The sequence below is a fragment of the Streptococcus sp. 517s genome, from assembly GCF_054445985.1.
Map to the genome: position 1 here is coordinate 1876992 of NZ_CM136847.1, position 57671 is coordinate 1934662.

Consider the following 57671-nt stretch of genomic DNA (forward strand, 5'->3'; position numbering starts at 1 on the left):
AGGTGGCAGAGGAGATTGGGTTTGAGACGCGGGCTATCAAGGCGGATATGACGCTCTTTGACTTGCCAGATTTGACCTTTCCTTTTGTGGCTCATGTGCTTAAGGAAGGAAAGTTGCTCCACTACTATGTGGTGATAGGTCAGGATAAGAAGCACATTCATATCGCTGATCCGGATCCTGGTGTCAAGCTGACCAAGATTTCCCGTGAGCGATTTGCGCAAGAGTGGACAGGGGTCAGTATTTTTATGGCGCCATCTCCGGGCTATAAACCTCATAAGGAGAAAAAACAGGGGCTCCTATCCTTCTTGCCGATTTTACTCAAACAGCGTGGGTTAATTACCAATATTGTCCTAGCGACACTCTTGGTAACATTGATTAACATTGTAGGTTCTTATTATCTGCAGTCCATCATTGATAGTTATGTGCCAGACCAGATGCGCTCGACACTGGGTATTATCTCTATTGGTTTGGTCATCGTCTATATTCTCCAGCAAATTTTGTCTTATGCCCAGGAATATCTCCTACTAATCCTTGGGCAACGCTTGTCGATTGACGTGATTTTGTCCTACATCAAGCATGTTTTTCACCTGCCGATGTCCTTTTTCGCGACACGCAGGACAGGAGAAATCGTGTCTCGTTTCACGGATGCTAACAGTATCATCGATGCGCTGGCATCGACTATTCTGTCGATTTTCCTAGATGTGTCAACGATTTTGATTATCTCGCTGGTCTTGTTTTCACAAAATATAACGCTCTTTTTCATTAGTCTGCTTGCACTTCCCATTTATACAGCGATTATCTTTGCCTTTATGAAGCCTTTTGAAAAGATGAATCGGGGCACTATGGAAGCCAATGCGGTTCTGTCTTCTTCTATCATCGAGGACATCAACGGTATTGAGACTATTAAGTCTTTGACCAGTGAAAGTTCACGCTATCAAAAGATTGATAAGGAATTTGTAGCTTATCTGAAAAAATCCTTTACCTACAGTCGGGCAGAAAGTCAGCAAAAGGCTCTGAAAAAAGTTGCTCAGCTCCTGCTAAATGTTGCCGTTCTCTGGCTGGGAGCTATTCTGGTCATGGATGGGAAAATGAGTTTGGGCCAGCTGATTACCTATAATACCTTGCTTGTTTACTTTACCAATCCTTTGGAAAATATCATCAACCTGCAAACCAAACTTCAGACAGCGCAGGTTGCTAATAATCGCTTAAATGAGGTTTATCTAGTAGCTTCGGAGTTTGAGGAGAAGAAAACAGTCGAAGATTTGAGCATGATGAAAGGGGATATGACCTTTAAGCAGGTTCACTACAAGTATGGCTATGGTCGTGACGTCTTGTCGGATATCAATTTTACGATCCCGCAAGGTTCTAAAGTGGCTTTCGTGGGGATTTCAGGGTCAGGCAAGACCACCTTGGCCAAGATGATGGTTAACTTTTACGACCCTAGTCAGGGAGAGATTAGTCTGGGTGGTGTCAATCTCAATCAGATTGATAAAAAGGCCCTACGCCAGTACATCAACTATCTGCCTCAACAGCCCTATGTCTTTAACGGAACGATTTTGGAAAATCTTCTCCTTGGAGCTAAGGAGGGAACGACTCAGGAAGATATCTTACGGGCGGTTGAGTTGGCCGAGATTCGGGAGGATATCGAGCGCATGCCACTGAATTACCAGACAGAATTGACTTCGGATGGGGCAGGGATTTCAGGTGGCCAACGGCAGCGAATCGCTCTGGCGCGTGCTCTCTTAACGGATGCACCTGTTTTGATATTGGACGAGGCGACCAGCAGTCTGGATATCTTGACGGAGAAGCGGATCGTGGATAATCTCATGGCTTTAGACAAGACCTTGATTTTCATCGCCCATCGCTTGACCATAGCTGAGCGGACAGAAAAGGTTGTTGTTTTGGATCAGGGCAAGATTGTCGAAGAAGGCATCCATGCAGACTTGCTTGCACAGGATGGCTTTTACGCCCATTTGGTGAATAGCTAGAAAGAGGAGAGGATGAAACCAGAATTTTTAGAAAGTGCGGAGTTTTATAATCGTCGTTACCATAATTTTTCCAGCCGGGTGATTGTACCCATGTCCCTTCTGCTCGTGTTTTTACTTGTCTTTGCAGTTTTTGCAGAGAAAGAGATTAGTTTGTCTACCAGAGCGACTGTCGAACCTAGTCGGATCATTGCCAACATCCAGTCGACTAGCAATCAACGCATTGTGGCCAATTATCTGGAAGAAAACAAACTGGTCAAGCAAGGAGATCTGCTCGTTCAGTACCAGCAAGGGGCGGAGGCTGTCCAGGTTGAGGCATATGCCAGTCAATTGGAGATGCTAAAGGATCAAAAAAAGCAGTTGGGATATTTGCAATCCAGTTTGAAAGAGGGGAGTGATCAATTTCCAGAGGTGGATAAGTTTGGTTACCAGGAGATGTTTCGAGATTATCTCAGCCAAGCGAATGGTATCAGGAGCAATGTTTCTCAGCAAAATGAGACCATCGCGTCCCAGAATGCAGCAGCTAGTCAAACCCAAGATGAAATCGGGAACCTCATCAGTCAAACAGAGGCTAAAATCCGAGACTACAAAACGGCTAAGTCAGCGATTGAAAAAGGAGATCAATTGGATAGTCAGAATCTAGCCTATTCTCTCTACCAGTCCTATAAGTCTCAGGGTGAGGAAAATCCCCAAGCTAAAGTTCAAGCTGTTGCGCAGGTTGAAGCGCAGCTTTCTCAGTTAGAGTCTAGTCTGGCTACGTATCGTGTACAGTATGCGGGTTCTGGTGCCCAGCAAGCCTATGCGTCTGGTTTAAGCAATCAATTAGAATCCCTCAAATCACAACACTTGGCAAAGGTTGGTCAGGAATTGACTCTTCTAGATCAGAAAATTTTGGAGGCGGAGTCAGGTAAGAAGGTACAGGGAGGTCTCCTAGATAAAGGGAAGATTATAGCAAGTGAGGATGGGGTGCTTCACCTCAATCCTGAGACTGGTGAATCTACGATGGTCGCAGAAGGAACCCTGCTAGCCCAACTCTACCCATCCTTGGAAAAAGAAGGAAAAACCAAACTCACAGCCTATCTCAGTTCAAAAGATGTTGCTAGAGTCAAGATTGGGGACTCTGTCCGTTATACTACGACTAATGATGCGAAGAATCAAATTTTCCTGGATTCCACGATTACAAGTATTGATGCGACAGCTACAAAGACTGAAAAAGGAAATTTCTTTAAAATTGAGGCGGAGACATATCTAACTTCGGAGCAGGCTGAAACACTTCGTTATGGTTTAGAAGGCCGCCTGCAGATGATTACAGGAAAGAAAAGCTATCTCCGTTATTTTTGGGATCAATTTTTGAATAAAGAATAATATTCGTGTTTTTCAAAGGATAAATGATTTTAAAACTGTAAGAAGAGCTTATCTTGCAGTTTTTCTTTATGCTTAAAATGGAAAAACGTTATTTATTCGTAAAAATCTTGAATTTTTCATGCTTTTGTGGTAGAATGTGCTCAAGTAAAACGAAAGGCGAACTTTAAAATGTCAAAACAACTAATCTATTCGGGAAAAGCTAAGGATATCTATACAACTGAGGATGAAAATCTTATTATTTCAACTTACAAGGATCAGGCGACTGCCTTCAACGGTGTCAAGAAGGAGCAGATTGCGGGCAAGGGAGTCTTGAATAATCAGATTTCATCTTTTATTTTTGAAAAGTTGAATGCTGCTGGTGTAGCGACTCATTTTGTGGAGAAGCTTTCAGATACGGAACAACTCAATAAAAAGGTGGAGATCATTCCTTTGGAAGTTGTGCTCCGCAACTACACGGCTGGTTCCTTTTCAAAACGTTTTGGTGTAGATGAAGGTATCGCTTTGGAAACTCCAATTGTCGAATTTTACTATAAAAATGATGATTTGGATGATCCCTTTATCAATGACGAGCATGTGAAATTCCTTAAAATTGCGGATGACCAGCAGATTGCTTACTTGAAGGAAGAAACCCGTCGTATCAATGAGCTCTTGAAGGCTTGGTTTGCTGAGATTGGTCTTAAATTGATTGACTTTAAGCTAGAGTTCGGTTTTGACAAGGATGGCAAGATTATCTTGGCAGACGAGTTTTCACCCGATAACTGCCGTTTGTGGGATGCAGATGGCAACCACATGGACAAGGATGTTTTCCGTCGTGGCTTGGGTGAATTGACGGATGTTTACGAGATTGTCTGGGAAAAGTTGCAGGGTTTGAAATAATCTGTTTGCAAGACTCTCAAGGCTGTTTGGGAACATTGCAAGAGCTGAAATAAAGGAATAAATTTATGGATAAACGTATTTTTGTTGAGAAAAAGGCTGATTTTCAGGTCAAGTCAGAGAGTTTGGTAAGAGAACTCCAGCATAACTTGGGATTGTCAACTTTGAAAAGTATTCGCATTGTGCAGGTTTATGATGTCTTTGATTTGGCAGAGGACTTGTTTGCACCTGCGGGAAAACACATCTTCTCTGAGCAGGTGACGGATCATGTCTTGGATGAATCAGCTGTGCAAGCGGATCTTGCTAACTATGCTTTCTTTGCCATTGAAAGCTTGCCAGGGCAATTTGACCAGCGTGCAGCTTCGTCACAGGAAGCCTTGCTTTTGCTGGGGAGTTCGAGTGATGTGACAGTCAACACAGCCCAACTTTATCTGGTTAATAAAGATATTGATGCGACTGAGTTGGAAGCGGTCAAGAACTACCTGCTCAACCCAGTGGATTCTCGTTTCAAGGACATCACTACTGGGATTGCCAAGCAGGAATTTTCAGAGTCAGACAAGACTATTCCAAAATTGACTTGCTTTGAAAACTATACGGCAGAAGACTTTGCCCACTACAAGGCCGAGCAAGGGATGGCCATGGAAGTTGATGATCTGCTCTTTATCCAAGACTACTTCAAGTCAATCGGGCGCGTACCAACGGAGACAGAGCTCAAGGTTTTGGACACTTACTGGTCTGACCACTGCCGTCACACGACTTTTGAGACAGAGTTGAAACAGATTGATTTCTCAGCTTCTAAATTCCAAAAGCAATTGCAGGCGACTTATGACAAGTATATTGCCATGCGTGATGAACTAGGTCGGTCTGAAAAGCCACAAACCTTGATGGATATGGCGACTATTTTTGGTCGTTATGAGCGTGCTAATGGTCGTTTGGACGATATGGAAGTGTCTGACGAAATCAATGCTTGCTCGGTCGAAATCGAAGTGGACGTTGATGGTGTGAAAGAACCATGGCTTCTCATGTTTAAGAACGAAACTCACAACCACCCAACGGAAATCGAACCATTTGGTGGGGCGGCTACTTGTATCGGTGGAGCTATTCGTGACCCATTGTCAGGACGTTCATACGTTTACCAAGCTATGCGTATCTCAGGCGCTGGTGATATTACAGCTCCGATTTCGGAAACTCGCGCTGGGAAATTGCCACAACAAGTCATTTCGAAAACAGCGGCTCATGGTTATTCTTCGTATGGTAACCAAATTGGTCTGGCGACGACTTACGTTCGTGAATACTTCCACCCAGGCTTTGTAGCCAAACGCATGGAGCTTGGTGCCGTTGTTGGTGCTGCTCCCAAGGGCAACGTTGTCCGTGAAAAACCGGAAGCGGGCGATGTGGTTATCCTTCTCGGTGGTAAAACTGGTCGTGATGGTGTCGGTGGTGCAACAGGTTCTTCTAAGGTTCAAACAGTTGAGTCTGTAGAGACTGCTGGTGCTGAGGTTCAAAAAGGGAATGCCATCGAAGAGCGCAAGATTCAACGCCTTTTCCGTAATGGCGATGTCACTCGTCTCATCAAGAAATCCAACGACTTTGGAGCAGGTGGTGTCTGTGTGGCTATCGGTGAATTGGCAGATGGTCTTGAAATCGACCTCAACAAGGTTCCTCTTAAATACCAAGGTTTGAACGGTACAGAAATTGCCATTTCTGAATCACAGGAACGGATGGCAGTTGTGGTGCGTCCTGAAGACGTAGATGCCTTCGTTGCAGCATGTAATAAAGAAAATATTGACGCGGTTGTTGTGGCAACAGTGACTGAAAAACCAAATCTTGTCATGCACTGGAATGGCGAAATCATTGTCAACTTGGAACGTCGTTTCCTGGATACAAACGGTGTGCGCGTAGTCGTTGATGCAAAGGTGGTAGACAAGGCTGTCAAGCTTCCAGAAGAACGAACAACAAGCGTTGACACGCTTGAATCAGATACCTTTGCGGTATTGTCTGACCTCAACCATGCGAGTCAAAAAGGTTTACAAACTATCTTTGACTGTTCGGTCGGTCGTTCAACGGTCAATCACCCACTTGGTGGTCGCTACCAACTCACACCAACTGAGGCATCTGTGCAGAAATTGCCAGTTCAGCACGGTGTAACTCACACTGCGTCAGTCATGGCCCAAGGTTTTAACCCTTATGTTGCAGAATGGTCTCCATATCATGGCGCTGCTTATGCGGTTATCGAAGCAACTGCTCGTTTAGTGGCTGCTGGTGCAAACTGGTCCAAGGCTCGATTCTCTTACCAAGAGTATTTCGAGCGCATGGATAAACAAGCAGAGCGTTTTGGTCAGCCGGTAGCGGCTCTTCTAGGTTCTATCGAAGCACAAATCCAGCTTGGCTTGCCATCTATCGGTGGTAAGGACTCTATGTCTGGTACTTTTGAAGAATTAACCGTACCACCAACCCTGGTTGCCTTTGGGGTGACAACAGCAGATAGCCGTAAGGTGCTCTCTCCTGAGTTCAAAGCTGTTGGTGAAAACATCTACTACATCCCAGGTCAAGCCCTCTCTGCAGAGATTAATTTTGACTTGATTAAGTCTAACTTTGCTCAGTTTGAAGCCATCCTAGCTGACCACAAAGTAACATCTGCATCAGCTGTTAAATATGGTGGTGTCGTTGAAAGCTTGGCTCTTGCTACCTTTGGGAACCATATCGGTGCAGAGGTGACCTTGCCTGAACTTGAAACAGCTTTGACAGCTCAATTGGGTGGATTTGTCTTCACATCTCCTCAAGAAATTGCTGGAGTGGAGAAGATTGGTCAAACGAAAGCAGACTTTACACTCCTTGTCAACGGTGTGAAGTTAGATGGACACAAACTTGACAGTGCCTTCCAAGGCAAACTGGAAGAAGTTTACCCAACAGAATTTGCCCAATCTAAAGAACTAGCAGAAGTTCCAGCTGTCGATTCTAACGAAATTATCAAAGCTAAAGAAACCATTGAAAAACCTGTGGTTTACATCCCAGTCTTCCCAGGAACCAACTCAGAATATGATTCAGCAAAGGCATTTGAAAAAGAAGGTGCAGAGGTTAACTTGGTGCCATTTGTAACCTTGAATGAAGAAGCCATTGTCAAGTCAGTTGAAACCATGGTTGACAATATCGACAAGGCCAACATTCTCTTCTTTGCAGGTGGCTTCTCAGCTGCGGACGAACCAGATGGATCAGCTAAGTTTATTGTCAATATCCTTCTTAATGAAAAAGTGCGTGCAGCCATTGATAGCTTTATCGCTCGTGGTGGCTTGATTATCGGTATCTGTAATGGATTCCAAGCCTTGGTCAAATCAGGTCTTCTTCCATACGGGAACTTCGAGGATGCCAGCGGTACTAGTCCAACCCTCTTCTACAATGATGCCAACCAACACGTGGCCAAGATGGTGGAAACTCGGATTGCCAATACCAACTCACCATGGTTAGCTGGAGTGCAAGTGGGCGATATCCATGCCATCCCAGTATCGCACGGTGAAGGAAAGTTTGTCGTGACGGCTGAGGAATTCGCGGAGCTCCGTGACAATGGACAAATTTTCAGCCAATACGTTGACTTTGATGGCAAACCAAGTATGGACTCTAAGTACAATCCAAATGGTTCTGTTAATGCCATCGAAGGAATTACCAGCAAGAACGGTCAAATCATTGGTAAGATGGGCCATTCAGAACGTTATGAAGATGGTCTTTTCCAAAACATCCCAGGAAATAAAGACCAGCACCTGTTCGCGTCAGCTGTGCGTTATTTCACAGGGAAATAAAAGGTATAAAAAATGACATACGAAGTAAAATCTCTTAATGAAGAATGCGGTGTTTTCGGTATCTGGGGACATCCAGATGCTGCAAAATTGACCTATTTTGGTCTCCATAGTCTTCAGCACCGTGGTCAGGAGGGGGCAGGAATCCTCTCCAATGATCAGGGGCAATTGAAGCGCCATCGTGATATGGGGCTTTTATCAGAAGTCTTCAAAAATCCAGCTAATTTGGATAAATTGACTGGCACGAGCGCGATTGGGCATGTTCGTTATGCGACGGCTGGAGAAGCTTCTGTAGATAATATCCAGCCCTTCCTTTTTCGCTTTCATGATATGCAGTTTGGACTTGCTCACAATGGAAATCTGACCAATGCCGAATCGCTCAAGAAAGAATTGGAACAAAGTGGCGCTATTTTCAGTTCAACTTCGGACTCGGAAATCTTGGCTCACCTCATTCGTCGGAGTCACAATCCGAACTTGATGGGTAAAATCAAGGAAGCACTCAGTCTCGTCAAAGGTGGCTTTGCTTATATCCTGCTATTTGAGGACAAGTTGGTTGCGGCCCTTGACCCTAATGGCTTCCGTCCGCTTTCTATCGGGAAAATGGCCAATGGAGCAGTTGTTGTTTCCTCTGAAACTTGTGCTTTTGAAGTCATTGGTGCTGAGTGGATTCGTGATGTGAAACCAGGAGAGATTGTAATCGTGGATGACAATGGGATTCAGTACGATAGCTATACGAATGATACCCAGTTGGCGATTTGCTCTATGGAGTATATCTATTTTGCTCGTCCTGACTCTAATATCCATGGTGTCAACGTTCATACCGCTCGCAAACGTATGGGAGCGCAATTGGCGCGTGAGTTCAAGCACGAAGCAGATATTGTGGTCGGTGTGCCAAATTCCTCGCTCAGCGCAGCTATGGGATTTGCAGAAGAATCAGGCCTGCCAAATGAAATGGGATTAATCAAAAACCAATACACCCAACGTACCTTTATCCAACCGACTCAAGAATTGCGGGAGCAAGGGGTGCGGATGAAACTGTCTGCTGTTTCAGGTGTTGTCAAAGGCAAACGTGTGGTTATGGTGGATGATTCAATTGTCCGCGGGACAACCTCTCGCCGTATCGTTCAGCTTTTGAAAGAAGCAGGTGCGTCTGAGGTTCACGTTGCCATTGGTAGTCCAGCGCTGGCTTATCCATGTTTCTACGGAATTGATATCCAGACGCGTCAGGAGTTGATTGCGGCCAATCATACGGTCGAAGAAACTCGCCAAATAATTGGTGCGGATAGCCTGACCTATCTTTCGATTGATGGCTTGATTGATTCTATCGGGATTGAAACAGATGCGCCAAACGGTGGTCTCTGTGTCGCTTACTTTGACGGCGACTACCCAACTCCTCTCTACGACTATGAAGAAGACTATCGTAGAAGTTTGGAAGAAAAGACCAGTTTTTACAAATAGACGGATAAAGACTCCCCATTAAAGGAAAGGAAGAGGAGACAAAGATGACAAATAAAAATGCTTATGCGCAGTCTGGTGTGGATGTTGAAGCGGGTTATGAAGTTGTTGAACGGATCAAAAAGCACGTGGCTCGTACGGAGCGTGCAGGTGTTATGGGAGCTTTGGGTGGCTTTGGTGGTATGTTTGACCTTTCAAAAACAGGTGTCAAAGAGCCGGTCTTGATCTCAGGGACTGACGGTGTCGGAACCAAGCTCATGCTGGCTATCAAATACGATAAGCACGATACTATCGGTCAGGACTGTGTGGCCATGTGTGTTAATGACATCATCGCTGCAGGTGCGGAGCCTCTTTACTTCCTTGACTACGTCGCGACTGGAAAGAATGAACCAGCTAAACTAGAACAAGTCGTTGCTGGTGTAGCAGAAGGTTGTGTGCAGGCAGGCGCAGCCCTCATCGGTGGAGAAACGGCTGAGATGCCTGGTATGTACGGCGAAGATGACTACGACTTGGCTGGTTTTGCAGTCGGTGTGGCTGAAAAATCTCAAATCATAGACGGTTCAAAAGTAGCTGAAGGTGATGTCCTTCTCGGACTTGCGTCAAGTGGGATTCACTCGAATGGTTACTCACTCGTGCGTCGTGTTTTTGCCGACTACACAGGTGAGGAAGTCTTGCCAGAATTGGAAGGCAAGAAACTCAAAGAAGTCCTTCTTGAGCCGACTCGTATCTATGTCAAGGCTGTCTTACCACTCATCAAGGAAGAGTTGGTCAACGGTATTGCCCATATCACAGGTGGTGGATTTATCGAGAATGTCCCTCGTATGTTTGCGGCTGACCTAGCTGCGGAGATTGAGGAAAGCAAAGTTCCAGTGCTTCCGATTTTCAAGGCTCTTGAAAAATACGGTGAAATAAAGCATGAAGAAATGTTTGAAATCTTCAATATGGGTGTGGGACTCATGCTGGCAGTTAGCCCTGAAAATGTAGGTCGTGTCAAGGAATTGTTGGATGAACCAGTCTATGAAATTGGTCGCATCGTCAAGAAAGAAAACGAAAGTGTCATTATCAAATGAAAAAAATAGCGGTTTTTGCCTCTGGTAATGGCTCAAATTTTCAGGTGATTGCCGAAGAGTTTCCGGTGGAGTTTGTCTTTTCAGACCATCGTGACGCCTATGTGCTCGAGCGGGCAGACAAGCTCGGAGTCCTGTCTTATGCTTTTGAACTCAAGGAGTTTGAGAACAAGGCAGACTACGAAGCAGCCCTTGTCGAACTCTTGGAAGAACACCAGATTGACTTGGTTTGCCTCGCCGGCTATATGAAAATCGTTGGGCCAACCTTATTGGCAGCTTATGAAGGTCGAATCATCAACATCCATCCAGCCTACCTACCAGAATTTCCAGGAGCTCATGGGATTGAGGACGCTTGGAATGCTGGTGTTGCTGAGAGCGGCGTGACCATTCACTGGGTGGACTCTGGTGTGGATACAGGCAAGGTCATCAAACAAGTTCGTGTGCCAAGGCTGGCTGATGATACTATCGAAAGCTTTGAAGCTCGCATTCATGAAGCGGAGTACAAGTTGTATCTAGAGGTTATTAGAGAATTGTTGGATAAGTAAATGAAAGGAAAAAACATGACTAAACGCGCCTTAATCAGCGTCTCAGACAAAGCGGGCATTGTTGAATTTGCCCAAGAACTAAAAAAACTTGGTTGGGACATTATCTCAACAGGTGGGACCAAGGTTGTCCTTGACAATGCTGGGGTGGACACGGTTGCCATCGATGATGTGACTGGTTTCCCAGAAATGATGGACGGTCGTGTTAAGACTCTCCATCCAAATATTCATGGTGGGCTCTTGGCTCGTCGTGATCTCGATAGCCACCTTGAGGCGGCTAAGGACAATAAGATCGAGCTCATCGACCTTGTAGTTGTCAATCTTTATCCTTTCAAGGAAACGATTCTCAAACCAGATGTGACGTACGCTGATGCGGTGGAAAATATCGATATCGGTGGGCCATCTATGCTTCGTTCAGCAGCTAAAAACCATGCCAGCGTGACGGTTGTGGTAGACCCTACTGACTACGCTGTGGTTTTGGACGAGTTGTTAGCCAATGGTAAAACGACTTACGAAACGCGCCAACGTTTGGCGGCTAAGGTTTTCCGTCACACAGCGGCTTATGACGCCTTGATTGCAGAATACTTCACAGCTCAAGTGGGCGAAAGCAAACCTGAAAAACTTACTTTGACTTATGACCTCAAACAAGCCATGCGCTATGGGGAAAATCCTCAACAGGATGCGGACTTCTACCAAAAAGCCTTGCCGACTGACTATTCGATTGCTTCAGCGAAACAGCTCAACGGTAAGGAATTGTCATTTAACAATATCCGTGACGCTGATGCTGCGATTCGTATCATCCGTGATTTCAAAGATCGTCCGACTGTTGTGGCTTTGAAACACATGAACCCATGTGGAATCGGTCAAGCTGATGACATCGAAACTGCTTGGGATTACGCTTATGAGTCTGACCCAGTGTCTATCTTTGGTGGAATTGTCGTCCTTAACCGTGAGGTGGATGCTGCGACAGCTGAGAAGATGCACGGTGTCTTCCTCGAGATCATCATCGCACCGAGCTATACGGATGAAGCGCTAGCCATTTTGACCAATAAAAAGAAAAACTTGCGCATCCTTGCCTTGCCATTTGATGCTCAAGATGCTAGTGAGGTAGAGGCAGAATACACAGGTGTTGTCGGTGGACTCCTCGTTCAAAACCAAGACGTGGTCAAAGAAAGCCCAGCAGACTGGCAAGTGGTGACCAAACGCCAACCAACTGAGACAGAAGCGACTGCTCTTGAGTTTGCTTGGAAGGCTATTAAGTACGTCAAATCAAACGGTATTATCGTGACCAATGATCACATGACACTTGGTGTTGGCCCAGGTCAAACCAACCGTGTGGCTTCTGTTCGTATTGCGATTGACCAAGCTAAAGATCGTCTTGACGGCGCTGTTCTTGCTTCAGATGCTTTCTTCCCATTTGCGGATAACGTGGAAGAAATCGCCAAAGCCGGTATCAAGGCCATCATCCAGCCGGGTGGCTCAGTCCGTGACCAAGAGTCCATCGAAGCAGCGGACAAATATGGCTTGACTATGGTCTTCACAGGCGTGAGACATTTTAGACATTAAGAAGACAAAAGGGAGGAAAACAGTTTCTTTCCCTTTTTCGTTTAAATGCTAGAGTGCAATTAGATTAAAACGAACATTTATGGTATAATGATTATAAAAAATTCGCAAAAGAGGTTAAGAGATGAAGCTGTTAGTTGTCGGTTCGGGTGGTCGTGAACATGCGGTTGCCAAGAAGTTACTTGAGTCAAAAGACGTTGAAAAAGTTTTTGTAGCCCCTGGAAATGATGGAATGACTCTGGATGGTCTGGAATTGGTAAATATCTCTATTTCCGAACATTCTAAGTTAATTGAGTTTGCAAAGGCCAACGATATTGCTTGGACCTTCATCGGGCCAGATGATGCCCTTGCTGCTGGAATTGTGGATGATTTTAACCAAGCTGGTCTCAAAGCCTTTGGTCCAACAAGATTGGCAGCGGAGCTGGAGTGGTCCAAGGATTTTGCTAAGGAAATCATGGTCAAATATGACGTTCCGACAGCAGCCTATGGCACATTTTCAGATTTCGAGGAGGCCAAGGCTTATATAGAGGAGAAAGGCGCTCCTATCGTTGTCAAGGCAGATGGTTTGGCACTTGGGAAAGGTGTTGTCGTAGCTGAAACGGTTGAGCAAGCGGTCGAAGCCGCTCATGAGATGCTTTTGGACAATAAGTTCGGTGACTCAGGCGCGCGTGTGGTTATCGAGGAATTCCTTGACGGAGAAGAGTTCTCTCTCTTTGCCTTTGTCAATGGGGACAAGTTCTACATCATGCCGACGGCTCAGGATCACAAACGTGCTTACGACGGCGACAAGGGCCCTAACACTGGTGGGATGGGTGCCTATGCGCCAGTTCCTCACTTGCCACAGAGCGTGATTGACACAGTTGTTGACACCATTGTCAAGCCAGTCCTTGAAGGGATGATCAAAGAAGGTCGTCCGTATCTTGGTGTCCTTTACGCGGGTCTTATCTTGACAGTTGATGGACCTAAGGTTATCGAGTTCAATGCTCGTTTTGGAGATCCCGAAACTCAGATTATCTTGCCTCGTTTGACATCTGATTTTGCGCAAAATATCACAGATATTTTGGAAGGTAAAGAACCAGCCATCACGTGGACGGACAAGGGTGTGACTCTTGGTGTGGTTGTCGCATCCAAGGGCTACCCGCTAGATTATGCAAAGGGTGTCGAGTTGCCAACTAAGACAGAAGGCAATATCATCACCTACTATGCAGGGGCTAAGTTTGCGGAAAATAGCAGAGCACTGCTATCAAATGGCGGACGTGTCTATATGCTTGTCACCACAGCAGATACCGTCAAAGAAGCCCAAAACACCATCTACCAAGAACTATCCCAACAAAACACAGAAGGTCTCTTTTTCCGAACAGATATCGGAAGCAAGGCAATTAAGTAAAGATATAAGTATAACGCGACGAAGTCGCCAAATACGATAATGGTCGCCGTGGTGAAAAGACCAGAACAGTGAATGTTCTGGTCGGGGGAAACTTTGGGATCCTAGGCTCAAATTTTAGGAATGAAACCGAAGGTTTGCTTCCGTCCCCACCACCTAAGACCATTATCAAAAAAGGAAGAAAAAGGATTAAAAATGAAACCAGTAATTTCCATTATCATGGGCTCAAAATCCGACTGGGCAACCATGCAAAAAACCGCCGAAGTCCTGGACCGCTTCGGTGTAGCCTACGAGAAGAAAGTTGTCTCTGCCCACCGTACACCTGATCTCATGTTCAGACATGCGGAGGAAGCTCGTAGCCGTGGGATCAAGATCATTATCGCAGGTGCAGGTGGCGCAGCCCATTTGCCAGGTATGGTTGCTGCTAAAACAACCCTTCCTGTCATCGGTGTACCTGTCAAGTCGCGCGCTCTTAGTGGCGTGGACTCGCTCTACTCTATCGTACAGATGCCGGGTGGCGTGCCTGTTGCGACAATGGCTATCGGTGAAGCAGGTGCGACCAACGCGGCCCTCTTTGCCCTCCGTCTCCTGTCAGTAGAGGATCAGGCTATCGCGACAGCTTTGGCTGATTTCGCAGAGGAGCAAGGAAAAATCGCAGAGGAGTCTACAAATGAGCTCATCTAAAACAATCGGAATTATCGGTGGCGGTCAGCTGGGGCAGATGATGGCCATTTCTGCTATCTACATGGGGCACAAGGTTATCGCGCTGGATCCTGCGGCGGATTGTCCTGCCTCTCGTGTAGCGAAAATCATCGTGGCTCCTTATAACGATGTGAACGCCCTTCGTCAGTTGGCTGAGCGTTGCGATGTCCTTACCTATGAGTTTGAAAATGTCGATGCTGACGGTTTGGATGCCGTTATCAAGAATGGTCAGCTCCCTCAAGGAACGAACCTGCTTCGCATTTCTCAAAATCGTATCTTTGAAAAGGACTTCCTTTCCAACAAGGCACAAGTCACTGTGGCACCCTACAAGGTTGTGACTTCAAGTCAAGATTTGGCAGATATTGACCTGTCCAAAAACTATGTCCTAAAGACTGCTACCGGTGGCTACGATGGGCATGGACAAAAAGTCATTCGCTCGGAAGCAGATTTGGAAGAAGCCCGTGCACTAGCCGACTCAGCAGACTGTGTTTTGGAAGAATTCGTCAATTTTGACCTTGAAATTTCTGTCATCGTGTCAGGAAATGGCAAGGATGTGACGGTTTTCCCAGTTCAGGAAAATATTCACCGTAACAACATACTGTCTAAGACCATTGTGCCAGCTCGAATTTCTGAAAGTCTAGCAGATAAGGCAAAAACCATGGCAGTTCGAATCGCAGAACAGCTGAATCTATCTGGAACGCTCTGCGTGGAGATGTTTGCGACTGCTGATGACATCATCGTCAATGAGATTGCCCCGCGTCCACACAATTCAGGACACTACTCAATCGAAGCCTGTGACTTCTCGCAGTTTGATACCCATATCTTAGGCGTTCTCGGAGCCCCATTGCCAGCTATCAAACTGCATGCTCCAGCCGTCATGCTCAATGTACTCGGGCAGCATGTCGATGCCGCTGAAAAATATGTCACAGAAAATCCAAGCGCCCACCTTCATATGTATGGTAAAATAGAAGCAAAGCACAACCGCAAGATGGGGCATGTGATGTTGTTCAGTGATGTGCCGGATGAGGTTGAGGAATTTTAATTAAATATTAGATAGAGGGAAATAATGAATAATAATAAACAAATAAAAAATCCAATAATTAAATCCTATGTTAATGATTTTGCTGATAAACATGAAATCTCTAAAAAGCAACGAAAAGACGAACATCTTTTATTTGAAAGTTATATCAATGATGCCATAGTCTCAGTATATGGAAATGACGCTAATGTTTCATATGAGGACATGGAGACTGGATCGGCATTTGGTATTGATGGTGTAGCCATATTTGTAGCTGATAAACTGGTCCAAAGTGTTGAGGACGTCGATTATGTTATTGAAAATTTAAAACGGTTTGATGTTGAATTTTATTTTATTCAAACGAAAACGTCTGAAAAAATAGATAGACAAGAACTGAATGATTTCTTTACGGGAGTTAGAAGGTTTTTTGACTTTGATCGTGATAGTTGTGATATTTTGGAATTAGATGTTTTTTGGGAAACTGCAAAATATATTTTCACTAAGGCAAGTAGATTTAAAGAAAATCCAAAACTAAATACATTTTTTGTCAGTTTAGATACAAATGAAGATGAGAAGTTAAAAGATGAACATATTTTGAAAACAATTGAAATGGGCGTTAGTGACTTAGAAAAATTAAGTTTGTTTGGCACAATTCTTTCACCGAAGATAATGGGTTTGAAATCTGTAATGGAGTTACATCGTAAGAATCAATCTGACTTAGAAATTAGTATAAGTATGACAAAAACGCCTGTTGCTTACCCGAAAGATATGAGTGGTAAAATAAAAAATGGATATTACGGATTGATCAGATTAGAAGAATTTATTAAGTTATTATCAGATGAAATAGACGGTAAGAAGGTCTTGAGACGTGGAATTTTTGATGATAACATAAGATATTATTTAGGTGCCGATGAAAAAATAGAAGTTAATCATAACATGAAAAACCAGCTAGTTGGGGAGGATAGCTATTTATTTGGATTATTGAATAACGGAATTACAATAATTGGAGATGATATAAAACTTAATTCTGAAGAGTTAACTTTAGTCAATTATCAAATTGTTAATGGATGTCAAACCAGTAATGTAATTTTTGAATCTCTAGAGTCTATTGCTGAAACTGATGAAATTTATCTTCCGGTCAGATTTATTGCTACTACTGACGAAGAAACAAAAAATTCAATTATAAAAGCAACTAATAGTCAAACCACTTTGAAACCAGAACAGCTGGCAGCTTTAGCACCGATACAGAAAAATATTGAAGAGTATTATCGTTCTAAAGAAAAAGAACGTAATTCAGTAGGTCTATATTATGAACGTAGAACAGAACAGTATAGAGATGATAATATATCTAAAACAAAAATAATTAATATTCCTATTCAGATTAAGGCTACATCAGCAATGTTTTTAAATCTTCCACATGAGGTTTCGGGTCAATATGGTAAAGTTGAACGTAACACTCGAAATGCCTTATTCAATGAAGGTGATTTGAAATATATTAATATTTATTATAGTAGTGGTTTAACCTTTTATAAAGTGGAACGCTATGTCAGAAATAATTATGATAGAAAATATTTTAAAGCTAGATGGCACCTTATGATGATTATTAAATATTTATTAGGTGATGGGAAAGATGAATTAGGTATAACTAAATTTAATAGTAAAATAAGTCATAAGATAGAAGAAGTTGTTAAAGATGATACTGAATTTAGTAATTATATTGAACAGGCAATAGCTATCTTAAATAAATTTTTAGAAGAAAAATTTGAAAAAGACATTATACAGAAAGATAGGAAATTATTTGAAAGAAAAGAAACAACAGAAGAACTTATTAATTATACAAAGAGCTTTGAGGTAAAATAACATGATTGAAAGATATAGTCGCCCTGAAATGGCGAACATTTGGAGTGAAGAAAATAAATACCGTGCTTGGCTTGAGGTGGAAATCTTGGCTGACGAGGCATGGGCTGAATTGGGAGAAATTCCTAAGGAAGATGTGGCCTTGATTCGTGAAAAGGCAGACTTTGACATCGACCGTATTCTTGAAATCGAGCAGGAGACTCGTCACGATGTGGTTGCCTTCACACGTGCGGTTTCTGAGACTCTTGGTGAAGAGCGCAAGTGGGTCCACTATGGCTTGACTTCTACTGACGTGGTGGATACTGCCTATGGTTATCTTTACAAGCAGGCCAACGACATCATTCGTCGTGACCTTGAAAACTTCACCAACATCATCGCTGATAAGGCTAAGGAGCACAAGTTCACCATCATGATGGGTCGTACTCACGGTGTGCACGCTGAGCCGACAACCTTTGGTCTTAAATTGGCGACTTGGTACAGTGAAATGAAGCGTAATATCGAGCGTTTCGAGCATGCGGCTGCTGGTGTGGAAGCTGGTAAGATTTCTGGTGCGGTTGGGAACTTTGCCAACATCCCACCATTCGTTGAAAAATACGTCTGCGATAAACTTGGTATCCGTGCTCAGGAAATCTCTACACAGGTCCTTCCTCGTGATCTTCACGCTGAGTACTTTGCAGTTCTTGCTAGCATCGCGACTTCAATCGAACGTATGGCAACGGAAATCCGTGGTCTGCAAAAGTCTGAACAACGTGAAGTAGAAGAGTTCTTTGCCAAAGGTCAAAAAGGCTCTTCAGCAATGCCTCACAAACGCAACCCTATCGGTTCTGAGAACATGACAGGTCTTGCGCGTGTTATTCGTGGTCACATGGTGACAGCTTATGAAAATGTTGCTCTCTGGCACGAACGTGATATTTCTCACTCATCAGCTGAGCGTATCATCACACCAGACACGACTATTTTGATTGACTACATGCTCAACCGTTTTGGAAATATCGTTAAGAACTTGACGGTCTTCCCAGAAAATATGATCCGCAACATGAATTCTACGTTTGGTTTGATCTTTAGCCAACGTGCTATGTTGACCTTGATTGAAAAAGGCATGACCCGTGAGCAAGCCTATGACTTGGTGCAACCAAAAACAGCCTACTCCTGGGACAACCAAGTAGATTTCAAACCGCTTCTCGAAGCAGATCCAGAAGTGACATCGCGCCTGACTCAAGAGGAAATCGACGAAATCTTCAACCCTGCATACTACACTAAACGAGTGGACGATATCTTTGAACGTATCGGACTTGGTGATTAATCCTAACAATAAAAAGCGAGATTGAATCTCGCTTTTTTGTATGCTTATCGAAAGGGATTTAATCTTCTTTTCTCTTAGTGAGTCCGTAGGCTGCTAGTGTGGCCATGAGTCCTACTGCGACCAAGCCTGCAGAATCTTGACTTCCTGTTGCAGGGAGTTGTTTTTCCTCTGCTTTGCTAGTAGTTGCTTCAGCTTGCTCAGCTTTTTCAACGGCAGTTCCGACTTCGACAACTTGAGCGACCGCTTCCTGCGATACCGCACTATTGACAAGGGTTCTTTCTTCCTTGCCGTCAGCAGTAGTGCTGACAGAGTAGAAAATCGTACGACGACCATTTACACCAGTAACGACGACTTGACTTTGTCCTTTTGGCAATTGCGGATTTTCACGTGTCACGGTAGTGAACGGAATCTCTTCTTCTTGGATGTCTAGTCTAGGTTTTGCTTCTGCGGCTGGGGCAAGACCGTGTTCATCCCCTACATGGGTAACAAGGGTTCCGACTTCAATGACTTGTGTCACTGCTTCTTGCGTTACAAGGCTATCAACAAGAGTCTTCACTTCTTTGCCATCAGCAGTAGTGCTTACAGAGTAGTAATGACTGCGACGACCGTTAACACCTTTGGTAAGGATTTGAGTCTTCCCTTTGATCAAGAGTGGATTTTCACGTGTCACGGTAGTGAACGGAATCTCTTCCTCTTGGATGTCCAGTCTTGGTTTTGTCTCTGCGGCTGGAGCAAGACCGTGTTCATCCCCTTTGTGAGTAATAGGGGCACCGATTTCAACCACTTGGGTCACAGGTTCCTTGGTTACTTGGCTATCTAGAACCGTTTCTGTTTGTTTCCCATTTTCAGTAAGGACAGAGATGTAATGAGTGCGTTCGCCCTCTACACCTGGTGTGATGATCTTTTCCTGACCAGCTGGGAGATTTGGATTTTCCTTCTTGATGACCTCAAATGGAATCTTTTCTGCTCTTGTGATGAGTTCCGGTTTGGTTTCAACATTGGCAGCTAGTTCGTTTGCATCAAGGCTTCCTGAGTGGGTTGCAGCTGGTTTGAGGCCTAGGCGGGCTGCCTTGAGTTTGGCTACGAGAGCGTCTAACTCGGCTTGTTTGTTACGGTTGAGGTTGTAGTTGAGAGCTTCTTTAGCTGCATTTAGAGCCTCCAAGCTTTCCTTGCTGTATCCATCCAAGTTTGCAGGGATTTGAGCAAGTTCCTCACGGAGCACGTTGTAGTTAGCGCGGAAGTAATCTTTGTTATTGTCTGCAAAGGCAGTCATGAGTTCAAAGATTTCTTCTTCCTTGTACTCAGCACTTGGCTTGTCTGCCCAGATAGCGAGCATGCTTCCGACGGTTGGAAGGTCTACCTCAGGATATTTGGTAGATGCAAGCTGGTTAAATGGTGTTTTTTTAGTGTTTTCAATTGCTTTTTTGAGGAAACCACCACCATCTTCAGGTTTTTGGCCGAGAATGTAGTACCAGTCTCCGTTGGTGTTAAGGAATTTGTAGCCTTTGCTTGCCAGATACTGAGGAGATGCAAGGTTGTAACCCCACCATCCCTTAGACCAGTAAGAGATGATGACATCTTTGTCAAACTCAACATCATCCTTGTCTTCATAGTAGAAACCATCGTTGAAGGCCATTGGTTGAAGGCCTCTTTCTTTGGCCATGGCAGCAAGGGTGTTAGAGTACTCAGCAAACTTGCCATAGAGTCCATACCATTTGAGGTAGTACCAGCCTTGAGCGTTGGTGGCATCATTGGCATATTCGTCTGTACCGTAGTTGAAGATCTTTGTCTTGCCTGCAAAGAAGTCCATGTACTTGCCGATGAGGGCTTTGACAAAGTTCATAGCTTCTTCGTTTTCAAGGTCCATGGTTGTTTTGGAGACCTTGTCAAAGTTGGCTTGAGGATTTTGGATACCTAATTTTTCCATAGCGACAAGCATGGCATCCATGTGACCTGGGCTGTTGATCGCTGGGATGAGTCCGAGGCCTTTTGATTTTGCGTACTCGATCAATTCAGTGATTTCAGCTTGACTAAGAGTGGTTCCGTTTGGATCATCGTAGTAAGCTTTTGTTCCGTCAATGATGGCCTTCTTGACATCGTCACTTGCATAAGTTTTTCCGTTAGCTGTGATGGTCATGTCATCAAGGAGGAAGCGAAGTCCGTCATTTCCAAGAAGGAGATGGACATCAGAATATCCGAGCTCGCTCGCCTTGTCTACGATGCGTTTGAGTTGGTCGAGCGTGAAGTACTTACGTCCGGCATCGATGGAGATTACCTTGTTCTTGGCAAGTTTTTCAACTTCGCGTTTCGCGTCTTCTTCTTTTTGAGCTTCTGGTGTGAAGGTCAAATTGCTTACAGCTTCTTGGAGTTTTGCGATTGCTTGATCAATGGTGTCTTGTTGAGCACGGCTGAGGTTGCTATCGAGTGAGCGAATAGCTTTTTCAGCTTCTTTTACAGCTGCGACACTTTCTGCAGTATAGCGGTTAAGGTCTGTTGGTACTTCTTTCAGAGCTTGTTCAGCAGACTCATAGTCAGCTGCGAAGTATTCAGCATTTGCATTTGCGAAGCTACGCATGAGTTTGAAGAGGCGTGATGGTGAATAGCGTGCAGATGGGGTATCCGCCCAAGCAGCTACCATACCCCCGATGAACGGGATAGTAGCCCCATCAGATTTTGGTACAGAAGTGATTGGAGTGTTCTTGATACCATTGAGTCCTTGGTCGAGGTTGTACCAGCCTTGACCATCTGCATTCCGTCCTAGAACATAGTACCAAGCATCGTTGGTATTAAGGATTTGGTGGCCTTTTTCAACTAGAAGTTTAGAAGAAGCGACGTCGTATCCGCCCCATCCACCAGTCCACATAGAAACGATGATGTCTTTGTCAAAGGTTCCAAAGCTAGTGTCGCTATTATAGTAGATACCGTCGTTAAAGGCCATTGGTTTGAGACCGTGAGATTTGACGATACGAGCAAGGTCGTTGGCATAGGCGATAAATTTATCATAACCCTTGTCTGGGAATCCATCTTCTGGATACCATTTATAGGCTTGAAGAACGCTCCAGCCTTTAGCGTTTGTAGCATCATTGGCGTACTCGTCCAGTCCGATATTGAAGATGTCAGATTTGCCAGCGAAGTAAGCAGCATACTTGTCGATCAGAGCTTTGGTAAATGCAACCGCTTCTTTGTTATCAAGGTCAACGGTACGAGCAGATTCCTTACCAAAGTAGTTGAAGTTCGGTTTTTGGATACCTAGTTCTTTCATGGCATGCAAAATCGCATCCATGTGGCCAGGGCTATTTACAGTTGGGATGAGACCAATGCCTTTGTTTTTAGCATAGTTGATCAAGTCCGTCATCTGACTCTCTGTCAAATGGTTGCCGTTTGGATCCTTGTAGTAGGCATCGGTTCCGTTTTCAAGTGCACGTTTGACATCGTCACTTGCATAGGTTTTGCCATTGGCTTTGATCGTCATGTCGTCCAACATAAAACGCATGCCATCATTTCCAACTAGTAAATGAAGATCGGTATAACCGTAGTGTTTGGCTTTGTCGATGATTTCTTTGAGTTGGTCTGGAGAGAAGTACTTGCGTCCAGCGTCGATTGAGATCATTTTTCTTTTTGCCAGTTTTTCATTTACTTGAGCTACACGTTCAGTGCTAGGAGCGGTTGCTACAGGTGTGATGGCTTCATTTTTCTTTTCTGAAGGAGTACGTTCGGCAGGAGTTTCAGCTGGGGCAGGGCTTTCTTTCTCGGCAGTAGGAGTTGGAGTAGCATTTTCTGTCACAACTGGTGCAGTTGTTTTTTCCGTTTTTGGAGCAACTGTATGAGGAGCCTCCTGGTCTTCTTTGACCTCCTCTTTTACAGGCTTGTCAGCCTTTTCTTCCAGTTTTTCTGGAACCTTGGAGTCTACAGCTTCTTTGACTGCTTGAGGACTCTCCTGAATAGTTTGAACAGTTTCTTCAGCTGTTGGAGCTGGAGTAATCCCGTCGGCAGATACGACTTGTGCGCTAAAAGCAAATCCTATAAGTACAGAAGCTGCCCCAACCGCGTATTTACGGATGGAGAAGCGCTGTTTCTTTTCTAGTTTCATGACAAAACCTCCTTGTTATTATTATGTATGATAGCGTTTACATAAAACCGATTTTATTTTATTATCTAAGGAGTAAAATGTCAAGTGGGTTTATATAAGAACTATAATAAATAGAGGAAATCATAAGATTTAGAAGAAAATTATTTCCAGAAATAAGAAAGAGAAAGCGAATATTTAACTTGTTTTTAGTAAAAACGCTACTAATTAAATAAGAACCCTTCATAGCGTTCTCACAATCTCTTTCTCGTGCTATAATGAATATAGAAAAAGCCTGAGCTGGGCTCAAGCTTTCTCTTAATGACCTCGATTACATGAGAGGAATTTAATTTTGTAGTAGTCTGCTCGCTTATACGTTTCACTATAGGCGAGGACTTGGCCAGTAGCCTCAAGTTTAGTAGTCTTCGTTTGGAAGACAGTTGGAAATTGTGTATCGATTCCGAGTACAGAAGCAGCATGCTCTGGTGTTGGGAATGCGATTTCGTTGATTTCCTCAAAATGTTCATCGTTCATGTGAATGCGGTAATCCAATTTGAAGCGTTTATAGATAGAACTATAATAGTCAAGATTTGGATAGTTGGCATTGATGTATTGTTCAGGAATATAAGATGTGTGGTAGATGTAAGTTACGCCATTTGTTTGACGGGTACGTTCAATTTTGTAGTAGAACTGATCTCCACGTAATCCAAGTTTCTCTAAGTATTCAAGCTTGTTTCCACGCTCGATAGAAAGGACAGTGACTTTATCATCTTTTGTTTCAAAGATTTCGACATCTGAAAATTCAACGAGTTTGTGCTTGCGGGCACGTGAAACGAAAGTCCCTTTCCCTTGTTGGCGGACAATATAGCCGTCTTTTGCAAGGTCATTCAAAGCACGCACAACAGTGATTGAACTAACATCATACATCGCGATCAATTCTGCTTCTGTATAAAATTTATCTCCACTTGCAAATTGACCAGAGATGATTTTGTTTTTTAATTCATCTTTAATATATTGGTATTTTGGAATAGCCATAATTTCACCTCGATTCTCTTTCTCCAATTTTGATTCTACCATAAATACAGACAAAATAGTAGTATTTAGGTAAAAAAAAATTAAAATAATAGACTAAAAATGTTATGTTACATGTAAAAAATTCCATTTTATAACCTTGTGAATTATCATACATTAAAATATCGCTTTCATGCTATTTTTAGATAATTTTGGTAAATGGTAAGTAAAAAAATAGAAAAATTTTAAAGAATTTTCTAAAACCTATTGACAAATGCAAAAGATTTGATTATATTTAATATTATAATAAATGAAAGCGCAAACTTAATTCGTCAGAGGTGGTAACATGACAAGATTTAAAATTGAGGACGATTTCTATTTAGATGGGAAGCCGTTCAAGATTTTGTCTGGCGCCATTCATTATTTTAGGATTCCAGCAGAGGATTGGTATCATTCTCTCTATAACTTAAAGGCGCTTGGCTTTAATACGGTCGAGACCTATGTGGCTTGGAATTTACATGAACCCGTTGAAGGGGAATTTGATTTTGAAGGTGCCAGAAATTTGGAGAGGTTTCTTCAAATAGCACAAGATTTGGGTCTCTATGCCATTGTACGCCCGTCTCCATTTATCTGTGCGGAATGGGAATTTGGTGGCTTGCCGGCTTGGCTCTTGACCAAGGACATGCGAATCCGCTCGTCCGACCCGGCCTACATCGAGGCGGTTGCTCGCTATTATGACCAATTATTGCCGAGGCTTGTACCTCGTCTGTTGGATAATGGCGGAAACATTCTCATGATGCAAGTCGAAAATGAATATGGCTCTTATGGAGAAGATAAGTCTTATCTACGAGCAATTCGAAAATTGATGGAAGACCGAGGGATTGATTGCCCACTCTTTACTTCAGATGGTCCATGGAGGGCTACTCTGAAAGCCGGAACCTTGATCGAAGATGACCTCTTTGTGACAGGAAACTTCGGTTCTAAAGCTCCGTACAACTTTTCACAGATGCAGGAATTCTTTGATGAGCATGGCAAGAAATGGCCCCTCATGTGTATGGAATTCTGGGATGGTTGGTTTAATCGTTGGAAAGAACCCATCATCACACGGGATCCTAAAGAATTGGCAGAAGCTGTTCGAGAGGTATTGGAGCAAGGCTCTATCAACCTTTACATGTTCCATGGTGGTACAAACTTTGGTTTCATGAACGGTTGCTCGGCTCGAGGAACTCTGGATTTGCCACAAGTCACATCTTACGACTATGATGCCCTTCTCGATGAAGAAGGAAATCCAACTGCTAAATACTTAGCAGTCAAGAAGATGATGGCAACACACTTCCCAGAGTATCCACAGTTGGAACCACTCTATAAGGAAAGCATGGAGATAGGGTCCATTCCATTGGTCGAAAAAGTTTCCTTGTTTGAAACTCTGGATAGTCTCTCTAGTCCTACTGAAAGCCTCTATCCAAAAGCGATGGAAGAACTTGGTCAAAGTTATGGCTACCTTCTCTACCGCACGGAGGCAAGTTGGGATGCAGAAGAGGAACGTCTCCGTATCATCGATGGACGTGACCGAGCTCAACTCTTTGTAGATGGTCAATGGATTGCTACTCAATACCAGACAGAGATTGGTGAAGATATCTACTGTCAAGGAAATCGAGAAGGCTGTTCAGAGATTGATATCCTGATCGAAAATATGGGGCGTGTTAACTATGGACACAAGTTCTTAGCAGATACGCAACATAAAGGAATTCGTACAGGTGTCTGCAAGGATCTACATTTCTTACTGAATTGGAAACAATATCCACTGCCACTGGATAATCCTGAGAAAATTGATTTTTCAAAAGGATGGACAGAAGGACAACCAGCCTTTTACGCTTTCGACTTTACGGTCGAAGAGCCGAAGGATACCTACTTAGACTTGTCTGAGTTTGGTAAGGGAATTGCCTTTGTCAATGGGCGTCACCTAGGGCGTTTTTGGAACGTCGGCCCGACCCTCTCACTTTATATACCTCATAGCTATCTCAAGGAAGGTGCTAATCGCATCATCATCTTTGAAACTGAGGGCGAATATAAAGAAGAGATTCACTTAACTCGTAAACCTACACTAAAACACATAAAGGGGGAAAACTTATGACAATTGTAGGATGCCGTATCGATGGACGTTTGATCCACGGTCAAGTAGCCAATCTTTGGGCTGGAAAACTAAATGTTTCACGCATTATGGTTGTAGACGACGAAGTTGTTAACAACGATATTGAAAAGAGTGGTTTGAAACTTGCGACACCACCAGGTGTGAAACTCAGTATCTTGCCAGTTGAGAAAGCAGCAGCAAATATCCTTGCTGGTAAATACGATAGCCAACGTCTCTTTATCGTTGCACGTAAACCAGACCGTTTCCTTGGTTTGGTTGAAGCAGGTGTTCCGCTTGAAACACTCAACGTCGGCAATATGTCTCAAACACCAGAAACTCGCTCTATCACACGTTCTATCAACGTGGTAGACAAGGATGTGGAAGATTTCCACAAACTAGCAGAAAAAGGTGTGAAACTCACTGCTCAAATGGTTCCAAATGATCCAGTTTCAGACTTTTTGAGCTTATTAAAATAGGAAAAAATTTTTAGGAGGTCATTGTTATGATACAATGGTGGCAAATTTTACTTCTCACTTTGTACTCAGCTTATCAAATCTGTGATGAGTTGACAATCGTTTCATCTGCAGGTTCCCCTGTATTCGCTGGTTTTATTACTGGTTTGATCATGGGAGATGTGACAACTGGTTTGTTTATCGGTGGTAGCTTGCAGTTGTTCGTTCTCGGGGTTGGTACCTTCGGTGGTGCTTCTCGTATCGACGCAACTTCTGGTGCGGTTCTTGCAACAGCATTCTCTATCTCTCAAGGTATTGATACAGATCTTGCGATCACAACAATCGCTGTACCAGTAGCAGCACTTTTGACATACTTCGACGTTCTTGGACGTATGACAACTACTTTCTTTGCACATCGTATTGATGCTGCGATCGAACGCTTTGACTACAAAGGTATCGAACGCAACTACCTACTTGGTGCAGTGCCTTGGGCTCTTTCTCGTGCCCTTCCAGTATTCTTCGCTCTTGCTTTTGGTGGCGCTTTCGTACAATCAGTAGTAGACCTTGTTAAAGAATATCAATGGATTGCAGATGGTTTGACACTTGCAGGACGTATGCTTCCAGGTCTTGGATTTGCAATCTTGCTTCGCTACCTTCCAGTTAAACGTAACCTTCACTACCTTGCAATGGGATTCGGTTTGACAGCTATGTTGACTGTTCTTTACTCATATGTAACAGGTCTTGGTGGAGCTGTTGCGGGTATCCTTGGTACTCTTCCTGCTGATGTTGCTGAAAAGATTGGCTTTGCTAACAACTTCAAAGGTTTGTCTATGATCGGTGTTTCTATCGTAGGTATCTTCCTTGCAGTTGTTCACTTTAAGAACAGCCAAAAAGTAGCTGTAGCAGCACCTTCTACACCATCAGAAAGTGGGGAAATCGAAGATGACGAATTCTAATTACAAACTTACAAAAGAAGATTTTAATCAAATCAACAAACGTAGCTTGTTTACTTTCCAATTAGGTTGGAACTACGAACGTATGCAAGCTTCTGGTTACCTTTACATGATCTTGCCTCAATTGCGTAAAATGTATGGGGATGGAACTCCTGAATTGAAAGAAATGATGAAAGTTCATACTCAATTCTTCAATACTTCACCATTCTTCCACACAATTATCGCTGGTTTTGACCTTGCCATGGAAGAAAAAGATGGTGTGGGTTCAAAAGATGCCGTTAACGGTATCAAGACAGGTTTGATGGGACCATTTGCTCCTCTTGGAGATACAATCTTTGGTTCACTTGTACCTGCTATCATGGGATCTATCGCAGCAACTATGGCTATCGCCGGCCAACCATGGGGTATCTTCCTTTGGATCGCAGTTGCAGTTGCTTATGACATCTTCCGTTGGAAACAATTGGAATTTGCCTACAAAGAAGGGGTTAACCTTATCAACAATATGCAAAGTACCTTGACAGCTTTGATTGACGCTGCATCTGTACTTGGTGTCTTCATGATGGGTGCTCTTGTGGCAACAATGATCAACTTTGACATTTCTTACAAATTGCCAATCGGTGAAAAGATGATTGACTTCCAAGACATCTTGAACTCAATCTTCCCACGCTTGCTTCCAGCAATCTTTACTGCCTTTATCTTCTGGTTGCTTGGTAAGAAAGGTATGAACTCTACTAAAGCGATCGGTATCATTATCGTTCTTGCAGTAGGTCTTTCATTCATCGGTAAATTCTTGCTTGGAATGGGCGCATAATTTATGAGTAAATCATTAATTTTGGTGAGTCATGGTCGTTTCTGTGAAGAACTTAAAGGTAGCACAGAAATGATCATGGGTCCACAGGACAACATTCATGCAGTGGCTCTTCTTCCAGAAGATGGTCCAGAAGAATTTACTGCAAAATTTGAAGCTGCTATCGAAGGATTGGATGATTTCCTAGTCTTTGCGGACCTTCTCGGTGGTACACCATGTAACGTGGTAAGCCGTTTGATCATGGAAGGTCGCGACATTGAACTCTACGCAGGGATGAATCTTCCAATGGTGATTGAATTTATCAATGCAAGCCTTACAGGTGCAGATGCGGACTACAGGAGCCGTGCTACAGAAAGCATCGTAAAAGTCAACGACCTGTTAGCGGGCTTCGATGATGACGAAGATGAATAAGATGTGACTTAGAGCATCTTATATAGAATATACATGGGAATGGGAGTCACTCCCATTCCCATATTTTCAATAGGAATGAAACAACAATAGATTAGAGGAACTCTATGCTAAATTACACAAAAGAAGAATTACTTGAACTGGGTGCAGAAATCACGACTCGTGAGATCTACCAACAGCCCGATGTATGGAAAGAAGCTTTTGAAGCCTATCAAGCAAAACGGGAAGAAATTGCAGCATTCCTACAAGGAATCGCTGATAAACATGACTATATCAAGGTCATCTTGACAGGTGCTGGGACTTCTGCTTATGTGGGAGATACCTTGGTGCCTTACTTTAAGGAAGTCTATGACGAACGCAAATGGAATTTCAATGCCATTGCGACAACTGATATTGTTGCCAATCCAGAAACTTATTTGAAAAAAGATGTGGCGACTGTCCTTGTTTCCTTTGCTCGTAGTGGGAATTCACCTGAAAGTGTGGCGACGGTTGATTTGGCCAAAGCCTTGGTTGATGACCTCTATCAAGTGACCATTACATGTGCTGCAGAAGGGAAATTGGCTCTTCAAGCTCATGGTGATGACCGCAATCTTTTGCTCTTGCAACCAGCTGCTTCTAATGACGCTGGATTTGCCATGACTTCTAGCTTTACGTCCATGATGCTAACAGCTCTCTTGGTCTTTGATCCTACAGAATTTGCTGTTAAAGCTGAACGTTTTGGAGTTGTTTCTAGTCTTGCCCGTAAAGTTCTAGACAATGCAGAAGATGTCAAAGAGCTGGTTGACCTTGACTTTAACCGTGTTATCTACCTGGGCGCTGGTCCTTTCTTTGGGCTTGCTCATGAAGCTCAGCTCAAGATTTTGGAACTAACAGCTGGTCAAGTTGCGACCATGTATGAAAGTCCAGTTGGCTTCCGTCACGGTCCAAAATCATTGATCAACGAAGACACAGTTGTTTTGGTATTTGGTACAACGACAGACTACACTCGCAAGTATGACTTGGATTTGGTTCGTGAAGTTGCTGGTGATCAGATTGCTCGTCGTGTCGTTCTTTTGAGTGATCAAGCCTTTGGTCTTGAAAATGTCAAAGAAGTGGCCCTTGGTTGTGGCGGTGTCTTGAACGATATTTACCGTGTCTTCCCTTACATCGTATATGCTCAACTCTTTGCCCTATTGACTTCACTCAAGGTAGAAAATAAACCAGATACACCGTCTCCTACAGGTACAGTAAACCGTGTGGTACAAGGTGTGATCATTCATGACTATCAAAAATAAGGAAGTATCTATGAGTAAATTACAATTAAGTCCTAATAAAGTAGCTTGCTTGCAAAAACTCTCTGACGAGAACGGCATTATCTCAGCTCTTGCCTTTGACCAACGTGGCGCTTTGAAACGCCTCATGACTCAATACCAAACAGAAGAGCCAACAGTTGCTCAAATGGAAGAACTTAAAGTATTGGTTGCAGATGAATTGACAAAATACGCATCATCTATGCTCCTTGACCCTGAGTATGGTCTTCCAGCTACTAAAGCCCTTGATGCTAATGCTGGTCTTCTCCTTGCTTATGAGAAAACTGGTTACGATACAACAAGCACCAAACGTTTGCCTGACTGCTTGGATGTTTGGTCTGCCAAACGCATCAAGGAACAAGGCGCGGATGCTGTTAAGTTCTTGCTTTACTATGACGTAGACAGCGCTGATGAACTAAACCAACAAAAACAAGCTTACATCGAACGCATTGGTTCAGAGTGTGTGGCGGAAGACATTCCATTCTTCCTTGAAATCCTCGCTTACGATGAAAAAATCGCTGACGCAGGCTCTGCAGAATACGCAAAAGTAAAACCACACAAGGTTATCGGTGCCATGAAGGTATTCTCAGACCCACGCTTCAACATCGATGTCTTGAAAGTGGAAGTTCCAGTAAACGTCAAATACGTTGAAGGCTTTGGCGATGGTGAAATCGTTCATACTCGTGAAGAAGCAGCAGCCTTCTTCAAAGCACAAGATGAAGCAACTAACTTGCCATACATCTACTTGAGTGCGGGTGTATCAGCTAAACTCTTCCAAGAAACACTTGTCTTTGCCCACGAATCAGGCGCAAACTTCAACGGAGTTCTTTGTGGCCGTGCTACATGGGCAGGATCAGTTGAAGCCTACATCAAAGACGGTGAAGCAGCAGCTCGTGAGTGGCTTCGCACAACTGGATTTGAGAACATTGATGAACTCAACAAAGTTCTCAAAACTACAGCGACTTCATGGACTGAACGTGTGGAAGCATAAAATAAGAATAGAAGAATCCCTTTTTGTCAAGAAAACTCTTAGGGGTTTCTTGACAAAGGATTCTGAAAATAAAAACTACAACCATAGATGGTGCATACACTTTCTATGGTTTGTTTACTTAAGAGAAATGGATCAAAGGAGAGAAGAATGAAAGCATACACAGAGCGTGTATTTGGAAATCATGAGGGCAAGGATGTCTTGGCCTATCGCTTTGAGACTGATGGTGGTTACCAGCTTGAAGTTATGACTTATGGTGCGACCATCTTGCGCTATGTCACGCCTGACAAGGCTGGGAATTTTGCCAATGTGATTTTGGGCTTTGATGATTTTGATAGCTATGTAGGCAATAGTCCCAAGCATGGAGCAAGTGTAGGTCCTGTAGCGGGCCGTATTGCAGGTGCGACATTTGAGCTCAATGGCCAGACCTATAATCTTGAAGTCAACAACGCTAGCAACTGTAACCACAGTGGTTCAACAGGTTGGGATGCGAGTTTGTTTGAATTAACTGAGGTGAGCGACCATGGTTTGACCCTCTACACAGAGCGTACAGATGGGACAGGAGGATTCCCTGGTAATCTCAAGATCTGGATCAGCTATCACTTGGAAGAAACTGGTGCCTACGAAATCGGCTATAAGGTGACGACAGATCAGGATACCTTGGTCAATCCGACAAATCACAGCTACTTCAATTTATCAGGTGATTTCACGCAGACAGTTGACCGCCATGTCTTCCAGCTAAATACGGAGGGCATTTACCCAATCGCTCCCGACGGTGTTCCGGCAAAGACTCCAGATGCCAATCGTGATGTGGTTAAACATATCTACAATGGTGCTTTGCTCAAGGATATCTTTGCAGAAGAAGATGTACAAATCCAGCTTGTATCTGGTTTGGACCATCCATTTGCCCTTCCTGCAGGTCATGATAATGCTGGTTTCCTTTATGACCAAAACTCAGGTCGTTTCATGCTCTTCAAGACAGAAGCTCCTTGCTTTGTGGTCTACACAGCAAACTTTGTAGATGAAAGCGTACTTGTAGCTGGTCAGCCAATGGTGCAACACAATGGGATTGCCCTTGAAGCGCAAGCTTTACCAGATGCGATTCATAGCGACCTCAAGGATCAAGTCATCCTTAAAGCAGGCCAAACCTTCACCAGCAAAACTCGCTACGAGCTTGTTGTAAAATAAAAAGAATTAGATTTTTCTATCTGATGTGTTAGAAAAATAAATGCTTCTTCGGTAGATAGACATTATATTACAATTACATATACATTTAGTTAGTAATTATATTAACAATTAGAACAATCTTCCTTAATTTATTGTTTTGTGCTATAATATTTATACCTGAATAAAGTAATTAGTAATGTAGGTTCGAATCCTACCCCCATCATTTGCTCTAATTACTAATGGCATTGTTATGATTACTTCTATTTTATACCAAAAAGTTATTGAATATCTCTTTTGGGAAAATCAATCAATTAGAAATAAGGTGATATACTTGACATTATTTTCAGGTCTTCTACTAATTTCATCTAGTCAAATCGGTGGGGTCGCCAACTAGGAAAGCGAAGAGGCGCTAGATGAATATAATGTAGAAACAAAGGCCGTAAATAAAACGGCCTTTTATTGCTAGTTGTTAAATGAATGTTGTTTTATAATAGTTTTTAGTATTGAAAATGTAAATTTTCGTAATCTATTAAAAATCATTTGAAGTAGAAAATTTCTAAATGATGATATAAAAATACTCTAAGGTTAAGGGGGAGATCCTTTTTGAGTGTATCTTCTTCTGTCTTTTTCTTCGTAATCAAAAATATAAAATTCTTTGAAATCTTAGGTTTATAAAGAGCTGGTTTCCAGCTCTTTTGAGTTGTCTTCGTTGACATTTTATTTCAATAGTGTATAATTGATGTAATTAATAAAGTTACAACAAAAGGAGACATCCTATGACTTATGCATACCAAAGCCACATTTACCTAGTAGAGGCGGTTTTAAATGTCAAGGATTTGACGAGTCAAACGGCTTTTTATCATCAGATTATTGGCTTGGAGATTTTATCGCAAACGGAGACAGAAGCGATTTTGGGACTTGGTCGAAAAGCCTTGGTTCACTTGATTCAGGCAGAAAAGTCTGGCGAAGTAAGGGAGCATTATGGGCTCTACCATCTGGCGATTTTGTTGCCGACACGAAAAGCCTTGGCAGATGTCTTGAAACACCTAAGTGACCTGCGGATTCCTCTGGTCGGGGGTGCGGATCATGGATACAGTGAGGCCATTTATCTAGAGGATTTGGAAGGAAATGGCATTGAACTCTACCGTGATAAGCCAGTGTCTTCATGGGATATTCGAGAAGACGGTCGTATTATCGGTGTGACCGAAGCCCTTGCGGCACAGGACATCTATGAGTTAGGGGAAAAGGTGGATCCCTTTATCCTAGCTGAAGGAACGAGAATGGGGCATATTCATCTATCGGTGAAGGATAGCCATGCGGCGAGCCAGTTTTATCAAAAGGTGTTAGGGCTAGAAGATAAATTTAGCATTCCTAGTGCTAGTTGGATAGCGGCTGGTCAGTACCATCACCACCTGGCTGTCAATGAATGGGATGGAAAAGGTCTGGCTCCGCGTGAGCAAGGCTTGCCAGGCTTGGCCTACTACGTCCTTGAGGTCGAAAGCAAGGAAGAGCTCCTAGACATCGTTAAGCAAGCACAAGAGCTAGAGGCACCAATCAAGTGGTTAAATTCGAGTGAGTTGGATCTTGTAGACCCAGATGGGATTGTGACCCGCATTTGCTTGGCACGATGAGATGTGAAAAACACATCATAGACATAGAAAAAGGCGGACAAGCTCGTATTCTGTTTTTAGAATGCGGACTTGTTCGCTTTTTATGAAATGATAAAGAGTAAAAGAGCTATAGCTATAACCAGACTGTAAAGGTAATCACCTGCTTTTTATAGGTGACAAAGATTTTCCCTCTAAACAGGCTGACAAGGTGTTGGGCCATGGAGAGACCAATGCCATACCCAGAGGTGGTTTGGTTATTGTGTGATGTTTCGGCGCGATAAAAGCGGTCAAAGAAGCGTTTAATATTGGCAGGCTGTCCATCCTTGTAATCATTAGAAATAGTGATGCAAGTTCGTTTGCGTAGTAGGTAATTTTTGCGTTGGAGCGTCAAGCGAATCGTTCCAGCGGGATCGCAGTATTTTCGGGCATTATCGAGCAAAATACTGAGTAATTCGTAAAATTCCTCCTGAGAAACTTTTTCTATGATATCTGCTTCAATCAGGCTTTCAAAGTTTTTATCTTCCTTTTTAAAGAGGGGAGCAAAATCTGTCGCAACTTTCTCAGCAATAAGCGAGATATTTTGAGGAGCTAGTTTGATATCCTCTTGCTCCTCGAGACGAGCAAGCCGGATTAGTCGTCCAATCAGGTGGTTGAGACGCTCGGTCTGTTCTTTGGTACTGATGCTCCACTCGGTCTCTCCTTCCATGAGTTCTTGAAGCTCGGTATTGGCTGAGATGATAGCCAGCGGTGTTTTGAGTTCATGACCTGCATTGGTGATAAACATCCGTTGTTTCTCATAGTTTTTGACGAAGGGACGGATAACAATCCCAGAAATCAAGGTAAAGAGCAGAGCAAGGAGAAATAGGCTAGCCAGTGATAACCAGATAGATACTTGAAAGAGGGTGTCCCGTTCGCGAATGTAGTTAGTCGCTTCAAAGAAGACTAGGAGCTTACCCGAAGCTGTCTGACTAATCTGGTAGGTGAAGTAGCGCCCGTTGCGAGTAATCGTGCCATAGGTTTCCGGTTTTTTAAGAATTTTCTGGAGAAAACCTCTGACGTCTGCTTCGGTCAGTGATTGGACATTCCCTAGAGAAATAGTGTAGTCATTCCCCTTTTCTCTGACAGAGAAATACTGAAAATTGTAGATAATCCCTTCCTGGATGTTCTTTTTGGTGAAACTTTCCTTGATTTCATCTGTGATTGGGAGTTCGCCTTCATTTTTAGACAAGATGGAGAGGACGGTTTGGATATTATCCTCTGTCTGAGTATAGACGATGCTATTCATCAAGACCAGAAAGAAAGCAAGAATCAGAGCGATAGCAGCAGTGGCTGTGACAATAAACTTGATGCGTAGTTTTCGAAACATCTAGTCTCCTCCTGTCAGTTGGAAAGGCCCTTCTGCAGATCCTAAGATTTGCAAGTTGGACTGAACGCTTTGAAGCTTTTGGCGGAGATAGGAAATATAGAGAAAAACGAGCTCGCGATCCCTTTCTTCCAGCTCATCTGGCCAGACTTGCTCTAGTAGTTGTTGACAACTGAGGGTCTGGTTAGCATGCTGAATGAGGAGGGTCAAGAGTTGAGTCTCCTTTTTCCCTAAACGAATGCTGTTTGTAGCAGCTAATTCTTGTTCGTTAATATCCAAGCGAGTATTTCCTAATTGGACCGTATCTGGGGTATAGTCCTCCAGACGGCGGGCAGTAGAACGGAGCCTAGCCAATAGTTCCTTGAGTGAGAAGGGTTTGGTCAAGTAGTCGTCGGCACCTGCATCGAGTCCGGTTACACGATCATCTACTTCAGCCATGGCTGTCAGCATGATGACGTGGGTCGTATTGCCCAACTGGCGGATTTCTTTGAGGGCTTCGATTCCTGTCTTAATCGGCATCATGATATCAAAAATCATGAGGTGATAGTGGTTAGATTTAGCCTTTTCGACAGCGTCTTGTCCGTTAAAAACAGAATCAACGCTGTAGCCTTCGCGTTCTAATGCAACAGTGATAACACGGTTTAGTTGGGTTTCATCTTCGGCAAGTAGGATTTTCATAGGTTCTCCTTAGTCTTGATCAGAGCGCTGAATCAAATCACGGATGGTCTGCATGGTTAAGTCACAAGAAGCAAGCTCATCGGCACAACGTTTGAGCTCGCGCGTGATTCGCTCAGGATTTTGGATGTTTTTCTTGTATTTCATCTGGTGTTCGAGGCTAGCCCAGGAATCCATGGCAATTGTGCGCAGTTGAATCTCGATAAAATAGGTACCTTGGGCATTTCCCAGACAGTCTGGGTAGGGGGTAGTCACCTCGAGAATCAGATGATAGGAGCGGTAGCCATTGGGCTTGACCTGACGAATATAGTCCTTCTCCTTAAAAATCTGGATGGTCGGTAGCTGACGAATATAGTCAACGATGCGGTAGATATCATCTGTAAATCCTGTGATGATACGAACGCCGAGAGCATCTCGGATTTCTTTAAGAGCGGATTGACTTGTCTGAGGAAGGCCCTTGCGTTGGCATTTTTCACGCATGCTTTTTTCTGTTTTGATGCGCGCATGCAAATGCTCATATAGTTTGAGGTTGGTTTCTTTTTTGTAATTGGCTGCGGCCTCTTCTATGTCTTGAATAAAGGTTTGCAAGATGGTGGGTAAATAGGTCTCACAGCTACCATAGATAGAATTCATAAGCACGTCCATTCTGAACAGTTTTTTTACTATTATATCATGAAAACACCGATATGAGATAAGTTCCTACAAAGACAGATGGGATGAGAATTTTGACAAAGCCCCTTATTCGAGATATAATGAAGAAAAATCGAGCAAGGAAAAAGAAATGACAAACTCAAAGTATATAACACGCTTGAAACGTTCAGAGGGCCAGTTGCGTGGGATTCAAAAGATGATAGAAGAAGATCGTGACTGCGCTGATATTGTGACGCAATTGACAGCAGTGAAATCGAGTGTTGAGCGCGTGATTGAGATGATGATTACGGAAAATCTCACCGCCTGCATCAACCAACCACTAGATGACCCCGAGGCTCAAAAAGAACGCCTAGAAAAGGCCGTCCGATACTTGATTAAACGTAAATAAAGAGATGAGAGTTGCAAAGATCTCTGCTATTGGAATAGTTTAATGTGAATCAAAAGAAGCTGGAAAAAAGTCTTTAAAATTAAAAAACGCATACTATCAGGTGTTGAAAAACCTTGATAGTATGCGTTTTATTGTGGGGAGATTTATACTCTTCGAAAATCAAATTCAAACCACGTCAGCTTCACCTTGCCGTACTCAAGTACAGCCTGCAGCTAGCTTCCTAGTTTGCACTTTGATTTTCATTGAGTATTACTTCATTTTCTCCTGAAATTGAGTTGTTGCTCAGCTTTTTTTGCTTATTCTACTTGCCCAGGCCAAGCATTCATACCACCTTCTACATTGGTAACGGTGAGGCCTTGGGCGCTGAGAAATTGGCAGGCAGAGGCAGAACGCACTCCACCTTGACAGATGACATGGTATGCATGGTCAGGTTTGAGTTCTTTGTAGCCTTGCTCCAAGGTACTTAACGGAAGATTTTTGGCACCTGGCACATGTCCTGCTTGGAATTCATGTACTTCACGTACATCGATAAGATTTAGATTTTCATGTTGGTATTTTTCATAAAAGTCAGCCATGCTGATACTAGTTTCCATATTCGACTCCTTCTGGTTTAGCCATTTTGTATAGTGAATAAGCGCCGTCAAGGTTTTGGACGGTAAATCCTGCTTGTTTGAGGATACGCTCTGCAATATAGCTGCGCAAACCACTATGGCAGCTAACGATGTAGGCTTGGTTCTTATCCAGTTCGTCCAAGCGTTCCCGTAGTTCGTTTAGGGGGATGTGGATGGTATCGACTCTGAGTCGACCACTCTGGAATTCGCCACTTGTCCGCACATCTAGGAATTTCTTTCCTTTAGCCAGTTCGTCTTCGAGCTGGTACCATTGAATATTGTCGCTGAGACCTTCGATAAGGTTCAAGGCTGCGTAGCCCAGCATATTGACGGGATCCTTGGCGGAGCCAAATGGTGGCGCATAGGTGAACTCCAATTCTGGTAAGTCAAAGACGGTGAGATTTCCCTTGATAACAGTTGCAAGGATATCGATTCGCTTATCAACACCTTTCTTCCCAACTCCTTGGGCACCGTAGATTTTTCCAGTGGTCGGGTTAAAGAGGAGTTTCAAGGTCACATCAGTAGCGCCTGGATAATAACCAGCGTGGTCTTTTCCACTGACATGAAGGGCTTTATATGGGATTTGGTTGGTACGAAGAGTACGCTCGCTGAGACCAGTCGAAGCAGCTGTCATATCAAAGGCACGAACGATTGCAGTGCCGATACTGCCCTTGTTTGTACGACCGAGTCCTGCGATGACGTCCGCGACTTGGCGTCCCTGACGATTGGCAGGAGAAGCGAGAGAGATGAGAGCATCTTGGCCTGTGATTTCTTGCTTGACGACGATAGCGTCACCAACAGCAAAAATATCTTTTTGACTAGTCTCGTAGTTTTCATCGACCAGGATACCACCACGGAGTCCCAGTTCAATCCCCGCAGCTTTGGCCAGTCCATTTTCAGGCTGAACACCGACAGAAAGGATGGTGAGGTCAGAAGCAATCTTTTGACCGTTTTCGAGAAGGATGACTTTTCCTTGCTCCTCAAATCGAGTCGCAGACTGAGAAGTGATAACACGAACGCCGTTTTTGATCAATTCTGCTTGGACAAAGGCTGCCATTTCTTGATCCAGTGGTGGCAAGACATGAGGAGCTTTTTCGACGATGGTGACTTGCAATCCACGTTTCGCCAGGTTTTCAGCCATTTCAAGCCCGATAAAGCCTGCACCGATAACGACAGCTTCTTTTGGATGATTGTCCAAGGCTACCATAATTTCATCAAGATCGGGAACGTTGCGAAGCGTGTAGGCATTTTCAGCTTCTGCTAACCCTTCAATGGCAGGAACAAATGGTTTAGCTCCTGGAGAGAGGATCAGCTTGTCGTAGCTTTCTGTGAATTCTTGTCCATCGTGCCGCACCGTCACAGTGTGTTCTTCTGGTGAAATCTGGATGACCTCGTGAAATGGTCGCACATCGAGATTAAAGCGTGCCCTGAGACTTTCAGGAGTTTGAACCAATAAACTATCACGGTTTGCAATTTCTCCTGAAACATAGTAAGGAAGTCCACAGTTTGCAAAGGAAACAAAGGGACCTTTCTCAAAAATAGTGATTTCAGCATCTTCTATGAGACGTCTGAGGCGGGTTGCTGCTGACATACCGCCTGCAACTCCTCCAACAATGATAACTTTCATTGACTTTCTCCTTTATACTTCTAGATGACCTTGCCTGTCCAAGCGCTCATACCGCCTCGGACATTGATGACATCGTAGCCTTTTTTCTTTAGCTTTTTAGCAGCCATCTTACTACGCACACCAGAATGACAAATGACATAAAGTGTTTCTTTTGTTGCAGGTGTATAGGAACCGATTTCGGTTAGAGGGATATTCTTGGCATTTTTGATATGACCTCTGTGAAATTCCGTAGGCGTCCGAACATCCAGTAGCTGAATCGGCTCCTTGAGTTTAGCTTCTAACTCGCTGGTAGAAATACTGTCGATTTTTGTAAATAAGTGAAACATAGGCACCTCCAAATATACCCTTATGGGGTATATTAAACCATGAAGTCAACATTTTGTCAAGCAAGTTGTTTTGACTTGGGAGGGAATTAGTTTCGAGAGTCCAGAAAGCAGGCTATTCTTGACCTTTCAAAGGCTTTTTGATATGATGGGTCCAAAGTAAGTATGAGGTGTTAAGATGACCAGTGAATACCAGAAAATGATAGCAGGAGACCTCTATCATCCATTTGACCCAGAGTTACGGGCCTTGGCTCAGACAGCACGTCAGAAACAGGCTGCCTTTAACAAGGAAGAAGATCCCTTGAAGGGAGCGGATATTATCAAGACTTGGTTTGGCTCAACTGGGCAAAATCTCTATGTCAATCCACGCTTGGTGGTCGATTATGGAGTCAATATCCATCTAGGGGAAAATTTTTATTCTAATTGGAACTTGACCATGCTGGATGTTTGTCCAATTCGCATCGGAGACAACGCTATGCTTGGCCCCAACTGTCAGTTTTTAACCCCCCTCCATCCACTGGATCCTCATGAACGCAATTCAGGGGTCGAATACGGCAAGCCTATCACCATTGGAGATAATTTCTGGGCTGGTGGTGGCGTCATTGTCCTTCCTGGAGTGACACTGGGAAATAATGTCGTCGCTGGAGCAGGGGCCGTGATTACCAAGTCCTTTGGAGACAATGTCGTCCTAGCTGGCAATCCTGCGCGTGTTATCAAGGAAATCCCAGTAAAAGAAAACTAAAAAGAACAGCCTCGGCTGTTCTTTTTATGAGCTTTAGTCTTATAAATTTTTCTTCTTTTTGGCTTTCTTGGTCAAGGAGACATCGCACAGGGGGTGTTGGTTTAAAAAATCTATTAAAGGTAGTCCAGAGTTCAAAAATTGTTTCTAGCAGTCCTTTCTAAAAAATTACTAGGTGAAATCTAATCCAAACTGAATTTAAGGAAACTTTCAGAAAAGTTTTAGTTTTGTTTCAGGAATCTTCTGTAGACTGTCTAGCTATATCATACGAAGGAGAGGAAAAAGGTATGAAATCAAAAAAATGGATCCTACTCGCAACGAGTTTAACGGCAATGGTGCTGATGGCAGCATGTGCCCAGTCAACAACTACATCCAATACCAATGCAACTACAAATAATGCAACAACAACTTCAACAAAGACAAACCAATCTTCCTATTTTACAGAGAAGGACTATGATACTTCTTATGATGAAAGTACAGCTTCTAAGATTGAGTTATCTGGCTCATCTGCAAATGTCTCTGGAGATGGGGTGACAGTCTCTGAATCAACAGTGACCATCACAAAATCTGGAACCTATGTAATTTCAGGTCAGTCTGACGGAGTGCAGATCAAGGTCGAGGCAGATAAGTCTGCAGATGTTCACCTAGTCCTAAAAGGTGCGACCATGACCAATGCCAATGCAGCGATTTCTGCGACATCAGCCGGCCATGTCTACTTAACTCTAGCAGAGGGAACCACTAACAGTCTCGCTGACTCAAGCTCTAACAGCGACGAAAAAGCAGACGCAGCTCTCTTTTCTAAGGTGGATTTGACCATCAACGGGAAAGGAACTCTCAATGTAGATGGCAAGAAAAACAATGGTATCAAAGCCAACGACACCCTCCACATCACGGGTGGAACCTATAACATCACAGCAGTTTGTGATGCCTTTAATGTCAATGATGAACTCAACATCACTGGTACGACCATGACCATTGATGCCAAAGAAGATGGGGTCAAGGTGGACAATGACGAGGATACTTCAGTCGGGACCATGTACCTATCCAACAACAACATCACCGTCACAGCAGGAGATGATGGCATCCACGCATCAGGTGATTTGGTTATCGATAGTGGTACCTACACCGTCAAGAATTCGACAGAAGGGATAGAAGGAAAATCCATCACTATAAACGGTGGCGATATTAACGTTTATGCGACAGATGACGGTGTTAATGCTGCCAATAAAAATGCGCAACAGAGTGAAATCTTCTTCACCATGAACGGTGGGAACCTGACAGTAGAAGTCGGCCAAGGAGACACAGACCCAATCGACTCAAACGGGAACGTGACGGTCACAGGCGGAACCATTAAAATGACTGGTCAAACAGGTTTTGATTTTGATGGAACTGCGACCTACACAGGTGGAGATATCTATCTCAACGGTGAAAAACAAACGGAAATTGTCAACTCTATGCCTGGAGGTGGTGGACCAAATGGAGGTCCTCAAGGTGGCGGTCCAGCCCCAGATAAACGAGGATAAACAAAAAAAGGATAGCATTGCTAAGAGCAATGTTATCCTTTTTGTATCGTAGATTCATATGTTGCGAGTGGTTTTATAATCGTAGCTTTCAAAGGCTAAATTGTTCAGTCACCCGTTTTTGTTTACTTGAATTTTAAGAGGGTGTTGAGTAGTTTCCCCTTAAATGTTTTGTTTTGATAGGCGATTGTGAGGGAATTAAAAAATTCAACTGCTAGGTGTTCTTGGTGAACGAGCACCATCTCGCCTGGGGCTGCTTCTGGGGAAAAGACGCCTAATTTGATGCGGAGTCCGCCTTTTTTCATCTTGAATTGATGTATACCATACATCTTGATATCAAGGCTTGGATCGGACATGAGAGTAGCAGTATCACCTGCCATAGAAATTTTTGTATCGGCATCCGGAACGACTGGTTTTTCAGCATCTAGACTGATAAAGATTTTTTGATAAGTTGGTTGTCCATACTCTCCAATCAACTCCATCACTTCCTGTCCACCGTGCACCCCAGCAAATACAAAATGTTCAGGGTGAATTTTAAAAGGAAGCGCTTGGTCGCCCATTTTATTTAGTCCTTGGTTGAAGGCGAAGAAATCACCCAAAGTCAGGTCTTAAGAAAATTCGTAAAGCATCACAATTTAGTAAACGTTAATTCGAGAGAGTTGCTATATTTACACGGAACATCCTTCGGGTTTATTGTCGAGACCTAAGTAGATTTTTGATTGGTAATCAACAAGATGATAGTTAGCTTGGTAAAAACTCTTGAGAAATTCACTCTGATGAAATTAAATAAATAATGAGAAAAATGATATAATAAGAAGAATAAAAAGTTAATGAGGAAATATGATGTCAGAACAGGTACAAAGGCAGGAGTTGCATAGAAAGATATGGAAAATTGCTGATGAAGTTCGTGGTGCAGTAGATGGTTGGGACTTCAAGCAGTATATTTTGGGAATTCTATTTTATCGCTTTATTAGTGAAAATTTCAAAACCTATATAGAAGGTGGCGATGAATCAATTAACTATGAAGAGGTTTCTGAAGATTTAATTACGCCTGAAGTTCGAGATGATGCCATTAAAACCAAGGGTTATTTTATTATGCCTTCGCAGTTGTTTTCCAATGTTGTCAAAACTGCTCGTCAAAATGAGCACTTAAATACAGATTTAAAAGATATCTTTGATGATATTGAGTCTAGTGCGATTGGTTATGCGAGTGAACATGACATTAAGGGTCTTTTTGATGATGTAGATACCAGAAGTAACAAGTTAGGTAGTACGGTTCCGGAGAGGAATCAGCGCTTGGCTCTGATTCTTGAAGGAATTGCAAGTCTTGATTTTGGAAACTTTGAAGATAACCATATTGATCTCTTTGGGGATGCTTATGAGTATCTAATCTCTAATTATGCTTCTAACGCTGGGAAATCTGGTGGAGAATTTTTTACACCGCAAAGTGTATCGAGACTTTTGGCGCGAATTGTTATGCTGGGTAAGAATGAAAAAAATAAAATCAATAAAATTTACGATCCTGCCTGTGGTTCGGGTTCGTTGCTTCTGCAAGCTAAAAAGCAGTTTAATGAGCACATAATTGAAGATGGATTTTATGGTCAGGAAATTAATATGACCACCTATAACCTAGCTCGGATGAATATGTTTTTACACAATATCAATTATGATAAGTTTAGCATTGAGCGTGGCAATACCTTACTTGATCCTAAGCATGTAAACGATAAGCCTTTTGATGCTATTGTATCAAATCCACCATACTCTATCAAATGGATAGGAAGCGATGATCCAACGCTTATCAATGATGATCGCTTTGCACCTGCGGGTGTATTGGCGCCTAAATCTAAGGCTGATTTTGCTTTTATTCTGCATAGCTTGTCATACTTGTCAAATAAGGGGCGAGCTGCAATCGTAACTTTCCCAGGTATTTTCTATCGTGGAGGTGCTGAGCAAAAGATCCGTCAATATCTAGTAGACAATAACTTTGTTGAAGCGGTTATTCAGCTACCAGACAATCTCTTTTTTGGGACCTCCATTGCGACCTGTATTCTTATTTTGGCAAAGAATAAGCCAACGACGGATATCCTCTTTGTTGATGCAAGTAAGCAGTTTAAGAAAGAAACTAATAATAATGTCTTGACAGAAGAGAATATAGAAAAAATCTTAGCCAGTGTTGAAAAGAAAGAAAATGAAGATTACTTTTCTTGTATGGTGGCACAAGAAAAAGTAGCAGAAGCAGATTATAATCTTTCAGTGTCCACTTATGTAGAAAAAGAAGATACACGTGAGAAGATTGATATTGATGTGCTCAATAAAGAAATCGCTGAGACTGTTGCCAAGATTGACCACTTGCGTGCAGAGATAGATAAGATTGTAGAGGAGCTTAGCCATGGCAAATGATGTGATTCTCTATAGAACAGATGACGGAGAGTCCGCTATTGAACTCCACTTGGATAATGGGACGGTCTGGTTGACCCAACAAGAACTAGCTGAGCTTTTTCAGACTTCCAAGCAAAACATTAGTAAACATATCAAGGCGATTTTTGAAGATGGTGAGTTGGATGAAGCAGTGGTTGTCAACTATCAGTTGACAACCACTCGTCACGGTGCAATAGCTGGTAAAACTCAGTCAAAAAAAGTCGCCTACTATAATCTCGACATGATTTTGGCGATTGGCTATCGTGTGCGCTCCCCTCGTGGAGTCCAGTTTAGACACTATGCTTCGACAGTCTTGAAGGAGTATCTGATTAAAGGCTTTGCTATGGATGATGAGCGCTTGAAAAACTTGGGTGGAGGCTCTTACTTTAAAGAACTCCTGGAAAGAATCCGAGACATTCGCTCAAGTGAAAAAGTCTTTTACCGTCAGGTTTTAGATCTTTTCGCGACATCAAGTGATTACAATGCAAACTCACCAGAGGCAAAGAAATTCTTTGCGACGGTGCAAAACAAGATGCATTATGCCATTCATCACAATACTGCCAGTGAACTCATTTATAACCGTGTTGATAGCGAAAAGGAGTTTATGGGCTTAACCACTTTTAAGGGCGACCTTCCTACTTTATCCGAAGCAAAAGTTGCCAAGAACTATCTGACAGAAAAGGAACTCCGTGGGCTTAATCAGCTTGTATCAGGATATCTAGACTTTGCTGAAAGACAGGCAGAGCGAGAGGAAGTCATGACTATGGCGGATTGGGTGGCTCACGTAGATCGTATCCTTCAGGCTACGGGGGAAGACTTGCTAGCTAACAGTGGTTCTATCTCTCGTGAACAGATGAAGCAGAAGGTAGATAAGGAATATAAGAGCTACCAAGCCAAAACCCTCAGTCAAGTTGAAAAAGATTACCTCAAGGAAATCAAAAGCATTGAAAATCTAGCCAAGGAAGGAGGTAAGTGATGAACATCCTAGAAGAAATCCAAAACTGTCCCGTTGAGTGGAAAGAGTTGGGGGAAGTGTGTAAAATAGAAACAGGTAAATTGAATGCCAATGAGTCTGTTGAAGATGGGAAGTATCCTTTTTTTACAACAGCAAAAGAAATAAGTCGAATAAATTCCTTTCGGTGGAATGCAGAGGCACTATTAATTGCTGGAAATGCAAATGTTGGAGATGTTAAGTATTATTCAGGAAAATTTGAAGCATATCAAAGAACATATGTTTTGACAAATTTCTCACATAATGTGAAAGCTCGATTTTTGTTACACATTATCAAACAGGGGCTAAAATCTTATTTAGAGAATAATACAAATAAGGCGGCTATGTCTTACATTGTCATTTCAACTTTAAAATCGTTTCCTATTCCTATCCCACCAATAGAAATTCAAGAAAAAATCGTGCAAATACTTGACAAATTCACCGATTATGTTACAGAATTGACCTCAGAATTGACCTCACGTAAAAAGCAATATTCTTTTTATAGAGATAAACTCTTGTCATTTGAAGATGAGGTTTATCAGGTTGAGTGGAAGACTCTAGAGGAAGTAGCTAAATTTAATTATGGCTATACTGATAAAGCGAAAGATACTGGAGATGTTAGATTTATTCGAATCACTGATATTGATGAAAATGGCTATCTCAAGTCGAATGATAAAAAATATATTGCTTTAAGCGAAGAATCTAGAAACTATCTAGTAAAATATGGTGACTTGTTTATGGCTAGAACAGGTGCGACTTATGGAAAAACACTATTTATTGATACAGATGAAGCTAGCGCGTATGCCTCTTTTTTAATTAAAATTACTCCATCAGAGGAGTTGAATTCAAGATACTATTGGCACTTTTCAAAGAGTGAATTGTATTGGAAACAGGCTAATAATTTAGTTTCAAAGGCTGGACAGCCTCAGTTTAATGCGAATAGTCTGAAGAATGTAAAAATCCCAGTCCCTTCCCTCGAAATCCAGTCTCGTATTGTTCAAGTTCTAGACAACTTTGATATGGTTTGTAATGACCTAAACATCGGACTTCCCAAGGAGATTGATCTACGTCAAAAACAGTATGAATATTTCAGAGAAAAACTCTTGACATTCACCGCCGAAGGCGAGTACACTGAGAGTAGAGTAGAGTAGAGGAGTGGGACAACTCTGCAATTATCAAACTTTTACAGTGGGTGTTTGGTCCAATTCGAGTGGAGTTGGGGGCTATAGGAGACATTATTCGGGGGAATGGGCTTCAGAAAAAAGATTTTCAAGACGCAGGCGTTCCTTGTATCCATTACGGACAGATATATACATACTATGGAATTGAAACTGATATAACGAAGTCGTTTATTAATTTAGAATTATCGAAAAAACTTCAAAAAGCTAAAACTGGTGATTTGATTGTTGCAACGACATCCGAGAATGTTGAAGATGTTGGTAAGTCTTTGGTTTGGTTAGGGAAAGATGAAGTTTGTATTGGAGGACATTCATGTATAATCAGAACCGAGCAAAATAGTAAATATTTAGCCTACTTTTTTAGAACGAGCTATTTCCAAAACCAGAAGAAAAAAAGAGTCTTGGGAACTAAAGTAATTGAACTTTATCCTAAGAACCTTGCAAAAATTCAAATAATATTACCTCCTTTATCAACACAATCTCAAATTATCTCCATTCTTGACCACTTCAATACCCTAACCACTTCTATTTCAGAAGGTCTTCCTAAAGAGATAGAACTGAGACAGAAACAGTATGAATACTGGCGGGAACAATTGCTAAATTTTGATTTATAGAAAAGAATAGGAAAGGGATATGGCAAAAGCGCTAAGTGATATTGCACAAGAGTTAAAAGCTTCGAATCAGAAAGTTCAGCTGATTTACGCCTTTAATGGGACAGGAAAGACCAGACTCTCTAAAGAGTTTGCTAAGTTGTTTCAAGCTGAAGAAGGCGGTCTTACGAGAGATAAGATTCTTTATTATAATACTTTTACTGAGGACTTGTTCTATTGGGATAATGATCTTGACGGCAATCGGGATTTTAAACTGAAGATTCAGCCAAATTCTTTTATATCTTGGATTATTCAAGAGCAGGGACAGGATCAGAATATTATTTCGCATTTTCAGCATTATACAAATGATAAAATGACACCTTCATTTCTTTTGTCAGATGGTCATATTCTTTTCACTATTCAAAGTGGTGATGGTGAGGATAGACTAAACGAACAAATTAAGTTATCCAAAGGTGAAGAGAGCAATTTTATTTGGTCTATTTTTTATACATTGCTAGAGCTAGTTATTAGTGAGCTTGATATACTAGAACCTGATGAACGTAGTACTAGAGAGTTTGATGATTTAAAGTATGTATTTATTGATGACCCAGTTTCATCATTAGATGAAAACCACTTGATAGAAGTTGCATCAAATTTAGGTAAGTTAATTAGAACGAGTAAGTCTGATCTTAAATTTATAATAATAACTCACAATCCTTTATTCTATAACGTCTTATATAATGAGTTAAAAAATATTAAACGGAATGAGAGATATAGTAAGCGAGCTATTGACGAAGAAACTGGAAAGTATGGAACCTATATTGACACCCGAAAGGTTCCTGATAGTAGTAGATTTAGATTTGAAAAATTAGAAGATGGGTCATATGAGCTGATACCTCAACCGGATGACTCTCCTTTTGCTTATCATAATTTTTTAAGAAAATCATTACATAAAGCTATAGAAGACAATTTGGTTTATAAATATCATTTTAATTTTTTAAGAAATCTTTACGAGAAAACAGCAACTTTCCTAGGGTATCAAAATTGGCAGGATTTATTGCCACGTGATAATGAAGGAAGTTTTAGTAACTATGAGTCAAGGATATTAAATATTTCTAGTCATTCTAAAGTATCAACCGAGGAAGATGAACTAGTAACCCTCCCAGAAACTGCGCTTTTAAAAAACCTGTTACAGCATTTAGAGAGCACTTGCAATTATAAGGAGTAATTATGTCTGAAAGTACATTCACTACAGCTATTGTTGAGTCAGATAATTTTATCATTTTAGAAAAGTATACCAAGCTAGAACAGCCTAGTCAGTATCAGACTGAGGCGGATTTGGAGAAGGAGTTGATTGCTGACTTGCGCCAGCAAGGATACGAGTATCTTACTTATTTGACGACCCCAGAGGCGCTTTTGGCTAATCTCAAGACCCAGATGGAAGTTCTGAATAATGTGGTTTTTACAGATGCTGAGTGGTTGCGCTTCTTGGATGAGTACCTCAATAAACCCAGTGACAGTTTGATTGATCGTACCAGAAAACTTCATGATAACTATATTTATGATTTTATCTTTGATGATGGACATATCCAGAATATCTATTTATGGGATAAGAAAAATATTAGTCGAAATAAACTGCAAGTCATTAATCAAATGAAGCAAGTTGGCACCAGTAGCAATCGTTATGATGTAACCTTGTTGGTAAATGGATTGCCTCTGGTACAAATTGAGCTTAAAAAACGTGGAGTTGCGATTCGAGAGGCCTTTAATCAGGTGCACAGATATAGCAAAGAGAGTTTCAATGAGGAGGATTCTCTCTTTAAGTACCTTCAGATTTTTATCATCTCAAACGGAACGGATACTCGGTATTTTGCTAATACGACCAAGCGAGATAAGAATTCTTATGAGTTCACCATGAACTGGGCTTTGAAAAATAATAATCCTATTAAGGACTTGAAGGACTTTACAGCAACTTTCTTAAGTCAACAGACCTTGTTAAATGTTTTGATAAATTATTCTGTCTTTGATACTAATGACACCCTTCTCATCATGCGTCCTTATCAGATTGCGGCAACTGAGAGAATCATCTGGAAGATACGTTCAGCTATTGCTTCAAAAATCAAAAGCGGTCCTGATACAGGTGGCTATATTTGGCATACTACCGGTTCAGGGAAGACCCTGACAAGTTTTAAAGCTGCTAGACTTGCTACTGAGATGGAAGAAGTGGATAAGGTTTTCTTTGTGGTGGACCGCAAGGACTTGGATTATCAGACTATGAAAGAGTACCAGCGATTTTCACCTGACTCAGTCAACGGTTCAAATAGCACTGCAGGACTCAAACGCAATATCGAGAAGGATGATAATAAAATTGTCGTGACGACCATTCAGAAGCTTAACAATTTTATGAGCAGTGAGAGCCAGCATGAAATTTATCAAAAGCAAGTGGTTTTCATTTTTGATGAATGTCATCGTTCTCAGTTTGGTGAAGCGCAAAAGCGGCTCAGGCAGAAATTTAAGAAATATTGTCAGTTTGGTTTTACGGGTACACCAATTAAGGTAGAGAATGCGCTTGGTTCCGAGACAACGGCATCTGTTTTCGGGCGTGAATTACATGCTTATGTATTAACTGATGCGATTCGAGATCAAAAAGTTCTGAAGTTCATGGTGGATTATAACGACGTTCGTCCGAAGTTTAAGTCAATTGAAAGCGAGCAGGACTTGACCAAATTATCTGCAGCTGAAAATAAAAAAGCGCTGCTTCATCCGACTCGAATCGCTGAAATATCTAGGTATGTCTTAGACCATTTTGATCAAAAAACGCATCGATTAACTGGTAAAGGTTTCAATGCTATGTTTGCTGTTTCAAGTGTTGATGCAGCAAAAGCCTACTATCAAGAGTTGCAAAATCAGCAAAAAGATTCTGAAAAACCATTGAAGATTGCGACTATCTTTTCCTATGCTGCGAATGAGTCTCAGGTAGCTATTGGTGAAATTGATGATGAGAGCTTTTCACCGGCAGATTTAGCGGATATTAGTAGTAAAGAATTTTTGAGTAGCTGTATAGCTGATTATAATCAGTTATTTGGCACTAATTTTACGATTAACGGTAATGATTTTCAGAATTACTATCGTGATTTGGCTAAACGCGTCAAAAATCGGGAAGTGGATCTCTTAATTGTAGTTGGGATGTTCTTGACTGGCTTTGATGCACCGACTTTAAATACTTTATTTGTGGATAAAAATCTGAGATATCATGGTTTAATCCAAGCTTTTTCACGCACCAATCGAATTTATGATGCTACCAAGTCATTTGGGAATATTGTAACCTTCCGGGATTTAGAGAAGGCTACAACTGATGCTATTAAGCTATTTGGAAAGACTGAGACAGCAGAAGTCTTGCTCGAACGTTCTTATCAAGAGTATATGACAGGCTTTACGGAGGCCGGTGAAGAGCAAAAGGGTTATATGGACGTTGTTCAAGAGTTACAAGAAAAATTTCCGGACCCGCAAGCTATCATTAAAGAGAGTGATAAGAAAGAATTTGTCTCGTTGTTTGGTCAATTTCTTCGTTTAGATAATATCTTACAAAACTACGATGATTTCATGAGTCTACGAGCTTTACAAGAACTTGATATCTTAGATGATAAGGCTGTAGAAGCCTTCAAGGAACGTTTCCATGTGGACGATGAAACTCTGGAGGAGTTATCTAGGTTAGACATCCCAAGTACGAGGGAAATTCAAGACTACCGTTCAACCTATAATGACATTAAGTCATGGTATGAGAATGAACGCCGTAATCGGGAAGATAACGAATCTAAAGTTGATTGGGATTCGATTGTTTTTGAAGTTGAATTACTAAAATCTCAAGAAATCAATCTAGACTATATCTTAGAGCTAATTTTTGAGACTAATAAAAAGGTTTCAGATAAGGATGAACTTGTTTCGGAAATTACTCGGACGATTCGAGCAAGTCTTGGCAATCGAGCTAAGGAAGATTTGATAGTCGCTTTCATCCATGACAGTGACTTAGATAGTTTTGCTGATAAATCAGATATCATTGAACAGTTCTTTATTTTTGCGCAAGGTGAGCAGAAAAGGGAAGCGGATGAGTTGATACAGATTGAGGGATTAAATGAACAAAGTGCTAAGCGCTACATACAAGCTTCGTTGAAGCGTGAGTATGCTAGTGAAAATGGGAATGATTTGAATGAAGCTCTGCCGAAAATGAGCCCACTAAATCCACAATATCGTACAAAAAAACAAACCGTTTTTCAAAAGATCAGTCGTTTTGTTGAAAAATTCAAGGGAATTGGTGGAGATATTTAAGAATCATTTGATTGAGTAACGAAATAAATCTGCCTAAACAATAAAAAGTAGCTATCAAATGTGCTTAAGGGCTACTTTTTTATTATTCTATTTTCTGCTTTTAGGAAATTGTTTCTATCATTTTTGAGAATCTCAAAATATACTTAAGGTGAAGATGGTGGCTATCTTGTTGGACTTATTAGAAGGACGCTTCTTAATCCAGATAATCCTTATGATAGTTGCTTTCTAGAATATACTAGGATAAAGGATTTTTCTAAAAATTTCTGAGGTTGGTTGCTGAACTATTATTTGAAAATTAATTAGGTTGATTACGTCTAGACGTTTTTATCTCTATATCTGAACTTGATCTGAACTTGCATCCGGATGAACATATCGCGGTGCTGCTCCTGGATGACCTCGCAGATATAATCACCCACAGGAATATATTCAGCTTGGATTAGAGCTTGGTGAAAATGTGGCAGAGCTTATAACTAAAATAGACCTCCCACATCAACTCCTTGACACTCCGTCAGCTTTTGATACAATAGTACAAAATTAGAGGAGGTGAGCTATGATTCAGAAGCATGCGATTCCCATTTTGGAGTTTGATGACAATCCCCAGGCGGTCCTTATGCCAACACATGAGGGCTTGGATTTAAAGTTACCAAAGAAGTGTATCTATGCTTTTTTGGAGGAAGAGATTGACCGCTACGCTCAGGAAGTAGGTGCGGACCGTATTGGTGAGTTCGTTTCGGCCACCAAGACTTATCCAGTCTACGTCCTCAACTACAAGGGCGAGGAGGTATGTCTGGCCCAGGCGCCCGTGGGCTCTGCCCCAGCGGCCCAGTTTATGGATTGGTTGATTGGCTATGGTGTGGAGCAAATCATCTCTACTGGTACCTGTGGCGTCCTAGCCGATATAGAGGAGAATGCCTTTCTCATCCCTGTTCGCGCTCTGCGAGATGAGGGGACCAGCTACCACTATGTAGCGCCTTCTCGTTATATGGAGCTGCAGCTTGAGCCTATCTCTGCCATTGAGCAAGTCTTGGAACAAAAAGGCATTCCCTATGAGGAAGTTATGACCTGGACGACAGATGGTTTTTACCGAGAGACGGTTGAAAAGATTGCCTATCGCAAGGAAGAAGGCTGTGCTGTTGTGGAGATGGAGTGCTCTGCTCTAGCGGCAGTAGCTCAGCTACGTAGGGTTGTCTGGGGAGAACTGCTCTTTACCGCAGATTCCTTGGCAGATCTGGACAACTACGACAGTCGTGACTGGGGTTCGGAAGCTTTTGATAAGGCGCTCGAACTCTGTCTTGCTATTGTGCACCACATGTGAGTACTCTTACTGTTTTTATGGTACAATGTAGCTATGTTATTCAAATCTTTTTTGGAAAAAATCAAGACGACGCTGGTTCGGTTATCGCCAGCCCGTCGTATCTTTTTAAGTTTTGCCTTAGTTATCTTCTTGGGCTCGCTCCTTTTAAGCCTCCCCTTTGTTCAAGCAACAACGTCACAAGCGACCTACTTTGACCATCTCTTTACGACTGTGTCCATGGTCTGTGTGACAGGGCTCTTCACCCAGCCGGTGGCCTCTACTTATAATATCTGGGGTCAATTGATCTGTATGCTCTTAATCCAGATCGGTGGTTTGGGGCTTATGACCTTTATCGGAATCTTTTATATCCAAGGGAAACAAAAGCTCAGTCTTCGTAGCCGTGAGACTATTCAAGAAAGTTTTAGTTATGGGGAAACCCAGTCCTTAAAGGACTTCATCCGATCGATCTTTTTGACGACTTTTCTGGTAGAAGGGCTCGGTGCCTTTCTACTGAGTTTCCGCTTCATTCCTGAATTTGGATGGGGGCGAGGGATTTTAACCTCTATCTTTTTGGCTATTTCAGCTTTCTGCAATGCTGGATTTGATAATTTTGGAAGTACGAGTTTGGCAGTCTTTCAGACGGACCCTTTGATCAATCTAGTGATTGCAGGATTGATTATAACGGGTGGTCTAGGATTTATGGTCTGGTTTGACCTAGCGACCCAGTTTGGGAAAAAGAAAAAACGCCGTCTTCGCTTTCATACTAAGCTGGTTCTCTTTTTAACAGCGGGAATTTTATTCTTTGGAACGGTATCAACCCTTTTGATTGAGTGGAACAATTCAGGGACGATTGGGAATCTCAGCGTCCCAGAGAAACTGCTGGTTAGCTTTTTCCAGACTGTCAGTATGAGGACAGCAGGCTTTGCTTCTATTGATTACACCCAGGCTCGACCGGTCACCTTGCTGATCTACATCTTGCAGATGTTTCTGGGTGGGGCGCCTGGAGGGACAGCAGGGGGACTCAAGATTACCACCTTCTTTGTCTTATTGGTCTTTGCTCATAGCGAACTATTGGGCTTGCCTCATGCCAATGTAGCTCGGAGGACCATTGAACCTCGAACCGTGCAAAAATCTTTCAGTGTCTTTATTATCTTCTTGCTGACATTCTTGTTGGGCTTGATTCTGCTAGGGATAACAGCAGAAGGAAATCCGCGCTTTATCTACCTCATGTTTGAGACCATTTCAGCCCTTGCGACAGTTGGGGTGACGGCTAATTTAACACCAGAGTTAGGCAAGTTAGCTCTCAGTATCGTTATGTTGTTGATGTTTATCGGCCGTATTGGCCCCTTGACACTACTGGTCAGTTTAGCAGAATACCAGCCAGACAAGAAAGATTTGATTCACTATATGAAAGCAGATATCACCATTGGATAAGAAAGGAAGAACGATGTCAGATCGGACGATTGGAATTTTAGGCTTGGGAATTTTTGGGAGTAGTGTTTTGGCTGCTCTTGCCAAGCATCATATGAATATCATTGCTATTGATGACCACGAGGAGCGCATTAATCAATTTGAACCCGTGCTGGCGCGTGGGGTAGTTGGGGATATCACGGATGAAGAACTCCTTCTATCAGCGGGGATTGACACTTGCGATACCGTAGTTGTCGCAACGGGGGAAAATCTGGAATCCAGTGTTCTTGCAGTCATGCACTGTAAGAGTCTAGGAGTGCCGACCGTCATTGCCAAGGTAAAAAGTCACATGGCTAAAAAGGTACTGGAGAAAATTGGTGCGGACTCGGTCATCTCACCGGAATTTGAAATGGGACGTTCGTTAGCGCAGAGAATTCTCTTCCATAACAGCGTAGATGTCTTTCAGTTGGACAAGAATGTTTCAATTGTCGAGATGAGAATCCCCCAATCTTGGGCGGGGGAAAGCCTTAGCCAGCTAGATTTACGTGGGCGATACAATCTCAATGTACTTGGATTTCGTGACTATGAAAATGCTCCTCTAGATGTTCAATTCGGTCCCGATGACCTTTTACGGTCAGGCGCCTATATCATGGCGGTGATTAATAACCAACATTTGGATACTCTAACAGAGCTGAGTGAGTAGGAGAGGAAGGGCTGTTTTCTTCCCCAATGATTAATGAATCAATATAAGTATTTTATAAGAGGGATTTAAGAAAAATTTTAACTTTTTCTTAATCCTTTTTAATTTTAGGAGATTATACTAGAGTCATCAAAAAAAGAAAACCCTAAGGAGAATCCTATGAAATTCAATCCAAATCAGAGATATACTCGTTGGTCTATTCGCCGTCTTAGTGTCGGTGTTGCTTCAGTTGTTGTGGCTAGTGGCTTCTTTGTCCTAGTTGGTCAACCAAGTTCTGCACGTGCTGATGTCGTCGATCCGATCCCTGCTCAAGTCGTGCCAGACGCTGCTTCGGTGAGTGAAAAGAGCGACTTACCAGCAGAGGTTCTCAAAAAAGCAGTCGATGTAGCTCTTCCTTCAGAACAGTCTGTTCCAGCACCTAAAGCAAGTTTGGATACTACAAACTCTTCGGAAAAAGCGGACGCAACTGCTAAAGACCCGGTAGTAGCACCAAAAGAAGAAATGCAAGCAAAGCCAGATTCTAAGAAACAAACAGAAGAGGCAGTTAAACCTGTGGAAAGTCCTGCGTCTACAGTTTCTGGACAAGACCGTGAAGCCAGTGAAGCGAAATCAGCGACCACCCCAGCTGAAGTGCAAAAAGGTGTGGCTGACAACACCAAAGACACAGTAGATGTCCCAGCTACATACTTGGACAAAGCCAACTTCCCTGGACCATTCACAGCCGGTGTCAACCAAGTTATTCCATACGAATTCTTCGCTGGAGACGGCATGTTGACTCGCCTTATCTTGAAAGCCTCTGATAAGGCTCCATGGTCAGACAACGGAACAGCTAAAAATCCCGCTCTCCCACCGGTAGAGAAATTGAGCAAAGGCCTTTACTTCTACGAAGTGGACTTGGCAGGCACCCGAGGCAAATCTGACAAAGAGCTGCTTGATCTCTTGAAACAAAACGGTACTCAAAGTTATAAAGCTACTATCAAGGTGTACGGTGCAAAAGACGGCAAGGCAGACTTGAGCAACCTTGTAGCAACTAAAAATTTGGATGTCAACTTGAATGGCTTGACCACTCCAGCTGAAGTCCAAAAAGGTGTGGCCGACAACACCAAAGATACAGTAGATGTTCCAGCTAGCTATCTTGACAAAGCCAATTTCCCAGGACCATTTACAGCTGGTGTCAACCAAGTCATTCCATACGAATTCTTCGCTGGAGACGGCATGTTAACTCGTCTTATCTTGAAAGCATCCGGTAAGGCTCCATGGTCAGACAACGGAACAGCTAAAAATCCCGCTCTCCCACCAGTAGAGAAATTGGGCAAAGGCCTTTACTTCTACGAAGTAGACTTGGCAGGCACCCAAGGCAAATCTGACAAAGAGCTTCTTGACCTCTTGAAACAAAATGGTACGAAAAGCTATAAGGCTACCATCAAAGTGTACGGTGCAAAAGATGGCAAACCTGACTTAACTAATCTGGTAGCGACTAAAAATTTGGATGTTAACTTGAATGGTTTGACCACACCGACTCGGGTTAAAGACTCTGTTGTTAACAATGTTAAAGACATGATAGATGTTCCAGCTAGCTACCTTGATAAGGCTAAGGTTCCTGGACCTTTCTTGGCTGGTGTCAACCAAGTTATTCCATACGAAGCTTTTGGTGGAGATGGTATGTTGACTCGCCTCTTGTTAAAAGCCTCAGACAAAGCCCCGTGGTCAGACAACGGAACGGCTAAAAATCCTGCTCTATTGCCACTTGAAGGCTTGGCTAAAGGCCAATATTTCTACGAAGTAGATTTGAATGGCAATACGGTTGGCAAAGATGGTCAGGCCTTGCTGGAGCAACTTCGAGCTAACGGAACACATACATATCTAGCTACTGTTAAAGTCTATGGATCTAAAGATGGCAAACCTGATTTGACCAATCTGATTGCTACTCGTCAAGTAACGATTCAGCTTCGTGGAAAAGAAATGGCGACAATACCATCTCAACAAGGTCAGATGAATACGAAGCCTTCTGAAACAGGCTCTACAGGTACGACTGAGGGTATGATGGGTACAAATCACCATATGTCAGATATGAAAGTAGATCAACCAGCTTCTAGCCCAATTGCTAATATGATGAAAAAAGATGATAAAGCGATGTTACCAAATACTGGGGAAGCTAAAACGGCTACAGCTGGCCTTGGTATCTTTGGTCTAGCCTTGGCAGGTCTTGTTGGACTTTTGGGTTTGACAACCAAACGAGAAGATTAAGATTCAAATCACTTAAACATTAGGGAAAATAGTGTTATACTAAAGCAAGTATAACACTGTTTTTATCGAAGGAGTGTCAGATGAAAAAGACAATTTTGCTGGTTGATGATGAGATAGATATTCTAGATATTCAAAACCGCTATCTTATACAGGCAGGTTACGATGTTTTGGTCGCCCATGATGGCAAGGAGGGATTAGAGCTTTTTAGAAAAAAATCTATCGACCTCATTATCACAGATATCATGATGCCCAATATGGATGGCTATGATTTTATCAGTGAAGTTCAGTATATCGCTCCGGATCAACCCTTCCTCTTTACAACTGCTAAGACAAGCGAACAGGATAAGATTTATGGATTAAGTTTGGGGGCAGATGATTTTATAGTCAAACCCTTTAGCCCACGCGAATTGGTTTTAAGAGTGAATAATATCTTGCGTCGCCTTAGCCGCGGAGGAGAGACAGAACAGATCGAGTTTGGTGACTTGGTAATCAACCATGTGACTCATGAGGTTCGCATTGGGGAGCAACCTTTGGAATTGACAGTAAAATCCTTTGAACTTCTATGGATATTAGCCAGCAATCCTGAGAGAGTCTTTTCAAAGACGGAACTTTACGAGAAGGTATGGCAAGAGGACTATGTGGATGATACCAATACACTCAATGTTCATATCCATGCTTTGAGGCAAGAGTTGACCAAGTATACGAATTCAAATGCTCCTGCTATCAAAACTGTCTGGGGTTTGGGCTATAAGATGGAAAAACCAAGAGGTAGAAAATGAAATTAAAAAACTATATTTTAGTGGGGTATCTAGTGTCGACTCTACTAACGATC

Annotated in this window: 46 protein-coding genes (2 of these 46 cut by a window edge); 37 read left to right on the top strand and 9 right to left on the bottom strand. The window is 42.5% G+C overall.

Going from position 1 to position 57671, the window contains the following annotated elements; all coding sequences use genetic code 11:
• The 13 genes from comA to purB form a co-directional block, all read left to right on the top strand.
• Window positions 1-1988: the 3' portion of a peptide cleavage/export ABC transporter ComA gene (gene comA / locus ACVX3R_RS09365; RefSeq protein ID WP_458794982.1), read on the top strand. Its footprint begins 166 nt before the window's first position; only the last 1988 of its 2154 coding nucleotides appear in the window; the start codon falls outside the window, past its left edge; the stop codon is at window positions 1986-1988.
• A 12-nt stretch (window positions 1989-2000) separates the two neighbouring features.
• The gene (gene comB, locus ACVX3R_RS09370) at window positions 2001-3350 is read left to right on the top strand and encodes a competence pheromone export protein ComB (RefSeq protein ID WP_458794983.1); all 1350 of its coding nucleotides are present in this window, start codon (window positions 2001-2003) and stop codon (window positions 3348-3350) included.
• A 168-nt stretch (window positions 3351-3518) separates the two neighbouring features.
• Complete coding sequence (gene purC, locus ACVX3R_RS09375) at window positions 3519-4226, top strand: phosphoribosylaminoimidazolesuccinocarboxamide synthase (protein ID WP_458794984.1); 708 nt, start codon at window positions 3519-3521, stop codon at window positions 4224-4226.
• A 65-nt stretch (window positions 4227-4291) separates the two neighbouring features.
• A complete protein-coding gene (locus tag ACVX3R_RS09380; RefSeq protein WP_458794985.1) occupies window positions 4292-8017 on the top strand; it encodes a phosphoribosylformylglycinamidine synthase in 3726 nt (1241 codons plus the stop codon).
• 12 nt (window positions 8018-8029) lie between these two features.
• Window positions 8030-9472 carry an amidophosphoribosyltransferase gene (purF, locus tag ACVX3R_RS09385; protein ID WP_270748515.1) on the top strand — a complete coding sequence of 481 codons (1443 nt, stop codon included), beginning with the start codon at window positions 8030-8032 and terminating at the stop codon, window positions 9470-9472.
• Between the two features lie 44 nt (window positions 9473-9516).
• Window positions 9517-10539, top strand: coding sequence for a phosphoribosylformylglycinamidine cyclo-ligase (purM, locus tag ACVX3R_RS09390; RefSeq protein ID WP_248026219.1), 1023 nt, complete (start codon window positions 9517-9519; stop codon window positions 10537-10539).
• On the top strand, window positions 10536-11081 hold the full coding sequence (gene purN / locus ACVX3R_RS09395) for a phosphoribosylglycinamide formyltransferase (RefSeq protein ID WP_458794986.1): 546 nt from the start codon (window positions 10536-10538) through the stop codon (window positions 11079-11081). The genes purM and purN overlap by 4 nt, the downstream gene beginning before the upstream one ends.
• Window positions 11082-11096: 15 nt before the next feature.
• Window positions 11097-12644, top strand: coding sequence for a bifunctional phosphoribosylaminoimidazolecarboxamide formyltransferase/IMP cyclohydrolase (gene purH, locus ACVX3R_RS09400; protein ID WP_458794987.1), 1548 nt, complete (start codon window positions 11097-11099; stop codon window positions 12642-12644).
• A gap of 121 nt (window positions 12645-12765) precedes the next feature.
• Window positions 12766-14028, top strand: a complete 1263-nt coding sequence (gene purD / locus ACVX3R_RS09405; protein ID WP_458794988.1) for a phosphoribosylamine--glycine ligase — start codon at window positions 12766-12768, stop codon at window positions 14026-14028.
• Window positions 14029-14220: 192 nt separating this feature from the next.
• The gene (purE, locus tag ACVX3R_RS09410) at window positions 14221-14709 is read left to right on the top strand and encodes a 5-(carboxyamino)imidazole ribonucleotide mutase (protein WP_458794989.1); all 489 of its coding nucleotides are present in this window, start codon (window positions 14221-14223) and stop codon (window positions 14707-14709) included.
• Window positions 14696-15769, top strand: coding sequence for a 5-(carboxyamino)imidazole ribonucleotide synthase (gene purK, locus ACVX3R_RS09415; protein WP_458794990.1), 1074 nt, complete (start codon window positions 14696-14698; stop codon window positions 15767-15769). Before purE ends, purK begins: the two co-directional genes overlap by 14 nt.
• 24 nt (window positions 15770-15793) lie before the next feature.
• The gene (locus ACVX3R_RS09420) at window positions 15794-17605 is read left to right on the top strand and encodes an AIPR family protein (RefSeq protein WP_458794991.1); all 1812 of its coding nucleotides are present in this window, start codon (window positions 15794-15796) and stop codon (window positions 17603-17605) included.
• A 1-nt stretch (window position 17606) separates the two neighbouring features.
• Window positions 17607-18905 carry an adenylosuccinate lyase gene (gene purB, locus ACVX3R_RS09425; protein ID WP_458794992.1) on the top strand — a complete coding sequence of 433 codons (1299 nt, stop codon included), beginning with the start codon at window positions 17607-17609 and terminating at the stop codon, window positions 18903-18905.
• 58 nt (window positions 18906-18963) lie between these two features.
• Here the strand turns inward: purB and strH are convergent, their stop codons facing one another.
• Both strH and ACVX3R_RS09435 read right to left on the bottom strand, forming a co-directional pair.
• Window positions 18964-22995, bottom strand: coding sequence for an LPXTG-anchored beta-N-acetylhexosaminidase StrH (strH, locus tag ACVX3R_RS09430; RefSeq protein ID WP_458794993.1), 4032 nt, complete (start codon window positions 22993-22995; stop codon window positions 18964-18966).
• 294 nt (window positions 22996-23289) lie between these two features.
• Window positions 23290-24048 carry a GntR family transcriptional regulator gene (locus ACVX3R_RS09435; protein WP_162279561.1) on the bottom strand — a complete coding sequence of 253 codons (759 nt, stop codon included), beginning with the start codon at window positions 24046-24048 and terminating at the stop codon, window positions 23290-23292.
• 280 nt (window positions 24049-24328) lie between these two features.
• Between ACVX3R_RS09435 and ACVX3R_RS09440 the strand changes: the two genes are divergently transcribed.
• From ACVX3R_RS09440 to ACVX3R_RS09480, 9 genes are all read left to right on the top strand, one after another.
• A complete protein-coding gene (locus tag ACVX3R_RS09440; protein WP_458794994.1) occupies window positions 24329-26116 on the top strand; it encodes a glycoside hydrolase family 35 protein in 1788 nt (595 codons plus the stop codon).
• Window positions 26113-26589, top strand: a complete 477-nt coding sequence (locus ACVX3R_RS09445) for a PTS sugar transporter subunit IIB (protein WP_000156968.1) — start codon at window positions 26113-26115, stop codon at window positions 26587-26589. Before ACVX3R_RS09440 ends, ACVX3R_RS09445 begins: the two co-directional genes overlap by 4 nt.
• 26 nt (window positions 26590-26615) lie before the next feature.
• Window positions 26616-27521 carry a PTS mannose/fructose/sorbose/N-acetylgalactosamine transporter subunit IIC gene (locus ACVX3R_RS09450; RefSeq protein WP_000616992.1) on the top strand — a complete coding sequence of 302 codons (906 nt, stop codon included), beginning with the start codon at window positions 26616-26618 and terminating at the stop codon, window positions 27519-27521.
• Window positions 27508-28329 carry a PTS system mannose/fructose/sorbose family transporter subunit IID gene (locus tag ACVX3R_RS09455; RefSeq protein WP_000185284.1) on the top strand — a complete coding sequence of 274 codons (822 nt, stop codon included), beginning with the start codon at window positions 27508-27510 and terminating at the stop codon, window positions 28327-28329. Before ACVX3R_RS09450 ends, ACVX3R_RS09455 begins: the two co-directional genes overlap by 14 nt.
• Window positions 28330-28332: 3 nt before the next feature.
• Entirely contained in the window at window positions 28333-28737 is a 405-nt protein-coding gene (locus ACVX3R_RS09460) for a PTS sugar transporter subunit IIA (RefSeq protein ID WP_458794995.1), read from the top strand.
• 104 nt (window positions 28738-28841) lie between these two features.
• Complete coding sequence (locus tag ACVX3R_RS09465) at window positions 28842-30008, top strand: SIS domain-containing protein (RefSeq protein WP_458794996.1); 1167 nt, start codon at window positions 28842-28844, stop codon at window positions 30006-30008.
• Between the two features lie 10 nt (window positions 30009-30018).
• Window positions 30019-31014 carry a tagatose-bisphosphate aldolase gene (lacD, locus tag ACVX3R_RS09470; protein WP_458794997.1) on the top strand — a complete coding sequence of 332 codons (996 nt, stop codon included), beginning with the start codon at window positions 30019-30021 and terminating at the stop codon, window positions 31012-31014.
• Between the two features lie 147 nt (window positions 31015-31161).
• Complete coding sequence (locus ACVX3R_RS09475) at window positions 31162-32199, top strand: aldose epimerase family protein (protein WP_458794998.1); 1038 nt, start codon at window positions 31162-31164, stop codon at window positions 32197-32199.
• 755 nt (window positions 32200-32954) lie between these two features.
• Window positions 32955-33809: a VOC family protein gene (locus tag ACVX3R_RS09480; RefSeq protein ID WP_458794999.1), complete on the top strand. Its 855-nt coding sequence runs from the start codon at window positions 32955-32957 to the stop codon at window positions 33807-33809.
• Between the two features lie 112 nt (window positions 33810-33921).
• Here the strand turns inward: ACVX3R_RS09480 and ACVX3R_RS09485 are convergent, their stop codons facing one another.
• Genes ACVX3R_RS09485 through ACVX3R_RS09495 form a run of 3 tightly spaced genes read right to left on the bottom strand, consistent with a single transcriptional unit; the run spans window position 33922 to window position 36459 of the window.
• The gene (locus tag ACVX3R_RS09485) at window positions 33922-35154 is read right to left on the bottom strand and encodes a sensor histidine kinase (RefSeq protein ID WP_458795000.1); all 1233 of its coding nucleotides are present in this window, start codon (window positions 35152-35154) and stop codon (window positions 33922-33924) included.
• Entirely contained in the window at window positions 35155-35829 is a 675-nt protein-coding gene (locus ACVX3R_RS09490; RefSeq protein ID WP_458795001.1) for a response regulator transcription factor, read from the bottom strand.
• 9 nt (window positions 35830-35838) lie between these two features.
• On the bottom strand, window positions 35839-36459 hold the full coding sequence (locus ACVX3R_RS09495) for a GTP pyrophosphokinase (protein ID WP_458795002.1): 621 nt from the start codon (window positions 36457-36459) through the stop codon (window positions 35839-35841).
• Between the two features lie 148 nt (window positions 36460-36607).
• Between ACVX3R_RS09495 and ACVX3R_RS09500 the strand changes: the two genes are divergently transcribed.
• The gene (locus tag ACVX3R_RS09500; RefSeq protein ID WP_458795003.1) at window positions 36608-36865 is read left to right on the top strand and encodes a metal-sensitive transcriptional regulator; all 258 of its coding nucleotides are present in this window, start codon (window positions 36608-36610) and stop codon (window positions 36863-36865) included.
• Window positions 36866-37161: 296 nt separating this feature from the next.
• On the opposite strand, the gene ACVX3R_RS09505 is transcribed toward ACVX3R_RS09500, so the two are convergent.
• The 3 genes from ACVX3R_RS09505 to ACVX3R_RS09515 are packed head-to-tail and all read right to left on the bottom strand — an operon-like array spanning window position 37162 to window position 39429.
• Window positions 37162-37458, bottom strand: coding sequence for a rhodanese-like domain-containing protein (locus ACVX3R_RS09505; protein WP_000450173.1), 297 nt, complete (start codon window positions 37456-37458; stop codon window positions 37162-37164).
• Entirely contained in the window at window positions 37448-39103 is a 1656-nt protein-coding gene (locus tag ACVX3R_RS09510) for an FAD-dependent oxidoreductase (protein ID WP_458795004.1), read from the bottom strand. Before ACVX3R_RS09510 ends, ACVX3R_RS09505 begins: the two co-directional genes overlap by 11 nt.
• Window positions 39104-39123: 20 nt before the next feature.
• Entirely contained in the window at window positions 39124-39429 is a 306-nt protein-coding gene (locus ACVX3R_RS09515; protein WP_458795005.1) for a rhodanese-like domain-containing protein, read from the bottom strand.
• 175 nt (window positions 39430-39604) lie between these two features.
• Between ACVX3R_RS09515 and ACVX3R_RS09520 the strand changes: the two genes are divergently transcribed.
• A complete protein-coding gene (locus ACVX3R_RS09520) occupies window positions 39605-40168 on the top strand; it encodes a sugar O-acetyltransferase (RefSeq protein ID WP_458795006.1) in 564 nt (187 codons plus the stop codon).
• A gap of 284 nt (window positions 40169-40452) precedes the next feature.
• Window positions 40453-41688, top strand: a complete 1236-nt coding sequence (locus ACVX3R_RS09525) for a carbohydrate-binding domain-containing protein (protein WP_458795007.1) — start codon at window positions 40453-40455, stop codon at window positions 41686-41688.
• 122 nt (window positions 41689-41810) lie between these two features.
• Here ACVX3R_RS09525 and ACVX3R_RS09530 read toward each other — a convergent pair whose 3' ends face one another.
• Window positions 41811-42284, bottom strand: a complete 474-nt coding sequence (locus tag ACVX3R_RS09530) for a hypothetical protein (protein WP_458795008.1) — start codon at window positions 42282-42284, stop codon at window positions 41811-41813.
• A 244-nt stretch (window positions 42285-42528) separates the two neighbouring features.
• On the opposite strand from ACVX3R_RS09530, the gene ACVX3R_RS09535 reads away from it, so the two are divergent.
• From ACVX3R_RS09535 to ACVX3R_RS09590, 12 genes are all read left to right on the top strand, one after another.
• Window positions 42529-44085, top strand: a complete 1557-nt coding sequence (locus tag ACVX3R_RS09535; protein ID WP_458795692.1) for a type I restriction-modification system subunit M — start codon at window positions 42529-42531, stop codon at window positions 44083-44085.
• Window positions 44075-45079: a virulence RhuM family protein gene (locus tag ACVX3R_RS09540; protein WP_458795009.1), complete on the top strand. Its 1005-nt coding sequence runs from the start codon at window positions 44075-44077 to the stop codon at window positions 45077-45079. Before ACVX3R_RS09535 ends, ACVX3R_RS09540 begins: the two co-directional genes overlap by 11 nt.
• Complete coding sequence (locus ACVX3R_RS09545; protein WP_458795010.1) at window positions 45079-46245, top strand: restriction endonuclease subunit S; 1167 nt, start codon at window positions 45079-45081, stop codon at window positions 46243-46245. The genes ACVX3R_RS09540 and ACVX3R_RS09545 overlap by 1 nt, the downstream gene beginning before the upstream one ends.
• A 41-nt stretch (window positions 46246-46286) precedes the next feature.
• Window positions 46287-46886 (top strand): restriction endonuclease subunit S, encoded by a 600-nt coding sequence (locus ACVX3R_RS09550; protein ID WP_458795011.1) that lies wholly within the window; start codon window positions 46287-46289, stop codon window positions 46884-46886.
• A gap of 19 nt (window positions 46887-46905) precedes the next feature.
• A complete protein-coding gene (locus ACVX3R_RS09555) occupies window positions 46906-48090 on the top strand; it encodes an AAA family ATPase (RefSeq protein WP_458795012.1) in 1185 nt (394 codons plus the stop codon).
• Window positions 48091-48092: 2 nt separating this feature from the next.
• Window positions 48093-51188 carry a type I restriction endonuclease subunit R gene (locus ACVX3R_RS09560; protein WP_458795013.1) on the top strand — a complete coding sequence of 1032 codons (3096 nt, stop codon included), beginning with the start codon at window positions 48093-48095 and terminating at the stop codon, window positions 51186-51188.
• 550 nt (window positions 51189-51738) lie between these two features.
• Window positions 51739-52503 (top strand): nucleoside phosphorylase, encoded by a 765-nt coding sequence (locus ACVX3R_RS09565; RefSeq protein WP_458795014.1) that lies wholly within the window; start codon window positions 51739-51741, stop codon window positions 52501-52503.
• 33 nt (window positions 52504-52536) lie between these two features.
• Window positions 52537-53916, top strand: a complete 1380-nt coding sequence (locus ACVX3R_RS09570; protein WP_458795015.1) for a TrkH family potassium uptake protein — start codon at window positions 52537-52539, stop codon at window positions 53914-53916.
• Window positions 53917-53929: 13 nt separating this feature from the next.
• Window positions 53930-54595 (top strand): potassium channel family protein, encoded by a 666-nt coding sequence (locus tag ACVX3R_RS09575; protein WP_007519339.1) that lies wholly within the window; start codon window positions 53930-53932, stop codon window positions 54593-54595.
• Window positions 54596-54751: 156 nt separating this feature from the next.
• On the top strand, window positions 54752-56839 hold the full coding sequence (locus tag ACVX3R_RS09580) for an SSURE domain-containing protein (RefSeq protein ID WP_458795016.1): 2088 nt from the start codon (window positions 54752-54754) through the stop codon (window positions 56837-56839).
• Window positions 56840-56919: 80 nt separating this feature from the next.
• Window positions 56920-57618, top strand: coding sequence for a response regulator transcription factor (locus ACVX3R_RS09585; protein ID WP_125384924.1), 699 nt, complete (start codon window positions 56920-56922; stop codon window positions 57616-57618).
• Window positions 57615-57671, top strand: the start of a protein-coding gene (locus ACVX3R_RS09590) for a sensor histidine kinase (RefSeq protein ID WP_458795017.1). Its footprint extends 978 nt past the window's final position; 57 of the gene's 1035 nt are visible here — the first part of the coding sequence; its start codon is at window positions 57615-57617; its stop codon lies off the right edge, out of view. The genes ACVX3R_RS09585 and ACVX3R_RS09590 overlap by 4 nt, the downstream gene beginning before the upstream one ends.

Bases quoted from the DNA above. Each gene is read 5' to 3' on its own strand.
- comB (WP_458794983.1), top strand. From the start codon at position 2,001: ATGAAACCAGAATTTTTAGAAAGTGCGGAGTTTTATAATCGTCGTTAC.
- purC (WP_458794984.1), top strand. From the start codon at position 3,519: ATGTCAAAACAACTAATCTATTCGGGAAAAGCTAAGGATATCTATACA.
- ACVX3R_RS09380 (WP_458794985.1), top strand. From the start codon at position 4,292: ATGGATAAACGTATTTTTGTTGAGAAAAAGGCTGATTTTCAGGTCAAG.
- purF (WP_270748515.1), top strand. From the start codon at position 8,030: ATGACATACGAAGTAAAATCTCTTAATGAAGAATGCGGTGTTTTCGGT.
- purM (WP_248026219.1), top strand. From the start codon at position 9,517: ATGACAAATAAAAATGCTTATGCGCAGTCTGGTGTGGATGTTGAAGCG.
- purN (WP_458794986.1), top strand. From the start codon at position 10,536: ATGAAAAAAATAGCGGTTTTTGCCTCTGGTAATGGCTCAAATTTTCAG.
- purH (WP_458794987.1), top strand. From the start codon at position 11,097: ATGACTAAACGCGCCTTAATCAGCGTCTCAGACAAAGCGGGCATTGTT.
- purD (WP_458794988.1), top strand. From the start codon at position 12,766: ATGAAGCTGTTAGTTGTCGGTTCGGGTGGTCGTGAACATGCGGTTGCC.
- purE (WP_458794989.1), top strand. From the start codon at position 14,221: ATGAAACCAGTAATTTCCATTATCATGGGCTCAAAATCCGACTGGGCA.
- purK (WP_458794990.1), top strand. From the start codon at position 14,696: ATGAGCTCATCTAAAACAATCGGAATTATCGGTGGCGGTCAGCTGGGG.
- ACVX3R_RS09420 (WP_458794991.1), top strand. From the start codon at position 15,794: ATGAATAATAATAAACAAATAAAAAATCCAATAATTAAATCCTATGTT.
- purB (WP_458794992.1), top strand. From the start codon at position 17,607: ATGATTGAAAGATATAGTCGCCCTGAAATGGCGAACATTTGGAGTGAA.
- strH (WP_458794993.1), bottom strand. From the start codon at position 22,995: ATGAAACTAGAAAAGAAACAGCGCTTCTCCATCCGTAAATACGCGGTT.
- ACVX3R_RS09435 (WP_162279561.1), bottom strand. From the start codon at position 24,048: ATGGTAGAATCAAAATTGGAGAAAGAGAATCGAGGTGAAATTATGGCT.
- ACVX3R_RS09440 (WP_458794994.1), top strand. From the start codon at position 24,329: ATGACAAGATTTAAAATTGAGGACGATTTCTATTTAGATGGGAAGCCG.
- ACVX3R_RS09445 (WP_000156968.1), top strand. From the start codon at position 26,113: ATGACAATTGTAGGATGCCGTATCGATGGACGTTTGATCCACGGTCAA.
- ACVX3R_RS09450 (WP_000616992.1), top strand. From the start codon at position 26,616: ATGATACAATGGTGGCAAATTTTACTTCTCACTTTGTACTCAGCTTAT.
- ACVX3R_RS09455 (WP_000185284.1), top strand. From the start codon at position 27,508: ATGACGAATTCTAATTACAAACTTACAAAAGAAGATTTTAATCAAATC.
- ACVX3R_RS09460 (WP_458794995.1), top strand. From the start codon at position 28,333: ATGAGTAAATCATTAATTTTGGTGAGTCATGGTCGTTTCTGTGAAGAA.
- ACVX3R_RS09465 (WP_458794996.1), top strand. From the start codon at position 28,842: ATGCTAAATTACACAAAAGAAGAATTACTTGAACTGGGTGCAGAAATC.
- lacD (WP_458794997.1), top strand. From the start codon at position 30,019: ATGAGTAAATTACAATTAAGTCCTAATAAAGTAGCTTGCTTGCAAAAA.
- ACVX3R_RS09475 (WP_458794998.1), top strand. From the start codon at position 31,162: ATGAAAGCATACACAGAGCGTGTATTTGGAAATCATGAGGGCAAGGAT.
- ACVX3R_RS09480 (WP_458794999.1), top strand. From the start codon at position 32,955: ATGACTTATGCATACCAAAGCCACATTTACCTAGTAGAGGCGGTTTTA.
- ACVX3R_RS09485 (WP_458795000.1), bottom strand. From the start codon at position 35,154: ATGTTTCGAAAACTACGCATCAAGTTTATTGTCACAGCCACTGCTGCT.
- ACVX3R_RS09490 (WP_458795001.1), bottom strand. From the start codon at position 35,829: ATGAAAATCCTACTTGCCGAAGATGAAACCCAACTAAACCGTGTTATC.
- ACVX3R_RS09495 (WP_458795002.1), bottom strand. From the start codon at position 36,459: ATGAATTCTATCTATGGTAGCTGTGAGACCTATTTACCCACCATCTTG.
- ACVX3R_RS09500 (WP_458795003.1), top strand. From the start codon at position 36,608: ATGACAAACTCAAAGTATATAACACGCTTGAAACGTTCAGAGGGCCAG.
- ACVX3R_RS09505 (WP_000450173.1), bottom strand. From the start codon at position 37,458: ATGGAAACTAGTATCAGCATGGCTGACTTTTATGAAAAATACCAACAT.
- ACVX3R_RS09510 (WP_458795004.1), bottom strand. From the start codon at position 39,103: ATGAAAGTTATCATTGTTGGAGGAGTTGCAGGCGGTATGTCAGCAGCA.
- ACVX3R_RS09515 (WP_458795005.1), bottom strand. From the start codon at position 39,429: ATGTTTCACTTATTTACAAAAATCGACAGTATTTCTACCAGCGAGTTA.
- ACVX3R_RS09520 (WP_458795006.1), top strand. From the start codon at position 39,605: ATGACCAGTGAATACCAGAAAATGATAGCAGGAGACCTCTATCATCCA.
- ACVX3R_RS09525 (WP_458795007.1), top strand. From the start codon at position 40,453: ATGAAATCAAAAAAATGGATCCTACTCGCAACGAGTTTAACGGCAATG.
- ACVX3R_RS09535 (WP_458795692.1), top strand. From the start codon at position 42,529: ATGTCAGAACAGGTACAAAGGCAGGAGTTGCATAGAAAGATATGGAAA.
- ACVX3R_RS09540 (WP_458795009.1), top strand. From the start codon at position 44,075: ATGGCAAATGATGTGATTCTCTATAGAACAGATGACGGAGAGTCCGCT.
- ACVX3R_RS09545 (WP_458795010.1), top strand. From the start codon at position 45,079: ATGAACATCCTAGAAGAAATCCAAAACTGTCCCGTTGAGTGGAAAGAG.
- ACVX3R_RS09555 (WP_458795012.1), top strand. From the start codon at position 46,906: ATGGCAAAAGCGCTAAGTGATATTGCACAAGAGTTAAAAGCTTCGAAT.
- ACVX3R_RS09560 (WP_458795013.1), top strand. From the start codon at position 48,093: ATGTCTGAAAGTACATTCACTACAGCTATTGTTGAGTCAGATAATTTT.
- ACVX3R_RS09565 (WP_458795014.1), top strand. From the start codon at position 51,739: ATGATTCAGAAGCATGCGATTCCCATTTTGGAGTTTGATGACAATCCC.
- ACVX3R_RS09570 (WP_458795015.1), top strand. From the start codon at position 52,537: ATGTTATTCAAATCTTTTTTGGAAAAAATCAAGACGACGCTGGTTCGG.
- ACVX3R_RS09575 (WP_007519339.1), top strand. From the start codon at position 53,930: ATGTCAGATCGGACGATTGGAATTTTAGGCTTGGGAATTTTTGGGAGT.
- ACVX3R_RS09580 (WP_458795016.1), top strand. From the start codon at position 54,752: ATGAAATTCAATCCAAATCAGAGATATACTCGTTGGTCTATTCGCCGT.
- ACVX3R_RS09585 (WP_125384924.1), top strand. From the start codon at position 56,920: ATGAAAAAGACAATTTTGCTGGTTGATGATGAGATAGATATTCTAGAT.